The organism is Clostridium sp. AF19-22AC (assembly GCF_003479085.1).
Classification (GTDB): Bacteria; Bacillota; Clostridia; order Lachnospirales; family Lachnospiraceae; genus Faecalicatena_A; species Faecalicatena_A orotica.
This window is the reverse complement of sequence record NZ_QUGN01000035.1, coordinates 1-44,554: the sequence shown is the minus strand read 5'-3', so window position 1 is coordinate 44,554 and position 44,554 is coordinate 1. Positions and strand designations below refer to the sequence as shown.

General features: G+C 45.5%; 37 protein-coding genes, 1 pseudogene and 1 riboswitch. Of the genes and pseudogenes, 37 read left to right on the top strand and 1 reads right to left on the bottom strand.

Annotated features, from left to right (window positions below; genetic code table 11):
- Positions 1-221 precede the first annotated feature (221 nt).
- The 8 genes from DWX43_RS25180 (at position 222) to DWX43_RS25145 (ending at position 11,935) form a co-directional block, all read left to right on the top strand.
- A complete protein-coding gene (locus tag DWX43_RS25180; RefSeq protein WP_243099471.1) occupies positions 222-1,664 on the top strand; it encodes a CapA family protein in 1,443 nt (480 codons plus the stop codon).
- On the top strand, positions 1,657-2,226 hold the full coding sequence (locus DWX43_RS25175) for a GNAT family N-acetyltransferase (protein ID WP_118622659.1): 570 nt from the start codon (positions 1,657-1,659) through the stop codon (positions 2,224-2,226). The genes DWX43_RS25180 and DWX43_RS25175 overlap by 8 nt, the downstream gene beginning before the upstream one ends.
- Positions 2,227-2,350: 124 nt before the next feature.
- Positions 2,351-2,448: riboswitch (SAM riboswitch) on the top strand.
- Positions 2,449-2,628: 180 nt separating this feature from the next.
- Positions 2,629-3,816, top strand: a complete 1,188-nt coding sequence (metK, locus tag DWX43_RS25170; protein ID WP_118622663.1) for a methionine adenosyltransferase — start codon at positions 2,629-2,631, stop codon at positions 3,814-3,816.
- Between the two features lie 212 nt (positions 3,817-4,028).
- The gene (locus DWX43_RS25165) at positions 4,029-5,093 is read left to right on the top strand and encodes a HAMP domain-containing sensor histidine kinase (protein WP_109732462.1); all 1,065 of its coding nucleotides are present in this window, start codon (positions 4,029-4,031) and stop codon (positions 5,091-5,093) included.
- A complete protein-coding gene (locus tag DWX43_RS25160) occupies positions 5,086-5,778 on the top strand; it encodes a response regulator transcription factor (RefSeq protein WP_109732461.1) in 693 nt (230 codons plus the stop codon). Before DWX43_RS25165 ends, DWX43_RS25160 begins: the two co-directional genes overlap by 8 nt.
- A gap of 295 nt (positions 5,779-6,073) precedes the next feature.
- Positions 6,074-9,058 (top strand): glycoside hydrolase family 2 TIM barrel-domain containing protein, encoded by a 2,985-nt coding sequence (locus tag DWX43_RS25155; protein ID WP_118622657.1) that lies wholly within the window; start codon positions 6,074-6,076, stop codon positions 9,056-9,058.
- Between the two features lies 1 nt (position 9,059).
- The gene (locus tag DWX43_RS25150) at positions 9,060-10,259 is read left to right on the top strand and encodes an MFS transporter (protein WP_118622655.1); all 1,200 of its coding nucleotides are present in this window, start codon (positions 9,060-9,062) and stop codon (positions 10,257-10,259) included.
- Positions 10,260-10,345: 86 nt separating this feature from the next.
- A complete protein-coding gene (locus tag DWX43_RS25145) occupies positions 10,346-11,935 on the top strand; it encodes a sodium/solute symporter (RefSeq protein ID WP_118622653.1) in 1,590 nt (529 codons plus the stop codon).
- A gap of 79 nt (positions 11,936-12,014) precedes the next feature.
- Here DWX43_RS25145 and DWX43_RS25140 read toward each other — a convergent pair whose 3' ends face one another.
- Positions 12,015-12,869, bottom strand: a complete 855-nt coding sequence (locus DWX43_RS25140; protein WP_118622651.1) for an AraC family transcriptional regulator — start codon at positions 12,867-12,869, stop codon at positions 12,015-12,017.
- Positions 12,870-13,092: 223 nt separating this feature from the next.
- Here DWX43_RS25140 and DWX43_RS25135 point away from each other — a divergent pair, with 223 nt between their 5' ends.
- The 29 genes and pseudogenes from DWX43_RS25135 to DWX43_RS25000 all read left to right on the top strand — a co-directional run bounded on the left by DWX43_RS25135 (position 13,093) and on the right by DWX43_RS25000 (position 44,249).
- Positions 13,093-14,472, top strand: a complete 1,380-nt coding sequence (locus DWX43_RS25135; RefSeq protein ID WP_109732460.1) for a potassium transporter TrkG — start codon at positions 13,093-13,095, stop codon at positions 14,470-14,472.
- A gap of 43 nt (positions 14,473-14,515) precedes the next feature.
- Positions 14,516-15,169, top strand: coding sequence for a TrkA family potassium uptake protein (locus tag DWX43_RS25130; RefSeq protein WP_109732459.1), 654 nt, complete (start codon positions 14,516-14,518; stop codon positions 15,167-15,169).
- Positions 15,170-15,211: 42 nt separating this feature from the next.
- Positions 15,212-15,991 carry an RNA methyltransferase gene (locus DWX43_RS25125; RefSeq protein ID WP_118622649.1) on the top strand — a complete coding sequence of 260 codons (780 nt, stop codon included), beginning with the start codon at positions 15,212-15,214 and terminating at the stop codon, positions 15,989-15,991.
- A gap of 309 nt (positions 15,992-16,300) precedes the next feature.
- On the top strand, positions 16,301-16,990 hold the full coding sequence (gene deoC / locus DWX43_RS25120; RefSeq protein WP_118622647.1) for a deoxyribose-phosphate aldolase: 690 nt from the start codon (positions 16,301-16,303) through the stop codon (positions 16,988-16,990).
- Positions 16,991-17,001: 11 nt separating this feature from the next.
- Entirely contained in the window at positions 17,002-18,315 is a 1,314-nt protein-coding gene (locus DWX43_RS25115; RefSeq protein ID WP_109732588.1) for a transaldolase family protein, read from the top strand.
- 102 nt (positions 18,316-18,417) lie between these two features.
- Complete coding sequence (locus DWX43_RS25110; RefSeq protein ID WP_109732456.1) at positions 18,418-18,981, top strand: DUF1097 domain-containing protein; 564 nt, start codon at positions 18,418-18,420, stop codon at positions 18,979-18,981.
- Positions 18,962-19,399 carry a VOC family protein gene (locus tag DWX43_RS25105; RefSeq protein WP_243099469.1) on the top strand — a complete coding sequence of 146 codons (438 nt, stop codon included), beginning with the start codon at positions 18,962-18,964 and terminating at the stop codon, positions 19,397-19,399. Before DWX43_RS25110 ends, DWX43_RS25105 begins: the two co-directional genes overlap by 20 nt.
- Before the next feature lie 14 nt (positions 19,400-19,413).
- Complete coding sequence (locus DWX43_RS25100) at positions 19,414-20,577, top strand: phosphopentomutase (RefSeq protein ID WP_118622645.1); 1,164 nt, start codon at positions 19,414-19,416, stop codon at positions 20,575-20,577.
- A gap of 46 nt (positions 20,578-20,623) precedes the next feature.
- Complete coding sequence (locus tag DWX43_RS25095) at positions 20,624-21,793, top strand: iron-containing alcohol dehydrogenase (RefSeq protein ID WP_118622643.1); 1,170 nt, start codon at positions 20,624-20,626, stop codon at positions 21,791-21,793.
- Between the two features lie 8 nt (positions 21,794-21,801).
- Entirely contained in the window at positions 21,802-23,127 is a 1,326-nt protein-coding gene (locus DWX43_RS25090; protein ID WP_118622641.1) for an amidohydrolase family protein, read from the top strand.
- Between the two features lie 25 nt (positions 23,128-23,152).
- A complete protein-coding gene (locus DWX43_RS25085) occupies positions 23,153-24,244 on the top strand; it encodes a BMP family ABC transporter substrate-binding protein (protein WP_243099467.1) in 1,092 nt (363 codons plus the stop codon).
- A gap of 17 nt (positions 24,245-24,261) precedes the next feature.
- Entirely contained in the window at positions 24,262-25,110 is an 849-nt protein-coding gene (locus DWX43_RS25080) for a nucleoside phosphorylase (protein WP_118622639.1), read from the top strand.
- Between the two features lie 26 nt (positions 25,111-25,136).
- Positions 25,137-26,669, top strand: a complete 1,533-nt coding sequence (locus DWX43_RS25075) for an ABC transporter ATP-binding protein (protein ID WP_109732450.1) — start codon at positions 25,137-25,139, stop codon at positions 26,667-26,669.
- Positions 26,659-27,744, top strand: coding sequence for an ABC transporter permease (locus DWX43_RS25070; protein ID WP_181368766.1), 1,086 nt, complete (start codon positions 26,659-26,661; stop codon positions 27,742-27,744). The genes DWX43_RS25075 and DWX43_RS25070 overlap by 11 nt, the downstream gene beginning before the upstream one ends.
- Before the next feature lies 1 nt (position 27,745).
- Entirely contained in the window at positions 27,746-28,690 is a 945-nt protein-coding gene (locus tag DWX43_RS25065; RefSeq protein WP_109732448.1) for an ABC transporter permease, read from the top strand.
- Complete coding sequence (gene tkt / locus DWX43_RS25060; protein WP_118622637.1) at positions 28,687-30,684, top strand: transketolase; 1,998 nt, start codon at positions 28,687-28,689, stop codon at positions 30,682-30,684. Before DWX43_RS25065 ends, tkt begins: the two co-directional genes overlap by 4 nt.
- Before the next feature lie 101 nt (positions 30,685-30,785).
- Positions 30,786-31,565 (top strand): DeoR/GlpR family DNA-binding transcription regulator, encoded by a 780-nt coding sequence (locus tag DWX43_RS25055; RefSeq protein WP_109732446.1) that lies wholly within the window; start codon positions 30,786-30,788, stop codon positions 31,563-31,565.
- A 171-nt stretch (positions 31,566-31,736) separates the two neighbouring features.
- Positions 31,737-32,312 (top strand): annotated as a pseudogene (locus DWX43_RS27705) (patatin-like phospholipase family protein); the annotation flags it as partial.
- 525 nt (positions 32,313-32,837) lie between these two features.
- Positions 32,838-33,830: an ornithine carbamoyltransferase gene (gene argF / locus DWX43_RS27700; RefSeq protein WP_330582322.1), complete on the top strand. Its 993-nt coding sequence runs from the start codon at positions 32,838-32,840 to the stop codon at positions 33,828-33,830.
- Between the two features lie 69 nt (positions 33,831-33,899).
- A complete protein-coding gene (locus DWX43_RS25045; RefSeq protein WP_118622633.1) occupies positions 33,900-34,880 on the top strand; it encodes a biotin--[acetyl-CoA-carboxylase] ligase in 981 nt (326 codons plus the stop codon).
- A gap of 66 nt (positions 34,881-34,946) precedes the next feature.
- Positions 34,947-35,288, top strand: coding sequence for a DUF6145 family protein (locus tag DWX43_RS25040; RefSeq protein ID WP_109732443.1), 342 nt, complete (start codon positions 34,947-34,949; stop codon positions 35,286-35,288).
- Positions 35,272-36,042, top strand: coding sequence for a type III pantothenate kinase (locus tag DWX43_RS25035; RefSeq protein ID WP_109732442.1), 771 nt, complete (start codon positions 35,272-35,274; stop codon positions 36,040-36,042). The genes DWX43_RS25040 and DWX43_RS25035 overlap by 17 nt, the downstream gene beginning before the upstream one ends.
- Positions 36,043-36,055: 13 nt before the next feature.
- Positions 36,056-37,015 carry a tRNA dihydrouridine synthase DusB gene (gene dusB / locus DWX43_RS25030; RefSeq protein WP_109732441.1) on the top strand — a complete coding sequence of 320 codons (960 nt, stop codon included), beginning with the start codon at positions 36,056-36,058 and terminating at the stop codon, positions 37,013-37,015.
- 143 nt (positions 37,016-37,158) lie between these two features.
- Positions 37,159-37,644: a transcription elongation factor GreA gene (greA, locus tag DWX43_RS25025; RefSeq protein WP_109732440.1), complete on the top strand. Its 486-nt coding sequence runs from the start codon at positions 37,159-37,161 to the stop codon at positions 37,642-37,644.
- A 51-nt stretch (positions 37,645-37,695) separates the two neighbouring features.
- A complete protein-coding gene (gene lysS / locus DWX43_RS25020) occupies positions 37,696-39,660 on the top strand; it encodes a lysine--tRNA ligase (RefSeq protein WP_118622631.1) in 1,965 nt (654 codons plus the stop codon).
- Positions 39,661-39,723: 63 nt separating this feature from the next.
- Complete coding sequence (locus DWX43_RS25015) at positions 39,724-40,143, top strand: hypothetical protein (protein ID WP_109732422.1); 420 nt, start codon at positions 39,724-39,726, stop codon at positions 40,141-40,143.
- Between the two features lie 239 nt (positions 40,144-40,382).
- Positions 40,383-41,597: an FRG domain-containing protein gene (locus tag DWX43_RS25010; protein WP_182440819.1), complete on the top strand. Its 1,215-nt coding sequence runs from the start codon at positions 40,383-40,385 to the stop codon at positions 41,595-41,597.
- Positions 41,598-41,776: 179 nt separating this feature from the next.
- Positions 41,777-42,364, top strand: a complete 588-nt coding sequence (locus DWX43_RS25005; RefSeq protein WP_118622627.1) for a response regulator — start codon at positions 41,777-41,779, stop codon at positions 42,362-42,364.
- A gap of 34 nt (positions 42,365-42,398) precedes the next feature.
- Entirely contained in the window at positions 42,399-44,249 is a 1,851-nt protein-coding gene (locus DWX43_RS25000) for a histidine kinase dimerization/phosphoacceptor domain -containing protein (protein WP_118622625.1), read from the top strand.
- Positions 44,250-44,554 lie beyond the last annotated feature (305 nt).

Genomic DNA, 44,554 nt, shown 5'->3' with positions numbered 1-44,554 from the left:
GGTCAAAGCAAACCACCGGCTAAGCCGGTGGTCGTGATTACGAAGAAAATGCATCATGCGAAGTAAAAAGTCCTCCGGGCGGGATGCACATTCCCAAATAAGGTATATAACAGGAGAAAAATTCCTGAGTAAATTATCAGGAGAAGGTCTTGACTTTTATTCCGTGGTATGCAATGGTTTTGTATATATGGTTTGGATTTGCAAATGAGGAGGCTGTAAATATGGGGAACGACAGATACGATGCAGAGGTCCGCAGACAGCGGATTGAGAAGCGTAGAAAACAGGTGCGTCAGAGGATGCTGATGGTCATTGGGGGAGCCGTGCTGATTCTGATAGTGATAATCAGTTTATGTATTGCGGGAGTGAAGCGGCATTCGTCGAAAAAGCAGCTGGCTGCGGGAAAAGAAGCGGTGCAGGCTTGCTACGATACATTTGTTAAGACGCTGGATGGTGCGGTGGAGGCTTCGTCTGCTACCGGGAAAGGGGAAAAAGGCTCTTTTTCCGACTGGTTCATGGAGGCTTATCCGGAAAAAAAGGATGCAGTTTTGAAGGCTGCACAGGATGGAAAGATTTCCGGTGAAGATATTTATGCCGCGGTTGGAGAAACGATGCATGTCGTTAATGACCGCTATAAAGGCTGGCTTGATGACGCAAAAACTGCAAAGAAGCATGGGATTTACATGAAAAAAGGAAGTTCCGGTAAGGCTGCGGAAGTGGTTGTTGCAGGGGATATCTGTTTTGCAGAGGATGGATTTGTGCTGGATCACTATGACACGGTAAATGACCTGTCGAAATGCATTTCTCCCGAAATATTGAAAATAACAAATGATGCGGATGTTTTTTATCTGAACCATGAGTACTGTATCAGTGAAAGAGGGGAGGCTCTGGAGGGGAAGCTGTACACGTTCCGTGCAAAACCTGAGCGGATGGCCCTTCTTGAGGAGATGGGGACGGATCTCGTATCTCTGGCCAATAACCATGTTTACGATTATGGCGAAGATGCCCTTTTAGATACGCTGGACCTTCTGGATGAGGCCAAGATCCCTTATGTCGGCGGCGGGAGGAATATCGGGGAGGCGAAGCGGCCGGTTTATTATGTGGTAAACGGTGTGAAAATCGGTTTTGTCGCGGCGACGAATGCGGAAGTGGTGTATTACACCCCTGCGGCAGAAGAAGACTCTCCGGGGGTTCTGGAGGCTTATGATACGGCGGAATATAACCGGGTCATTCAGGATGCAGCTGGACAGTGTGATTATTTGATTGCATATATCCACTGGGGACCCGAAGACACGAATGTTTACGAACAGTATCAGCACGATATGGGAAAAGAATTTCTGGACGCCGGGGCCGACATTGTAGTCGGAGGACATCCCCATGTGCTTCAGGGGATGGAATACATAGACGGAAAGCCTGTTATTTACAGCATGGGGGATTTCTGGTTTAATGATGAGACAAAATATACCGGCCTTTTGAAGCTGGATATTAATGATAAGGGATTGAAAGGAATGTCCTTCGTGCCCTGTCTGCAGACGGAGTATACAACCCAGTATATTAAAGATAAGGACGAGCAGGCCGAATTCTATGAGTTTTTCAACGGTTTGTCCCCCAATGCAGAGCTGAACGATAAAGGGGTATTCAAAGAGGTGGAAAAGAAAGATGAATAAAGAAGAGATTATAATCAGGGCGGCTGATCAGCGTGATGCAGAAGCCCTCCTTAATATTTATATCCCGTATGTGACGGATACGGCTATCACATTTGAATATGAGCCGCCGACTCTGGAGGAATTCAGGGCCCGCATGGTCCGTATAATGCAAAAGTATCCTTATCTGGTGGCGGTGGCTGACGGAAAAATCGCCGGATACTGCTATGTTTCCCAGTTTAAAGACAGAGATGCTTATGACTGGTCTGTCGAAACGACGGTCTATGTCGGCCGTGAGCTGAAAGGCAGGGGAATAGGAAGAAAACTCTATGAGAAGCTGGAAGAGGTTTTGAAAGCACAGCATATTCTGAATCTGAATGCCTGTATCGCCTATCCCCATCCGGAAAGCATTGCGTTTCACGAGAAGCTCGGGTACAAAACGGTCGCACATTTTCATAAATGCGGCTATAAACTGGGTGTCTGGTACGATATGGTATGGATGGAAAAAATGCTGGGTGAGCATACGGAGAATCCGCTTCCGGTTATTCCGGCCTGTGAGCTGGAGTTGGAAGAGCTGCTTTCATAAGAATTTCAAAAACGTAATCAGGAGATTAATGGAAGGATACAAAAATTGAAAGATGTATATTGACATTTTTCATAATACGGTGTAAAGTTCCTATTGTACTTAACAACTTAACAAAGCAAGCTTTCTCTTATTCAGAGCGGTGGAGGTACAAAGGACCTGTGAAGCCGCGGCAACCCCTAACACGGAAGGTGCCAACCTGAGCGAGTAATCGAACAATAAGAGGATTGATTTATGAGATATAAACAGTCCGCTTCTTGTGGGCTGTTTTCTTTGTTTATAGAGGAAATTTTTTGTGAACAAGGCAGGCAGTCCCAGAGAGAAAGAGCTGATTCGGACGTACTGGCGGTTTATTATACGAAAAGAACCGCGGACGGTCCGGACATTTCAGAAGGGAGAAATGACATGGAAAAATTATTATTTACATCAGAATCAGTAACAGAAGGACATCCGGATAAAATGTGTGACCAGATATCCGATGCTATTTTGGATGCGCTTCTCAAGGAAGACCCGATGAGCCGTGTGGCGTGTGAGACATGCACAACAACAGGCCTTGTCATGGTTATGGGAGAAATCACGACGAATGCGTATGTGGACATCCAGAAGCTGGTACGTGATACCGTACGTGAGATTGGATATACAAGGGGGAAATTCGGCTTTGACGCGGATACATGCGGCGTAATCACTGCGATTGACGAGCAGTCAGCAGATATTGCACTCGGGGTTGACAAGGCTCTCGAAGCAAAAGAAAATAAGATGTCCGACGACGAGATTGAGGCAATCGGAGCGGGAGACCAGGGAATGATGTTCGGATATGCAACAGATGAGACAGAGGAATATATGCCATACCCGATCGCTATGGCCCACAAGCTTGCCAGAAGGCTGACAGAGATCAGGAAAGATGGAACACTTCCGTACCTGCGCCCCGACGGGAAGACCCAGGTAACGGTAGAATATGACGAGAACGGCGTTCCCGCGAGACTGGAAGCAGTTGTATTATCCACACAGCATGACCCGGAGGTTACACAGGAACAGATCCACGAAGATATCAGGAAATACGTATTTGATGCGATTCTTCCGTCAGAAATGATTGATGAGAACACAAAGTTCTTCATTAACCCGACAGGGCGCTTTGTCATCGGAGGACCTCACGGGGACAGCGGCCTGACAGGAAGAAAGATCATCGTAGATACTTACGGCGGAATGGCACGCCACGGCGGCGGGGCTTTCTCCGGAAAAGACTGTACAAAAGTAGACCGCTCCGCGGCATATGCAGCTCGTTACGCAGCAAAGAACATTGTAGCGGCGGGCCTTGCAAAGAAATGCGAGATCCAGTTATCCTATGCAATCGGTGTTGCACAGCCGACTTCTATCAACGTAGATACATTCGGAACAGGAAATGTATCCGAGGAGAAGCTGAACGAAATCATCCGCGAGAACTTCGACCTGCGTCCGGCCGGAATCATCAAAATGCTTGACCTTCGCAGACCGATCTACAAACAGACAGCAGCATATGGACATTTTGGCCGTAATGACTTAAATTTACCTTGGGAAAAGCTAGATAAAGTTGACGCATTGAGAAAATATCTGTAATATAACAGTATTAGGTGCGTTAAAAAAGAAGGGGACAGGCACCGGAAAGTGTCTGTCTTTTTCATATATAACTATATGGGCCGGATATAACAAAAATCCGGTAAACATGAGGGCGGCGGGGCGTACCGAAGAAAAACAGGCAGCATAATTTTAAGAATATTCTGAAAACGGAGCGCAAAAGGGTCTGACCCCTTTGCAGAAGAGGTGACAATATGAAGCTTAAGACGAAATTGATTCTCGCGTTTATGACGGTTATGATTCTTCCTACTATCTTTGCGATTATTGCGATGTATACGTTTGCGCCGAAGGGGGCGGGCGAGCTGGGGGAGATCCAGCAGCTGTATCTGCTGGTTGTATTCCTGACTGCGGCACTTTTGATTTACTGGATCTACAGGACGGTTTCCCTGCCGCTCTCGAGACTGCAGATCGCAACCCGTAATATTAAGGAAGGGAATCTGGATTTTGAGATTAAGAGTGAGACGGACGATGAGATCGGCATGCTCTGCCGGGATTTCGAGGAGATGCGTCTCCGGCTGAAGGCGAATGCGGAAGAAAAAGTTGCGTATGATAGAGAGAATAAGGAACTGATCAGTAATATCTCCCATGATTTAAAAACACCGATTACGGCGATTAAAGGTTATGTGGAGGGAATCATGGATGGTGTTGCGGATACGCCGGAAAAGATGGACAGATACATCAAAACAATATACAATAAGGCTAATGAGATGGATCTGCTTATCAATGAGCTGACGCTCTATTCCAAGATCGACACGAACCGTATTCCTTATAATTTTACGACCTGCTCAGCCAAACAGTATTTTGGCGACTGTGCAGAGGATTTGTCGCTGGAACTGGAAGCGAAGGGTGTGGAGTTTACGTACCGCAATTATGTGGAAACGGACTTTAAGGTGATTGTAGATCCGGAACAGCTTCGGCGGGTAATTAACAATATTGTTAATAACTCCCTGAAATATATGGACAAGCCGAAGGGAAAGATTTTTATGAATTTAAAGGATGTAGGGGATTTTATCCAGATTGAGCTTGGAGATAACGGCAAAGGGATCGCCCCGAAGGATTTACCGTATATATTCGACAGGTTTTACCGGACGGATGCTTCAAGAAACTCTTCGAAAGGCGGAAGTGGTATCGGACTTTCCATCGTCAAGAAGATTGTGGAAGAACATGGCGGTAAGATTTGGGCGACCAGTGAGGATGGGGCTGGAACAACAATGTATTTTGTAATAAGAAAATATCAGGAGGTACCGGTGGATGAGTAAGAAGATTTTGATTATTGAGGATGAAGAAAGTATTGCAGATCTGGAGAAGGACTATCTGGAACTGAGTGACTTCGAGGTTTCTGTAGCAAATGATGGTGAGATTGGAATGAAAAAGGCGCTGGAGGAGGATTTTGATCTGATTATACTAGACCTTATGCTCCCGGGGGTAGATGGATTTGAGATCTGCAGGCAGGTCCGTGACCAGAAGAATACGCCGATCATTATGGTATCAGCGAAGAAAGATGACATCGACAAGATCAGGGGTCTGGGACTTGGTGCAGATGATTATATGACAAAGCCTTTCAGCCCGAGTGAGCTTGTGGCCCGTGTGAAGGCACATCTGGCACGCTACGAGCGTCTGATAGGAAGCAATGTGGAAGAGAATGAGATCATTGAGATCAGGGGACTGAAGATTGACACAACCGCGAGACGTGTCTGGGTCAACGGAGAGGAAAGGTCCTTTACAACAAAAGAATTCGACCTTCTGACATTCCTGGCCGGGCACCCGAACCATGTATACACGAAGGAAGAACTATTCCAGCAGATCTGGGATATGGAATCTATCGGGGATATTGCCACTGTGACCGTGCATATTAAAAAAATCCGTGAGAAGATTGAATATGACACCTCACACCCACAGTATATTGAGACAATCTGGGGTGTAGGATACCGCTTCAAGGTGTAATACCCGCACTTGGCGAGTTTTTTGAGCCTGGTAAGACATAGATCTGATTTCTTAACAGGGGAACCTATGACTTATGAAAGTCATGGGTTCCCCTGTTTAAATTCTCTATTTCCATTCAGCTTACTGCTTTACGGATATCACCTGAATCTTTAAAGGATCAGGTGATTTTTTTGTTTTTAGAAATATGAAAATAAGCGAAAGTGTGATTTTGTCCATATAAAATGAAACTTTCTCTATAGAATCAGCCAAAGTAAAGTTGCTATAATCTGTCTAACGAAACACGAAGGAGGAGAAAATGAAGTTAGAAAATTATTATGAAGATCCTGAAGTGCTGCATGTGGGAACAACGAAAGAAAGGTCTTATTATATTCCGCAAAGAGATAAGTCAGTCTCAAAAGTACTGCTGAATGGTGACTGGAGGTTTTACTACAGTGATGATCCAGATGGGATTCCGGAGGGGTTTTATAAAAAGGGATTTCAGGCAGATGACTGGCATACCATACCTGTTCCGGGATGCTGGCAGAATTATGGGTTTGATACACATCAATATGTATGTAATTACTACCCGTTTCCATACCGCCCTCCGTATGTACCTGGACGAAATCCATGTGGGGCCTACATACATACATTTTTTCTAAAAGGGAATTCTGTGGAGAAGAGACAGTATCTGAATTTTGAAGGAGTTGATTCCTGTTTTTATGTATGGATAAATGGCCAGTTTGCAGGATACAGTCAGGTTTCACATTCGACCAGCGAATTTGAAATTACAGATTTGGTAACGGCAGGGGAGAATACGCTGGCAGTTCTTGTTTTAAAATGGTGTGACGGCAGTTATTTAGAGGATCAGGATAAGTTTAGGATGTCCGGTATTTTCAGAGACGTATATTTGCTGGAAAGGCCTCAGAAACATATACGTGATTTCTTCGTACATGCAAGATTAGAAAATGGTTTGGATAAAGGCGTGGTCGAAGTAGAATTTGAAAATACGGATAATAACATGACAATTATGGCGGTACTTGAAACTCCTGAACAAAAAGTACTGGAAAAAGGTGAGACAAACAAAGGTAATCTGAAGTTTTCAATTGTAAATCCGATTCTGTGGAATGCAGAACAGCCCAGATTGTATCAGCTGACCCTGGATACGGGAGAAGAACAGATTATTCATAAATTTGGATTTAGAAAAATAGAGGTAATTGACTCTGTTGTGTATCTGAATAAAGTCCCTGTTAAAATGCGTGGTGTAAACCATCATGATTCTGATCCTGTGACCGGATTTGTCATGAACAGAGAACAAGCCCTGAAGGATTTGGCTTTAATGAAACAGCATAACATAAATGCTATACGGACCAGCCATTATCCGAGTTCACCGTGGCTTATGGAAATGTGTGATGAACTTGGCTTTTATGTATTGGATGAGGCCGATCTGGAAGCGCATGGATCAGCGGAATTCTACGGAGGGTCCTGTGAAAAAACCTATGGTGATGTTGTACAGAATCCTATATTCTATGAGGCGGTGCAGGACAGGGTCAGACGTTGTATCCACAGGGATAAGAACCGTACAAGTGTTATCATCTGGTCCCTGGGAAATGAATCCGGGTATGGGGAGAGTATGGAAGCAGCAGGGCGTTGGGTAAAATCATTTGATCCTGACAGACTGCTGCAGTATGAAGGCAGCATATGGGAGACAGGCGGACATAAAAACGATATATCCATGCTTGACCTATATACAAAAATGTATGATTCAACAGCAGAAATAGAAAACTATTTGAATAACCCGGAATCAAAAAAACCGTACATGTTAATTGAATATGCACATGCTATGGGAAATGGACCCGGTGATTTGGAAGATTATCAAAGGATTTTTGAAAACAGCCCAAGGGTATTCGGAGGCTTTGTGTGGGAATGGTGTGACCACGGCATCTTTATGGGAAAAGCTGATAACGGCAAAGCCAGATATTTTTATGGCGGGGATTTTAAAGAGGAACTCCATGATGATAATTTCTGTATGGACGGATTGGTTTATCCGGATAGAACACCCCATACGGGGCTGAAAGAATATCAGAATGTTCTGCGGCCGGTCAGGGCAGTCCTCCTTAATCAAGATAACGGTGAAATCGAAATCGAGAATAAAATGGATTTTACCGCTCTCGAGGAAAGACTTTACATCCATTATACTGTTGAGCAGGACGGCGCTGTTGTATATGGGAAAGATTTATATCCGGAACATCATCCGGCCCATACTAAAAAGAATTATCTGTTTGATTACACTGTTCCTTCATCAGGTATATGCACATTGAATTTAGAGTACCGGACGCTGAAAAAAGAATATTTTATTGAGAAGGATACTGTGGTCGGATTTGACCAGTTTATTCTGCGCGGTGAAGCACAAGAGAGGAGTCCGGAAGTACAGGGCGGCATAGGGAAAGAAGAACAGGGACGTTTCATTCATATAAAAGGCAGTGACTTTACATACCGGTTTGATAGATATGCAGGGGCGTTTGACCGAATCATTTGCGATGGGTGTATCTATACGATGGAACCCGTCCAGTACAATATTTGGCGAGCACCTACAGATAATGACCGGCTTGCGAAACTGGAATGGCAAAAAGCAGGATATGACAGGGTTCAGGTATGTGTAAAGGAAACGAAGGCAGAACAATTAGAAGAGTCAGTCCGCATCTGGGTATCCCTGGATTTGGCAGCGGCGCATATACAGCCATGCCTGGAGGCAGAAGCTGAATGGCTGATTTATGCCGGAGGGGCAATAACTGTGAATATCAGGGCAAAACGTAATATGAACATGCCCTATCTTCCCAGATTTGGTATCCGCATGTTCATGCCGAAGGAATTCACAAAAGTGTCTTATCTTGGTTATGGACCTTGGGAATCCTATTGTGATAAACATCAGGCATCAAGACTTGGGCGCTTTTGTGGAGACGTTAAAGATCTTTATGAAGATTACATCAAACCTCAGGAAAACGGAAGTCACTATCATACATATGAGATGATATTGTCTGATGATCTGGGAAATCAGATGGAGGTATTTTCAAAGGACACTTTTTCTATGCAGGTTCTTCCTTATACACAGGAGGAGCTGGCTTCAAAAAGACATAATTTTGAACTGCAGGAAGCTGACCATACGGTTCTGTGTCTTGATTATAAAATGAGTGGAATTGGTTCACAAAGCTGTGGACCGGAATTAAAGGAAGAGTATCAGTTATCGGATGAGAGAATAAATTATCAATTCAATTTATGTTTTAAGACGCTGAGGAGGAAGTAATATGAAGATTAAGAGTTTTTTTACAAAAGAAAATATTAGCTTTACGATTATCCAGACAGCATATTGGGCCGGCTTCTGTATTTTGTTTGCGTATCTGAGTCCTTATATTCTGAGTCTGGGCTGCTCTAATACCCAGCTCGGAGTTATTATTTCAGCAAATTCTCTGGCCAGTATAATCGGGCAGCCGGTCTTTGGGTATATCTGCGACAGATCAGGGTCCATTAAAAAGGTAATGATTGGCAGCCTTTTGGGAGGCAGTGCGCTTGCAGCTATTTTCTATTTCACAGGCAGCAGCTATATGGCGATTTTATTCTTTTCAACGGTAATATCTTTCGTCATACAGGCCGTGTACCCCCTGATTGATAACTGGACGGTTTTAGATGCGCAGGTGAATCCGACAACGAATTATGGTATTACCCGGGGAATTGCATCTCTAGGGTATGCAGCCACATCAGCAATAGTAGGAGGTTTTTTTGATAAACATGGATTTCAGTGGATGTTTATCCTGTTTATTGCTATGATGGTGATTGCGGCACTGGGGTGTCTGGGTCCGAAGGATACTAATAATACTGTTGTAAAAGAAAAAGTGAAATTTACTGATTTAAAATTGCTGGCAACTAATTATGGATATATAGCATTCGTGATCGTAGCGACTCTTTTATATGTAGCCTTCCGCTCAGCACATGGTTTTCTTGCTACATTAATGACACAGGTGGGAGGCAGTACAGAACAGCTCGGATACGCATGGTCTGTTCTGGGACTGAGTGAAGTGCCGGCTCTGTTTCTGGCAGGGATCATTCTGCGGAAAATGAAGGACTCACATTTACTTTTCATATCCATGTGCTTCTTTATATTAAGAGTACTGCTCCCTTCATTTGCAACAACGCCAACACAACTGATCTGGATGACCGCCCTGCAGGGGCTTTCCTATGGGTTATTTCTTCCGGCATCAGTATCATTTATTGCCAGAATTACAAAAAGGGAATTATCGAGCACAGCCCAGACATTCGCTGTTGCAATGTATGCAGGAGTGGGAAATACGGTAGCGGGAGTAGTCGGAGGTATCTTGGTAGATTCTATAGGTGTTGCAAATGTATACCGAATTGCAGGGTTGGTTATAGCAGTTCTTGCGGCTGTTTTCGGTTTTGTCGTGGTATCTCTGGATAAAAAAGAAAAGGCGGCACAGACAGCTGCAATATAGGGGGAACTTTCATTCTGTAAAGCTGCAGACGGATACCTGTTCAGGATGATTGACCGGAAACACCCTAAAGAGGAGAGGAGAGAGTAATGTCAGTTATCGATTTTATCATTGTTGTTGTTTATTTGGGAGCACTTCTTGTTGTGGGAGCAAGGCTGAGCAAAGGTAACGTGACACAGGATGATTACTTTATAGCAGGACGCTCTATGGCATGGCTGCCGGTAGCGCTGTCGGTAGCTGCCACTACAATTAGCGGTAACGGCCTTATCGGAGGGCCGGGCTGGTCGTACCAGTCCGGTCTGCGGGCCTTTATGCAGAATGCAAGTATTCCGTTAGTGCTGGCACTGGCGTGCAGCTGTTTTCTTCCATTTTTATACCATATCCGCATAACGTCATGCTATGAGTATTTACAAAAGCGGTTTGGGGCTGTTAGCAGAACTCTCGGGGCAGTGGGATTTTTAATGACGGCCCTGATTCAGGTCAGTTCAATGGTGTATATCCCCTCCCTGATTATTAGCCAGCTGACAGGCTGGGACATTAAACTGGTTTTAGTAATTATTGTGATTGTATCTACAGTTTATACACTGCTTGGTGGTATTAAAGCTGTCATATGGACAGATGTAATCCAGATGGTAATCGTATGGGGCGGGTTATTTGCAATTGTATTTTTGGCGTTTAAGAATCTGGATATTAGTTTTATGGATACCATTCAGACTGCCCGGGAGGCCGGAAAGCTGAATGCGCTTGATTTCTCAGCAAATCCGAAAGTTGAAAATGGATTCTGGGTCACCCTTTTAGGGGGCGGTATCATGTGGATGCAGTATTATATATCGGATCAGTCACAGGTACAGAGACTGTTTTCAACTAAATCGGTAACGGAGGTGAAACGTTCACTGCTTACAAGCGGAATTCTGATGAATGTAATGTATTTTTTGTTCATGATCATCGGACTTATTATGTTTTCTGTTTTTCAGGGAAAGACTTTTGAGAATACCAATCAGGTTATGATCCAGTTTATAGCTGAGAAAATACCAACAGGGGTGATGGGCTGTATCATAGCGGGGATTTTTGCGGCAGCAATGTCAAGTGTCGACTCTCTTTTGAATTCAATGGCAACAGTCTTTATAAAAGATATTTACGAAAAATGGGTACTGAAAGGCAGAAGGGCTGTATCTATGGGGGTATCCCGGTATTTTACACTGGCTATGGCAGGTCTGGCAGTACTGTTTGCCACATTTGGTTTTATGAATACAACGGCATCTGTCTTAGCTGTTGTGGGCAGTTATATATCCTATTTGTGTGGTGCGATTCTGGGTATGTTCCTGTTGGGAATGCTAACCAGAAAAGCAAATGATTTTGGCGTTTCAATTGGATTTGTGGCCGGAGTATTGGGAACAGTAGCCATAGCACGGGTATATCCTGTCAACTATCTTTGGTACAACGTGACGGGGCTTGCAATTACGATGGTGGCGGGGTATCTGGCAAGTCTTGTAAAACCATGCAGAAGTACAGATGATATAGAAGCCTATACACTTTTAGGATGCAGAAGAGAAATACGCATGCGCGGCAAAGATCAGAAAGGGCTGCTTCAGGAAATGCCCTGCCGCATGGACAAGTATACATGGGGACTCATTATATTTTGTGTGATCCAGTACATTGTGCTGGGCATATTAAAATAGTATAGCGGCAATTATAAAGAGATCAAGTTTTCTGTTCCCTGATATGCCCTTGGCACGTGATCAATGAGGTATAGTATTGTTATACTTTACCCCATTGATTTTTTTTATATTCGTTTGGAGAATATCCGGTTTTCTTTTTAAAGATGCGGCTGAAATAGAGTGGGTCTGAATAGCCTACCAACTCAGCAATTTCAGCAATTTGAAAAGATGTATTACTTAATAAATCCTTCGCCTGTTCTATTCGCATATCTGTGAGATAGGCCTGTGGTGAAGAACCGGTAAAATCTTTGAAACACCGTATAAACCAGTTATAAGTCATATGGTATTTTTCGGCAAGTTCCCGTATGATAATGGGTTCTTTATAGTTTTCATGAATATAGAGGACGGCAGAAGCAATATCATTATGTCTGTTGTAATAGGGAGACTTTTGTTTTTCGCGGGCTCTGTTCAAAAGGAGACAGAGCTGTTGCAGCATGAGTGTATTCATGCTGCAAAAATCATTCTCCTGCAGCTGTATTTCGCGGATGATGCTGTTAAAAAGTGAGATCAGGGTACTGTCAATGCCGATGTACAGTGTAGTTTCCCCCCAAAGCTGATAGTGTTTCAGCAAAGATTCACAATGATATCCGGTAAAATGAATCCAGAAAACTTCCGGCTGTTCTTCCAGACGGTAGTAGTAAAACTGTGGTTCATTCGGATAATATATGATAATATTCCCGGCAGTTACTGCCTGGTATTTTCCATGAATCAGGAAATGTCCGGTACCTTTGGTCATATAAAGAATCTGATAGTCTAACCGTCCGTTTAGCCGTGTTGTTTCTAAATAATTCAATTTGACCAACCGGTAATGTCCGGCACTGTTAACGAACAGAGGGACTGTAAGATTCTCGACCTCATCAGGTTTATAGCGGTGGAATCCCGTTATGCTAATCATTGAAATCACATCCTTTCATAGAGAAAAGCGAAATAAATTTCGTAAACAAAGTTTTATCTATTATATCATTTCCAATTACAATAGAAAAGTAAAGTAATAACAATGGGATGTCATCAGGATTTCGGGGCTGTCCTTTTCAGTTCGCCTGTGTTAGAATGGTAACCAAAGTTGATATCATAATACACCGGCTTATCCGGAATAATAAAACTTAAGGTGTTAAGACATGAAAAATAAAAGTTTAAGGAAAATCAGCCTCAATACGATGCAGAAGATTGCGGTTGGTTTTTTAGGCGTTATCCTGCTGGGGGCACTGCTTTTATGGCTCCCTGTCAGTAACCGGCAGCCGATCGCATTTGCGGATGCGCTGTTTACGGCGGTCTCTGCCGTCTGCGTGACAGGACTTGTGACAATCACCCCGGCCGTACAGTTCACGGTATTTGGAAAAGGAATACTCCTGGTACTGATACAGATCGGCGGTCTGGGAGTGATTGCATGTATGATGGCCTTTTTCCTGATTATTAAGAAAAAGATTACATTGAAGGAACGCGTTGTGATCCAGCAGACCTACAATCTGGACACACTGAGCGGCCTGGTGAAGTTTATTATCCGCATCCTGCGCGGAACTTTCATCGTGGAAGGGATCGGTGCCATTCTCTATTCGATAAAATTCATTCCCGAATTCGGTATGGTAAAAGGTATCTGCTATTCCATTTTCCATGCGGTATCTGCGTTCTGCAATGCCGGGATTGACATTCTGGGAAACAGCAGTTATATGGAATATGTAAAATCACCGGTCATCAGTTTTACGACGATGTTTCTAATTGTCATCGGGGGGCTGGGATTCACGGTTTGGCATGACATTTATAAAAACACGAAGAGAGTGATATGGGAGAAGCAGCCGGCAAGAAGGCTGTTTACGCGCCTGAAGCTTCAGACAAAGATCGTGCTGACGATGACCCTTGTTCTGCTGGCGGCCGGGTTTGTCGGATTTTTTGTACTGGAGTATCATAATCCGGATACAATGGCAGGACTCAATCTGGGGCAGAAGCTGATGGCTGCCGGGTTCCAGTCCGTTACGACAAGGACTGCTGGTTTTGCAAATATTTCTCAGGACGGACTGGCGCCGGGATCAAAACTGCTGGCATGTATCCTCATGTTTGTCGGCGGTTCTCCGGCAGGAACTGCAGGCGGTGTGAAGACGACGACCGTTGCGATGCTGCTTCTGACATGCATCGGCGTCATTAAGGGAAAGAGGGATACGGAATGCTTCGGAAGGAAGATCGAGCCTTCTGTTGTCCGCTCAGGTATCGCCATTATCCTGCTTACTTTTTTATTCTGGCTGTCAGGAGTAACACTGGTTACCGTTCTGGAGCCACATGTGGATTTCCTCAGGATCATGTATGAGGTAACATCTGCGATGGCAACCGTGGGGCTGACGGCCGACCTTACCCCGGATTTGTGCCGGGCGAGTCAGGCTGTTCTGATGGTGCTGATGTATATCGGGAGGATTGGACCCATCACGATGGCCCTTGTCTTCGCGGGCAGGGCAGACACTGGTGCCCAGTTACGAGATCTTCCGGAAAAACGGATTATGCTGGGTTAATAGGCTGGTAATGACAAACAAAGATGTTGCAAGGAGAAGATGAATGAAGAAACAATATGCGGTATTTGGACTGGGAAGCTTTGGGCGGAGCGTTGCGCTGACTCTGGAAAGTCTGGGCTGTGACGTGATTGTGGTAGATAAATCATATGAGAAGGTGCAGGAAATCTCTGATTCGGTATCTTATGCCATGAGGGCGGATGTATCCGACCCCGAGGCACTCGTGTCTCTGGGAGGTAAGAATCTGGACGGTGCTGTCGTGGCAGTATCAGAAAGTCTGGAAGCAAGTATCATGGCGACGATTGCGGCTAAGGAGATCGGCATTCCTTACGTTCTTGCAAAAGCCAGAGACGAACTTCAGGGCATGATTCTGGAAAAGATCGGGGCAGATGCGATCGTCTATCCGGAGCGGGACATGGGCAGCAGGGTGGCGAAAAGTCTGGTCTCAACCGCGTTTACGGACTGGATTGAACTGTCCGCGGAATACAGCATGGCAGAGACTGTGATCCCGGATAAATGGGTCGGGAAATCACTTGCCGATCTGAAGGTAAGGGAGCGCTACGGGCTGAATGTCGTCGGGATCATGCGGGGGGAAGAAGTAGATGTTACGTTTGACCCTCACGAGCCGCTTCCGTCAGACTGCATCATTATCGTGATCGGGGCCAACTCGGTTTTGTCGAAGTTCCATTCTATGAAGTAAGAGCAGAAAATGAATAATTCCAGAAAGTAATGGTAGAAAGATATGATTACAAGTACAAGCAACCAAAGGGTAAAAGAACTACTGCAGCTGCAGAAAAAAAGCAAGGCGAGAAATCAGGCGGGAGTATTTCTGGCCGAGGGGACAAGAATGGTCATGGAGGCGCCGCAGAAGCGGGTGCGTAAAGTATATGTCTCAGAGTCTTATATGAAGAAGCATGAAAAAGAACTGGAAGGAAAAGGGTTTGTGCCGGAAATTCTGTCGGATACGGTATTTGATTATGTATCCGACACGAAGACGCCCCAGGGGATTCTGGCGGTAATCCGGCAGATGGATTACACGCTGGAGGAGATCCTGAAACAGAAATCCCCGCACATTCTGGTTCTGGACAATCTTCAGGACCCGGGAAACGCAGGCACCATATTCAGGACGGCGGAAGCCGCAGGTGTGACAGGAATCCTGATGAGCAGGGATTGTGTAGACATTTATAACCCAAAGACGATCCGCTCCACGATGGGGGCCATTTACCGGATGCCGTTTTTATATCTGGATGATGTAATGGCGGGAATTGAAACGGTAAAAGAACACGGTGTACGGGTTTATGCGGCACATCTGGACGGGAAAAATGCTTATGATCAGGAGGATTACCAAAAGGGGACTGCATTTCTGATCGGAAATGAAGGAAACGGTCTGCGTAAGGAAGTGGCGGAATGCGCGGATGCATGGGTGCGTATCCCGATGTCAGGACAGGTGGAGTCACTGAATGCGGCTGTAGCGGCCACAGTGCTGATGTTTGAAGTGAGCAGGCAGAGGAGAGTGGATTAGAGGGGCTGCACCAAAGCAATATGATATGAATAACTGATAGTTTTAATGAAAGAACAGCGGACTTGTTCCGGCTGTTCTTTTTTGATGGAATTCTCTCCAGATTTGTTACAAATAAGGCAAATTATTCAAACAAATGATAATATATAAACATTTATAACAAATAGAAATGTGAAAAATATGAAATAAAAGTAACAAATGTTATTGACAAAACAAAATCAGGGTGGTATATTGACATTGTAACAAACAATATATTGAAAATGCGCATCAATATACAAAGCAAGGAAAAGTGGATTATTAGGAGGATTTACAATGTTGACAGTGAATGAATTTGCAAAACATTTGGATTTGGCTTATCTGGCACCGAATTTACAGAAGGAAGATATTATCAAGGCATGTGATATTGCCAAGAAGTATCATGTAAACGCAGTAAATGTGAATTCCTGCTGGGCAGAACTTGTCGTGGAAGAGTTAAAGGGAACAGATGTAGGACCGAGTGCAGTCATTGGTTTTCCTTACGGTGCGATGTGCACAAAAGCAAAATTGTTTGAACTGGAAGAGATGGTAAAGCTTGGATGTACGGCCTGCGACATGGTTGTAAACATTGGAGCTGTAAAAGATAAAAATTATGAGCTGGTCCGCCATGAAATCAGTGAATTTGTAAGAATCTGCGGGGAGGGCTGCGATACAAAGCTGATATTCGAAGTCGGTTTCCTGACAGACGAAGAGATTGCCGAGCTGACAAGAATCTGCTGTGAATGCGGCGTTACATATGTAAAGACTGCAACAGGCTCACAGGCATTCCCGACGATGGAACAGGTACAGATTATGAAGGATAATCTTTCCGGCGATACAAAGATCAAGGTATCAGGTGTGCCGAGAACATTTACCATGCCGGCGGCCCTCCATATGTTTGAACACATGGGCGTCAGTCTGGTAGGGACAAGAAGTGCAGGAAAGCTTGTTGAAGAATACAGCAGATATCTGGAAGAGCTGAAGTAATGGAGGGTATTATGCAGACAGTGAATTACAGTTTGGCGTCTCTCGTAGGCGGAGAGACACAGATCATATCAAGTGACGAGGGGTATGTTAGAAGAGCACTCCATCAGAATATAAGCCTGGAAGAATACGAATTTCTTCAGAAGACAGTCCGCTACATCGGTGTCAGCGAACGGTTTAAGGATGTCATCGACTTATTCAAGGTTCCGGAAGGAGAGACTCCCGCAGGCTTCAAGATTGAGTACAACATGAAAGAGAACCAGATAATGGAAATAGATTTGGTCAGAAATATATCGTATGATAAGAACGGTAAAAAGAGGCCGACCAAGTTCATCTATTCGGCAGATACGGCTAACCCGTATGAAGTGGAACCGATCAAGCACCTGATCGGCAACCTGACCTGTAACCCGGGTATTATTTATGACCTGTTCATCAATAATCCAAAGGCAAACGTCGGTCATAAGTTCAAGACCAGAAATGAAGTCATGGGTGAAATTTCCAACATACTCGGTCCCGGCTGCGATATCAGCGTTGAGGTGAATAACCCGTTTGCTGATTTCAGCCAGATTCTGGAGGAGGCGGAAGAATTCAGGGAGATGTTCTCCGATTACCGGATGGTAATCAAAGTTCCGCATACAGGCCCTGTTAATGCCGATAATGTCGGGGAACTGCTTACCGGAAATAAAAAGCTGTCCACACGCTGGAATCAGGGCACGACGAAGGACTACCTTTACGGGCATAATCTTGCACTGAAGCTGAAAGAACACGGATTCCGTGTGAATTACACGCTGATGTTTGAACCGTGGCAGACAGGTATGGCGCTGCAGGCAAAGCCGTACTTCATCAACAGCTTCGTACGCCAGCGCTTCGGGGTTACAACTTACATCAACGGGCTGCTCAATGCATACCAGACAACGTATGACGACCGGTTCCTGCAGGCACTGCGCAGCTTTATGATCGAATGGGACTTCCTCTCCAGAGACGATCAGGATGCAGACCTGCGTCTGGTTGAGAAGGTAGCAAGGGAGACTGTGGAATACAGGAAGATTAATGAGCATGAAGGGTTTGACGGCATGGATGGTGTAAGGCATAACTTAAGAATGCTCAGGAATTCGAATCTGGATGATACCAGACTGATCATCTGCAGTATCGAAGGTTCCAGAATGTATCCGGAACTCGACAAGCTGATGACGGAGGATGAGTTCAAGGATATGACAGACCGGATTGTGATTACAACAGAACCGAGTTATCTGGCCCAGAACACATCTGCCCCGCAGATTATTACATATCAGAGAAGATTCATGAATGCTGCAAATGGTGAGAAATAGCATATCTGGAAAGATGGCCGGAAACTTACCATGAAAGGCTGTGACTGATAAGGAGACATCATGGTCAGGCCAGGGTGCCTCCTTATTATGGACTAAGGATGAATGGGTGGAGAGATGAAGAAAAGCCAGTATCTAATATTTGCCGTTTTTGTAGGAATCCAGTCATTCCTGCTCCAGCTCGTGGACCAGTTGATTGGCACACACCTTGTACCGGGCGGACACAGCGGATTTGTCTTTATCGCCTTTCAGGGGTGGGCGCTATATTTTCTGCTGGGAAGCAGCGTGAAAGGGGCCGTGAAGGGGTTCTGCGGCTATGTTTTGGGAATCGTTTTTGCGGTCATCATGATCGGGATGCCGGCCGTGCTCCCGGATTTGAAACTCCTGACAGTACCGGTTGTAGCGCTGATCGTCGTTCCATTTATGATGTATTTCGAATTTGCACCCTGGTGTATCAGCAATGTGGCAGTATTTTTTGTTGGTGCAGGTGCTTTTTTCGGGATCAACAGCTATGTGGAAGGAATCAGGATATGGCAGTCGGCCGGGATTGTGCTGCTGTACTGCGTCTTTGGACTGGCATCTGGCTGGATGAGTATTGTATTTCGGAAAAGAATAACGGAGGTGCATCAGGTATATGAGCAAGCTGGAAATGTTAACGAAATTAAATGATATCTGTTTATTTGTAAAAGACTTTCAGGGAGCGCTTAAATTCTATACGGAGAAGTTCGGATTCAAAATAAAGCGGCTCCAGCCGGACCCGGAGCATGCGAACTATGCGGAGTTTGAGTTCTGCGGGACGGCAGTAACACTTTGGGATAAAAAAGGGCTCTGTGAAGTCGTGGACCATACATATATAGATGGGGAAGGGCATCATTTTATGATGGCTGTAAAAGTCCCGAAACTTCAGGATGTAGATGATATTGCACAGGAACTGATTGGCAACGGGGTGAACTGCATCAAGGAACCGACTACATATGGTTTTGGCTCCAGGGCGGCTTATTTTCAGGATTTTGAAGGGAATGTGTGGGAAGTGTTTGCCTGGGAAGAGGGCAACGGACCGGGACTTCTTGACGAAGCCGGTGAATAGGAGGAAAACGGGCCATGCCAAAGTTTACAATTATCGTGCTGGACAGCGTCGGGGTAGGAGAACTTCCTGATGCTGATGAGTTCGGGGATACTGGAACCAACACGCTGAAACATGTTGATGAATACAGAGGTGGTTTACATATTCCGAACCTGAAGAAATTAGGGTTATTTCATATTCAGGGCACAGGCCTTGCGGCCGCCGGGGAACCGGAAGGGTGTTTCGGGAAAGCAGCAGAGCTCGGGAAAGCCAAAGATACGACAAATGGGCATTTCGAGATCGCAGGGCTGACGGTGAAGAAACCGTTTAAAGTGTTCGGTGAATCCTTTCCCCCGCGGATCATAGAAGAGCTGGAACGCAGGATCGGTACAAAGGTGATCGGGAATTACCCGGCATCCGGGACAGAGATCATAAAGGTGCTGGGGGACGAGCATGTAAGGACTGGCTATCCCATCGTCTATCTGTCCGCGGACAGCCTGATGCAGATTGCCATGCACGAGAGTATCATTCCTCTTAAGCGGCAGTATGAGATCTGCAAGACGGCAAGGGAGCTTCTGACAGGGGATGACACTGTAAGCAGGGTGATTTGCAGGCCATTTACTGGGGAGAGCGGCAATTATTACCGTACCGAGAACCGGAAGGATTTTTCCGTGGACCCGCCCGGTTATACCGTTCTGGACCTGCTCAGTGAAAAGGGGAAAGACGTAATCGGCGTCGGCAAGATAGAGGACATCTTCAACAGGCGGGGACTGACAGAAATCAACCATACAAAGAATAACAGAGAGGGCATCCAGGCGGCACTGTCTTATCTGAGAACAGGATTTGACGGACTTTTATTTGTGAATCTGGTTGATTTTGACATGCTGTACGGCCACCGGAATGACCCACAGGGGTATGCAGAGGCGCTTGAATATTTCGATACCTTTGTACCTGAGATGTTAAGCCTTCTGGATGAAGAAGACATCCTCCTGATTACTGCCGACCACGGGTGCGACCCCACAACTCCGGGAACAGACCATACCCGTGAGTATATACCGATCGTTGTTTATGGGAAACAGTTAAAAAAAGGAACAGACATAGGAACAAGAAGTACCTTTTCGGATATTGCGGCAACCGTTTCTGAATATTTCGGATACGAATTTCAGGCGGGAACCTCTTTTCTGAAAGAGATTCGTAACTGATCACAATGCGGGGCAGTTACAGAGATGGAAAGGTAAGGTAGAGGATATGGATAGTTTTGAATTTATGTCTCCGACAAAGTTTATCCTGGACAAAGATGCAGACCAGCTTTGTGGACAGGAAATCAGAAAGATATCAGACAATGTATTATTCGTCCATTATGGTGACGGATATATGTATAAATCAGGGCTTCACGGAAGGATTATGGATGCTTTGAAAGCGGCGGAAGTTACCTGCTATGAACTTCCCGGAGTAGAGCCGAACCCGAAGGTCGGGCTTGTCAGGGAAGGCATCGGGCTATGCAGGGAGCACCAGATCGGCTGTGTACTGGCAGTAGGCGGGGGCAGTGTCATCGACACCGCAAAGGCAGTAGCACTTGGTGCAAAATATGACGGTGATGTATGGGATTTTTACAGTAAGAAAGCTGTCCCGACAGAAGCACTTCCCGTGGGCACGGTTATGACACTCCCGGCAACAGGCAGTGAAGGCAGCAACGGAAGTGTTCTGAATAATCCGGAAACGGGTGAGAGTGCCGATGTTATGGCAGATTTCTTAAGACCTGCATTTACCCTGATGAATCCGGACCTGACGCTGACGATACCGAGGCGGCAGACAGTCTTTGGGATTGTGGATATGTTTTCCCATGTACTGGAACGTTACTTCTCCAGTTCGGTCAATGTAAACCTGACAGACTATATGTGCGAGGGTGTTATGAAGGCAATCCTGGTAAATGCCAGGGCGCTGATGGAAAATATGGATGATTACAATGCCAGGGCAGAGTTCATGTGGACGGCAATTGTGGCACATAACGGACTGCTCGCGGCAGGGCGGAATCAGGACTGGGCAACACACACGATAGGCGCGCAGTTAAGCGCACAGTACAACGCGGTGCACGGCTCCACGCTCTCTGTTTTGTTCCCGTGCTGGGCAAAATATGTGTACAAAGAAAATATTCCGCGGTTTGTGCAGTTTGCAAACAGGGTATTTGACGTAGAGGTTGATTTTTACGATCAGGAAAAAACGGCGCTGGAAGGCATCCGCAGGCTGAAAGAGTTCTTCCTTTCTATGGGGGCTCCGGTAACCTTAAAAGAGATCGGGGTTGAGACCGATGAAAAGTTCAGGAAAATGGCGGAGGATGCGTGCAGATTTGGCAGTATCGGAGGGCTTAAGAGCCTCAATGCCGATGATGTGGAAGCAATCTATAGAATGGCACAGTAGGTGGGGTTATGAAATATCAAACAGGTATCAGCGGGGCAATTATCGTCTCGGCACACAACCGGTATCAGCCGTTCATCGGATCGGTAGGCGTGTCAGAAGGACGGATTGCAGCCGTATCAGAAGGACAACTGAATAAGGAAGACTGTGAGGAATGGATCGATGCAGAGGGGAAAATCCTGATGCCCGGACTTGTCAACGGGCACTGCCACGGTGACATGACACTGGCGCGAGGGCTCGGGGATGACTTAACTCTGCTCGAACAGAACAGGAAGTTTGCTGATACCGGATGGTTTTATACCCTGATCACAGACGAGGACAGGTTCTGGTCCAGACAGCTTACATATTGTGAAGCGTTACTCTCCGGTACGACATTTATTATGGAGAACATGTACTGGGGACTTGGAGAAGATTCTGTACGCGCGATGAAGGAGGTTGGTATACGAGGCGCTCTGGCGGAAGATGTCCGGGTAGATTTCCTGAGACCGGATGAATTCGTATCAGAACAATTTCTCACCGGTTTTATCAGGCTGTGCCGGGAAAATGGTCTGGTGCCCGTTCTGGGCGGGGTCTCAGAAGAAGACTATGACACAGAAAGACTGCGGAAGATTCAGGGGATCCAAAAGCAGTACAAAGTTCTGCTTACCTGTCATCTGGCGGAAAACACATGGAGACAGGAAATGGTGGAGGAAAAATACCACACCACGGCAGTTGACTATCTGCACAGGAATAACCTTCTGAACAAGGGGCTGATTGGTTCCCATGTTGTATATGCCTCGAAGGAAGAGGTGCGCCAGCTTGCCCGGACGGATACAAAGGTAGTGAATACGCCGCTGTGCGAGATGAAGATCCAGGACGGCATTGCCCCTGTTCCGGAAATGATAAGACAGGGTGTCTGCGTATCTCTGGGCACGGACGGTGCGATGTGGAATAATTCCAACGACATTTTCCGTGAAATGAAAGGAATGTCGCTGCTCCACACAATCAGTGGGGGAATCCGCAGCCTTAAGAAGACAGACATTCTGGATATGGCAACGATCAACGGGGCTAAGTGCTTCGGTCTGGAGAAGGATTACGGGACCATCGAGGCAGGGAAAAAGGCCGACTTTATCCTGATTGAGACGAGGGTTCCCCATATGCAGCCGATGCTTACAGGGACACCGGAGACGGTAACGTCCGCACTTGTCTATAATGCGACGGGACGAGACGTGACCGATGTATTCGTGGATGGAAGACATGTAGTAAAAGATGGGGTTTTACAAACAATAAACGTAAATGATGTCATGAAAAGAGTGCAGGAGGCTTCTGGGAAAATAGCGGCGGCACTTTCTTCATAGAAAAAGAAAAGGAAGGAAATTATTTATGAAAAAAAGAGTTTTGGCAGTTATGCTTGTAGCAGTGATGGTGGTTGGACTTGTAGCAGGGTGTGCAAAGAAATCTGAGCCGGCTTCTTCCGACAAAGGAAAAGACGACGGGGAAAAACAGTTGAAGGTTGCCCTTGTAGTAAACCAGAAGTTTGGTGACAAGGCTTCTATGGATGACCTCGCAAAAGGTGCCGACCAGGCGGCAGAGGATTTTGGCGTTGAGATCAAGAAGCTGGAGTCAGCAGAAGCTTCTAAGTTTGAAGAAGATGTGCGTGCAATGTCCAAGGCCGGATACGATTTGATTGTAACAACCTATGGATACATGACGGATGCGACAAAACTTGTCTCAAAAGAATATCCGGATACGAAATATGCAGCCATTTTCCAGACAATCAATGATGGCAGCGAGAAGTATGAGAACGTGTGGGATACAGAATTTCATGGTGAAGGAGCATTTTACCTTGGCGGATATATTGCCGGAAAACTTACGAAATCCAATCATGTAGGCTTCGTGGTAGGTGCAGAAGAGCCGACTCCGAATGCAGAAGGCAATGGTTTCATGATGGGTGTAAAAGCGGCAAATCCGGATGCCACAGTGGAATTCTCCTATGTAGGCAGTTATGAAGACCCGGCTAAGGCAAAAGAGATTACAAGCGCTATGATTTCAAAAGGCTGCGACGTCATCCAGACAGATTCAGGGGCTTCCAATGCAGGTGTGGTTGAGGCATCTAAGGATGCAGGCATCCTGTGTGCAGGCGAAATCAGTGACTATTACGACACATACGAAGGATTCTACGGTATCGAAGGCATCGGCTTTGGCGATACAGTATATAAAGCGATTGAAATGTTAAAGAATGGGGAATACCCGGGCGGAGAGCACGGAATCCGTGACCTGACGAACGGCGGATATTTTATGGACTGGGATTCTTTCAACAGATTCGCAGATGGTAATGCAGAGTATAAAGATGTCATGAAGGCAGCAATTGAAGAAGCACAAAAGATGGAAGAACAGATCAAGGACGGTTCTCTGGAAGTTCCATTTAACACAGATGTACCGAACTGGGATAAAATCAAAGCTTCAGCAGAATAAAAGGAGAATCAGTCATTATGGAAGAAAGCATAAATAAAGCATCAGCTCCGAAGGCCGAAAATGAAGGTGTATATCATCTTCAGTTAAAACCGGGGGATGTCCCCCCTTACGTGATCCTTCCGGGGGCTCCGGAGAGGACTGTGAAAATAGCGAAGAACTGGGACGATGTTAAGGAAGTGGCATCTTACCGGGAGTATAAAACAGTGACCGGAAAATATAAGGGCATGGATATGGCATGTACGTCTACAGGCATTGGCGGACCGAGTTCTGAGATCTGCCTCCACGAACTGAACACACTGGGCGTTCATACCTGTATCCGTGTGGGCACGACAGGCTGTATCGTACCGCAGTTTGACCTCGGCGACCTGATTATCCCGGTTGCCTGTGTCCGAAAGGACGGAACATCCGCAACGTATGTGGAACCGGAGTTCCCGGCATTTGCGAATACCTATGTTGTCATGGCCCTGATGGAGGCCTGTGAACGGCTTGGATTCCGCTATGGACTGGGTCTGGATTACACGGTCGGGTCTTTTTATATCGGACAGGGCCGCCCGCTGAACGAGGACGGAAGCGGTTACTGGCCGTCCTTCGCGGAGAAGATTATTCCGGACCTGCAGACTGCAGGCGTGACGAATATCGAGATGGAGACATCCGGGCAGTATGTTGTAGGCTATCTGCATGAAATGAGGATGGGTGCAATTCTTTCGGTTATTTCCAACAGGGTGTTAGACCGCTGGGGAGATAATGGCGGAGAAGAAAAGGCGTGCCTGGCAGCGGCAGAAGCTATGAAGATACTGAAAGAATGGGATGAAACTGGTGAAGTAAAACTGAGCGTTAAGAAAAATCGTATCTGTACTAAAGCATAGCAGATAAGCAGAAAAGGAAGGATATTATGGCAGTAGCGGTTGAAATGTTGAATATATCGAAATTCTTTCCCGGTGTAGTGGCGAATGATAACGTTTCTTTAAGCGTAGGTGAGGGGGAGATACTTGGACTGATCGGCGAGAACGGTGCCGGAAAATCTACAATGATGAATATGCTGTATGGAATGATGGAGCCGGATCTCGGTGTAATAAAGCTCTTTGGAAAAGAGGTCCGTATCCAGTCCCCGAATATGGCGATTAAACTGGGAATCGGAATGGTACATCAGCATTTCATGCTGATGCCGAACTTAAGTGTTTTACAAAACATTATCTTAGGGAAAGCACCAACTAAAAAAGGCCTGATTGACACAAAAGAGGCAAAAGAAAAGATTCGGGAGATCATGGATACATATGATCTCCCGGTGGATCTGGACGAGAAGGTATACCAGCTTTCCGTTGGGGAAAAACAGAGGGTTGAAATCATCAAGGCGCTGTACAGAGAGGCGAAGGTGCTGATTCTCGACGAGCCTACGGCGGTACTGACACCAACAGAGACGGATAAGCTTCTGGATGTACTCCGTCTCCTGAAATCAAAGGGATGTGCCATTATTTTTATCACACATAAGCTCCGTGAAGTGATGGCCATCACCGATAAAATCGTTGTCATGAGAAAGGGGCTCGTCACTGGAAGTCTGGATACTTCGGAGGCGAATACAGAAGGGCTTTCCGACATGATGGTGGGAAGGAAGGTAAATCTGGAGATTGACCGTAAGCCCTACCAGCCCGGCGAAGATGTTCTGGAGGTTAAGGATATCCATGCTCTGAACCAGAGAGGCCTGCCGGCATTAAACGGAGTCAGCTTCCATGTTTCAAGAGGGGAAGTTGTGGGAATCGCAGGCGTCGAAGGGAACGGGCAGACAGAACTGATTGAAGCAGTATCAGGGATGCTGAAGCCTACAGGCGGACAGATTATTTTCAAAGGGCAGGATGTTACCGCCCGGAATGTGCGCCAGAGGCGGGAGAGCGGCATGTCCCACATCCCGGAGGACAGGCTGAAAATGGGAAGTGCGGTAAACTGTACCATCAGGGATAACCTGATTCTGAACAGGTACTATCAGAAACCATACTGCAAGTCAGGTATCCTCGATAATAAAAAGCTCCATGCCTTGTCAGAGGAGCTATGTAAGAATTTCGACGTAAAGACGCCGGATTCTGATTATAAGCTGGGAACACTTTCCGGCGGAAACATGCAGAAGGTCATCTTTGCACGTGAGATGGAAGCTGACCCGGACCTGCTGATTGCGGCGCAGCCGACAAGAGGGGTTGATATTGGCGCGATAGAATCAATCCACCACAAGATCATTGAAGTACGCGATTCCAACAGGGGTGTCCTGCTGGTCAGTGCGGAGCTGGATGAGATCCTTTCCCTTTCTGACAGGATTCTGGTTATGTATGAAGGAGAAATCATGGCAGAATTCAAACGCGGGGAAGCAGATGAGAGAACGATTGCTGTTTACATGACAGGAGCAAAGAGACAAGGCGGTGATGACGATGAAAAATAAAGATAACAACAGAATATTATCCGCAGTGGGTGTTGTGGGAAAACAAGTTGGCCTGATTGTCATTGCACTGATCCTTGCAACGATCTTCCTGGCCGTATCCGGCTATGAGCCGCTGGCGATCGTAAATGGTATATTTGAGGGACTTACCCTTGATATTGCAGGTACAATCCGCTGGGCTACCCCGTTAATCCTCGCCGGGCTTGCAATCTGTGTGACTTACAAGGCGGAAGTTTTTAACCTTGGTGTGGACGGGCAGCTGTATATGGGTGCCGCGGCGGCGACAGCAGTAGCGGTGAATATTCCGAAATCAATGAACCATGTGGCTGCGCTCGTTCTTGTATTTTTAGCGGCTATGGCAGCAGGGGCGCTGTTTGCAATGATTCCGGCCCTGATGAAGGTATATCTGAACACGAACGAAGTTGTTTCCACACTGCTTTTGAACTTTATCGCGGCTCTGTACGTGGAATATCTCGTAACCGGTCCTTTACGTGATCCGGAAGCCGGGACGAACTTAAATGCCAGTGCCATATTAAATGAAAACACATGGCTCCCGCGTATCTCTTATTTTGAGCCATCCTCGGCAAACATTGGTTTTTACATAGCAATTATCGTAATGCTTGTTCTCGCATTCGTTTTCTTTAGGACGGCATTCGGACACGAGATTAAAGTGGTCGGCTCGAATCCTGTTCTGGCAAAATACTCCGGTATGAAGCCGAAGAAGACGATCCTTCAGGTTATGGCGATGAGTGGTGCAATTGCAGGAATTGTCGGGGCTGTAGAGGTTACGGCGGTCCAGCACAGACTTCTGGCAGGGTTTAACCCGGATTTCGGGTTTGACGGTATCGTTGTGTCCCTGCTGGCAAACAATAACCCGATCGGTGTGCTGTTCTCCGGTATCTTCTTTGGTGCATTGAAGAACGGCGGAATCAACATGGAACGTATCACGGATGTACCGTCCGCAGTAACTGACATTGTAACAGCGATCATATTCATAACAATCAGTGCCAAGTTTGTACTTCCAAGGTTAAAGAGAAAAGCGGCCGGGAAGAAACAGGCAAGTGAAGGAGGTAAATAGGATGAACATAGCGGTTATTTCTGACACACTGGCATCTATGATAAGAATTGCCACTCCTTTAATGCTCATGGCATTGGGCGGTCTTTTGTGCCAGCGGGCGGGTGTCTTCAACATTGCATTGGAAGGTTTCTCTCTGGTAGGCGCATTTGCGGCAGTCGCAGTGGTACAGTTTACCGGTGGTAATGTCTGGGCGGGACTCATCGGCGCGATGCTGGTCGGGGCGTTGTACAGTGCACTCTTTGCTTTATTTGTTACGAAATTTAAAGCCGATAATATCATTGCCAGTATCGCCATGAACATGCTGGGCGCGGGCCTGACTTCCTACCTGCTGCGGGCCATGTTCGAAGTGCAGGGGGCATACAGCCCGGACAAGATCCATAAGCTGAATATGATCCACATTCCTGTTATTAAAGATATCCCGATCCTGAACTGTATAAGCGGGCAGAGTATTGTGACTTATTTTGCAATCTTTCTTGTTGTTGTCATTTACATTATGCTCTTCAAGACAAAGATGGGCTTAAGTATCTGTGCAGTCGGGGAGTCCGAAGTGGCAGCTAAGACGGCGGGCATCAAACCGGCGCTGGTGAAATGGCAGGTCATACTGATTTCAGGTGCACTGTCAGGACTTGCGGGTGCATACTTATCCACAATTTCAGTCTCACAGTTTTCAGAAGACATGATTCAGGGACGAGGCTTCAATGCATTTACGGCACTCGTTTTTGGAAATGCACACCCGGTCTTCTCTTCACTCGTCACACTGCTTTTTGGACTCGCAGACGCTGTCGGAATCAGGATAGAACTGGTAGGCATGAATATTTCGCCGTCAATTATTAAGATGTTCCCGTTCCTGTTCGCGATTTTTGCACTTGCGATCAGTTCTTATACGACAAAGCTGAAGGTGAAAGGTGTGATCGGACATAAAAAGAAAAAGGAGAAAACAGCATGAATAAGCAATTAGAGACTTTGGCAGTGAATGCAGTCCGCATCTTATCCGCGGATATGGTGCAGAAAGCAAATTCAGGGCATCCGGGGCTCCCGTTAGGGGCGGCTCCGATTGCATATGAGGTCTGGGCGCACCAGATGGACCATAATCCGGCGGACCCGGAATGGATCAATCGTGACAGGTTTATACTGTCGGCGGGGCATGGTTCCTCCATGCTGTATTCTCTGCTGCATTTATTCGGATATGGGGGGCTTGGGATTGAAGACCTGAAGAATTTCCGGCAGTTAGGTTCTCTGACCCCGGGACACCCCGAATATGGACATACAACAGGTGTGGAGGCGACAACAGGACCGCTGGGCGCCGGACTCGGGATGGCAGTCGGAATGGCGATAGCGGAGAAACATCTGGCTGCGAAATTCAACAGGGAAGGATACCCGGTCTTCGACCATTATACATACGCATTGTGCGGGGACGGCTGCCTGATGGAAGGGATTTCTTCCGAGGCCATGTCTCTGGCAGGTACGTGCGGCCTTGGGAAACTGATCGTCCTGTATGATTCAAATTCGATTACAATCGAGGGAAGTACCGGGATCGCTTTTACGGAAGATGTGGAAAAGCGTTTCGAGGCGTTTGGGTTCCAGATACTTACAGTGGAAGACGGGAACGACACGGAGGCAATCGGAAAAGCGGTTGCACAGGCAAAGGCTGATAAGGAAAGACCTTCCTTTATTAAAATCACGACAAAAATCGGGTATGGCGTCCCTGCAAAAGAGGGCAGGGCGAGTGCACACGGCGAGCCGCTCGGAGAGGAAAATGTAAAAATCCTCAGGGAGTCGTTAGGATGGCCCGAACAGGAGGCGTTTGCGGTACCTCAGGAAGTTTATGAACACTACAGTACTCTGGCGCGCAGCGGGGCTGCGAAGGAATATTTCTGGCAGCAGATGTTTGAAGAATATGGCAGAAAGTATCCTGAATTGAAAGCAGGACTGGATGCCTATTATGATGAAGAAGCTCCGCTTAAACTGCTGGATGACGAAGAATTCTGGGCAAGAACCGGCAAAGCCGAGGCTACAAGGAGCATTTCCGGAAAGGTATTGAATGTTATAAAAGACCGGATGCCGAATTTGATCGGGGGTTCCGCAGATCTGGGACCGTCGAATAAAACCGTTATGAACGGGGAGCCTGATTTCTCGAGAACATGTCCGGAGGGAAGAAATATGCATTACGGGGTCAGAGAATTAGGAATGACGGCCGTGGCAAATGGAATCCTGCTGCACGGAGGGCTGCGCACTTATGCCGCGACATTCTTTGTGTTCTCAGACTATATGAAACCAATGCTGCGCCTGTCTTCCCTGATGGGGCTGCCAATGATTTCCGTTCTGACCCATGACAGTATTGGGGTCGGGGAGGATGGCCCGACCCACGAGCCGGTTGAGCAGCTGACCATGCTGAGGTCCCTCCCGAATATGCATGTGTTCAGGCCGGCCGATGAGATGGAGACGAAGGCGGCATGGTATTCGGCCCTGACATCACTTAAGACGCCGACCTGCCTTGTTCTTTCCAGACAAAACCTTCCTGTATTAAAGGTCAGCGGGAAAGAAGCACTGCGAGGGGGATATATCCTGAAGAAGGAATCCTCTGACACGGCAGATATCCTGTTCATAGCGACAGGGTCAGAGACAGGCGTTGCACTGGAGGCTGCCTTAAAGCTGGAGGAGGAAGGAATTTCCGCCAGAGTAGTAAGCATGCCGTGCCTGGATGTATTCGAGGAACAGGACAAAGCCTATCAGGAGTCCGTGCTTCCGAAGAATGTAAGAAACCGTGCCGTTGTCGAAGCCGGCAGCAGTGTATCCTGGGGAAAGTATATCGGCATAGACGGATGCTATATTACAATGGATGAATTCGGGGCTTCCGCACCGGCTGGCCAGTTATTCGAAAAATATGGATTTACGGCTGATGCAGTAGTTAAACGTGTGCGGGAGTGTTTCGCGTTATAAATAGTTATTGAGGTATTTCACGAGTTTCGTATTTATGTTATAATGATCTTGGTGTTATAACGCATTCTCGGCGGGAGATTGTAGAGTGAGAGGTATTTCTTTTGAGTAAAAAAGAGGATAGATTAAATAAGTTGGTAGAAATATTAAAAAAGCAGAATGGTGCCACGATCCGTGATCTTGCACAGATGCTGGATGTGTCCGAGATGACTGTGCGCAGGGATATGGATACACTCAAAGCAAAGAATGTGATATTAGACATTCCGGGTGCGGCAGTCTTGAACACCCAGTATACATATGAAGTGGAAGATGATGCGTATCAGCTCTCTATGGCGACCCGCTCACATACAAAAGAGAAGGAGCGCATCGGGAAGTTTGCTTCTTCGCTGATTCAGCAGGACGACTGCGTGATCATTGATAATGGCTCTACGGTGGAATATCTGGCGGACAATATCGCGAAGGATACGAAGATGACGGTGTTTACATGCAATCTGAATATCCTGAACAGGATATGCAACAACCCCAATATCTCTATCATTTTCGGCGGCGGTTACTACCATCCGGATACGACGTTATTTGAATCCGCGGAGAATATTACGCTGATTAAGAATATCCGGGCCACTAAGGTTTTCGCGTCGGCGGCGGGGGTCCATGATACGATGGGGGTTACCTGCATGAATAATTATGAACTGGAGATCAAGCAGACGATCATCCAGTCGGGAGCAGAGAAGATACTGCTCGTGGATTCCAGCAAGTTCGGGGTGATTAAGCCGTGCTTTGTGACGGATCTGGATATCTTTGACAGAATCATTACAGATACGAACCTTTCAGAAGACTGGGTGCAGCTGATCCGGGAGAAGGGGATACGTCTGGATATGGTCTAAGCTCGTACTTGGCGGGGGGGGGTCGAGCCTGGTAAGACATACACCTGAATTCTTAGCGAGGATCTGGCAGATGCCAGGTCCTTGTTATCGTTATTGTATTCTATTTGCTTGGAATAGAAGTTGCATTTTTATACCAGAATATAGTATACTATCATAAATCGAGGTGAGCGTATGGAAGTATTACTGGATCTGTCTAAGGAATATGGAATTGTACTGGATGGAGGGGGCGCCAGGGGTGCCTACCAGATTGGTGCATGGAAGGCGCTGAAGGAAGCCGGGGTAAAGATCAATGCCGTTGCAGGAACGTCTGTTGGAGCGCTGAACGGTGCCCTGATCTGTATGGATGATGTCGAAAATGCAGAGAAGATCTGGAGTGAGATGACATTTTCCAAGGTTATGGATGTGGATGATGGCTGGATGGAGCGGCTGTTCAGCCATGAGAATAAGTTTACGGAAGTCATCGCAGAGATCTGGAAGACCCTGTCAGACGGCGGTGTGGATGTGACGCCCCTGCGTGAGCTGATTCATGAAGTCATTGATGAAGAGAAGATTCGTGCATCGGGGAAGGAGTTCTGCCTCCTGACCTTTTCACTGACAGACTTTAAGGAACTGGACCTGAGTCTGGAGGATATCCCGGAGGGGATGCTGGAGGATTTTCTGCTTGCCAGTGCATACCTTCTTGGTTTCAAGAATGAAAAGCTGCACGGCAAACGGTATATAGATGGCGGTGTCGTGAATAATGTACCGCTGAAGTCACTGGTGCGCCGGGGATACTCAGACATCATAGAGATCCGCATTTACGGGCCGGGCCGGGAACCGAGGGTGAAGATGCCTGATGACAGTGAGAAGTACCATATCGGGCCGCGGGTCGGTCTGGGAAGCATTATTGAGTTTGACAGCAGGAGGAGCCGCCAGAATTTGAAGATCGGGTACTTCGATGCAAAGAGGATGCTGTACGGGCTGGAGGGATTTATTTATTATCTGGCATGTACCCATGACGAAGCATGGTTTGAAGAACGGTTTTCAGATATCAGTGAGATAGAAAAGGCGGAGATGGCGTTTATCTTGAAGCTGCCGCCGACATTTACCGGAAAAGAGTTATATATGGCGATGCTGGAAGCCAGCGCGAAGCAGCTGCGGATTCCAAAGTACCAGATATATACAGTGGATGAATTATTTGACCTGACAGCGAAGAGATATGAGGAACTGGCGGACAAGATTCACCTGCCCAGATTTACACACGTACTAATGAACATAGGAAGGGAAAATGAGATGAATTTAAAAGGAAGAAATTTTTTGACACTGAAAGACTTTACACCGGAAGAAATTACTTATCTGCTTGACCTTGCTGCAGACCTGAAAGAAAAGAAGAAAAACGGAGTGCCTGTAGACCATTACAAGGGAAAGAACATTGCCCTGATCTTTGAGAAGACAAGCACAAGGACCCGCTGTGCATTTGAGGTTGCCGCACATGACATGGGAATGGGAAGCACATATCTTGATCCAAGCGGTTCCCAGATCGGTAAGAAAGAGAGCATCCGGGATACGGCAAGAGTATTAGGAAGAATGTATGACGGAATTGAGTACCGCGGATTTGGCCAGGAGGTCGTAGAAGAACTGGCAAAATACGCAGGCGTGCCTGTGTGGAATGGCCTGACAAATGAATACCACCCGACCCAGATGCTGGCGGACCTTTTAACGATCCGTGAACATTTCGGAAGACTGAAAGGCATTAAATTAGTATACATGGGTGATGCAAGATACAACATGGGCAATTCCCTGATGATTGCATGTGCAAAGATGGGAATGCATTTTGTGGCATGCACCACGGCAGAATACTTCCCGAATCAGGAACTGGTCGACACCTGCAAAGGCTATGCCGCAGAATCAGGTGCGACAATCACCCTGACAGAAGATGTTGACGCAGGGACAAAAGATGCGGATGTCATCTATACGGATGTATGGGTATCAATGGGCGAGCCGGATGAAGTCTGGGAAAAGAGAATCAAAGAATTATCACCATACAAAGTAACAAAAGAAGTTATGGAGAACGCCGGCGACGGAGCGATCTTCCTCCACTGCCTGCCCGCATTCCACGACTTAGAGACAAAGATCGGTAAAGAGATGGGTGAGCGTTTCGGCGTGAATGATATGGAAGTAACGGACGAAGTATTCGAATCCGTGCAGTCAAAAGTCTTCGATGAAGCAGAGAACCGTATGCATACAATCAAGGCAGTCATGGTGGCAACATTAGGCGAATTTTAAGAATATTCAGAAAACGGAGGGCAAAGGGGTCAGACCCCTTTGCCAATCGTTTGAATTTGGGGTGAAGTTTTGAAGGCGGAAATATTGAAAATGCTGCGTGAAAGTGACGACTATGTCTCAGGCCAGCAGATATGTGAGAAGTTTGGTGTCTCCCGCACCGCAGTGTGGAAGGCAGTCAACCAGCTGAAAGAAGAAGGCTATGAAGTCGAGGCCGTGCGCAACAGAGGGTACCATATTATAGACAGCCCGGATGTGATCACGCTTGAGGAACTGACGAGTCAGATTGATACCGTCTGGGCAGGAAAACAGGTATATTATTATAATGAAACTGACTCCACGAACATCCGGGCAAAACAGCTGGGGGAGGAAGGTGCACCGCACGGAACACTTGCAGTGGCAGACCAGCAGAATGCAGGCCGGGGCAGGCGCGGCAGGGGATGGGAATCTCCAAAAGGCTGCAGTATCTACATGTCAATTCTACTGCGTCCGGAAATACCGCCTGTAAAAGCACCGATGCTGACACTCGTCATGGCATTAAGTGTAGCCGAAGGCCTGAAAGAAAGCACGGGGCTTGATGTTGAGATCAAATGGCCGAATGATATTGTACTGAACGGGAAAAAGCTGGTGGGAATCCTGACGGAAATGAGTACAGAGATCGATTACATCAATCACGTTGTAATTGGAGTAGGAATCAATGTTAATATGACAGGGCTTCCCGAAGAGTTAAGTGAAAAAGCAACATCTCTGCGGCTGGAAACAGGGCGGATCGTAAAGAGGAGCCCGATCATTGCGGCAGTCATGAGAAGTTTTGAAAAAAACTACAGCCTTTTTCTGGAAACACAGGATTTGGAAAAGATGCAGGAAGAGTACAACAGCCTGCTTGTAAATAGAGAAAAAGAAGTTAGAATCCTCGGGGCAAAGGAACAGTATAATGCATATGCCCTCGGGGTGAATAAGGAAGGCGAACTGCTGGTCCGCCGCGGGGACGGAACAATAGAAGCAGTCTTCGCCGGAGAAGTATCGGTAAGAGGAGTGTACGGTTATGTGTAGCCGGCAGTTGAATAGATGAATTGGGTCAGACCCCTTTAAACTCTTTGAAGAAAGGAACACTGGTATATGGAAGATGAGATTGTACTTTGTGCCGCCAGTTCTTATGAACGGAAGTTCTATCTGAACCCGGAGTTTGAGTCACTCCCGGACAGCATCAGGCAGGAGCTTCAGATCATGTGTGTGCTGTATACGGAAGATGTGGGCGGCGTGTTAATGGTTGTATACGATGAGAATGGAAATCTGGAACTGAAGGTCGAGCATCAGGAGGATGACCTGAGGTTTGATGAGATAGGAAGCGCACTGAAGATCAAAGAGCTTCAGCGCACGAAAGTAGAATTGTTTGAATCTCTGGAGCTGTTTTTCAAGGTTTTCTATTTAGGGGAGGATATTGATGTTACTGACGATTGATGTTGGAAATACAAATATTACGCTTGGTGTGTTTGACCACGATAAGTTAGCCGGTACGTTCCGGATGACGACAAAGCTGCCGAGGACATCGGATGAATACGGACTGACGATCTGCGGCATACTGGAACACAGGGATGTGGTCCCGAAGGATATTGATGCGGTTATCATCGCATCGGTCGTGCCTGACATCATGCATTCTCTTGGGAATGGAATTATTAAGTATCTGAAGGTAAAGCCGTTGATTGTATCGGCCGGAATTAAGACAGGCATCAGAATTGTGACAGAGAACCCGAAGGAAATCGGTCCTGACCGTATTGTTGATGCGGTGGCCGGTTATGAAATCTGCGGAGGACCGGTGATTGTAGTCGACTTTGGAACTGCTACCACATACGACCTCATCGGACCGAACGGAACCTTTGAAGCAGGCATCACGGCACCAGGCATTGAGACGGCGGGACGCTCCCTGTGGGGCGGGGCGGCTATGCTGCCGGCGATCGAGATCAAGAAGCCGCAGTCCATCCTGGCAAAGGAAACGATCTCCAGTATGCAGGCGGGACTTGTGTATGGAGCCATCGGACAGACGGAATATATTATAGAAAAGATCAAGGAAGAATCAGGTTATCAGAATGCGGTTGTTGTCGCGACAGGCGGCCTTGGAAAAATCATCGCACAGGAGACGGACAGTATCGATGAGTACAGGCCGGACCTGACTCTGGAGGGACTTCGCCTGATTTATAATAAAAACAGAAAATAGTGAGATAATAGAGATGAAACAGTTGAGAATTGGTAATGTACAGCTTGAAAATTCTTATATTCTGGGACCTATGGCAGGAGTAACAGACCTGCCATTTCGCTTGCTGTGCAAAGAGCAGGGGGCGGGCCTTGTATGTATGGAAATGGTAAGCGCCAAAGGAATCCTGTACAACAACAAGAATACAGAAAGCCTTCTGGAAATCCATCCCGAAGAGATGCCGGCTTCCCTCCAGTTATTCGGTTCCGATCCGAAGATTGTAAGTGAGATGGCAAAACGAATCGAGGAGCGCCCGTTTGCGATTCTGGATATCAACATGGGCTGCCCGGTCCCCAAGGTTGTCAAAAACGGGGAAGGTTCAGCACTTATGAAGAACCCGAAACTTGTATTTGAACTCGTATCAGCAGTGGTAAAAGCAATCGAAAAACCTGTTACCGTTAAAATAAGAAAAGGTTTCGACGATGATCATATAAATGCGGTGGAAATCGCTAAGATCATCGAGGAGGCCGGTGCGGCGGCAGTTGCCGTGCACGGGAGGACGAGAGAGCAGTATTATTCTGGAAAGGCAGACTGGGACATCATCCGGCAGGTGAAGGAGGCTGTCACCATCCCCGTGATCGGAAACGGCGACGTAAACTCCGGGGAAAAAGCGATAGCCATGCGTGAGCAGACAGGCTGCGACGGTATCATGATAGCGAGGGGCGCCCAGGGAAACCCGTGGATTTTCTCAGAACTTCTGGAGTATGAAAGAAGCGGCACACTCCCCCCGAGACCTTCGGTTGAGGAGATTAAGAAAACGATGCTTCGCCATGCCAGACTTCAGCTGAAATTTAAGGGGGACTTTATAGGCATGCGGGAAATGAGAAAGCATGTGGCATGGTATACGAAAGGGATCCACGGCGCGGCCAGATTCAGGGAACTGATTAATAAGGTAGAGACTTACGAAGAACTGGAAAATATCTTGACATCATTATAGGGATTGGGTATAATATTGAAATTGTGAAATATAAATTTAAACAGGACAAGAATCAGGACTATCCGGTTCTGGTATTGGGGCATAAAAAGCGGAAATGAAGTTACAAAAGCAGAGGAAACGAATAAGAAAGGGAGCAGTTAACAATGGCAGAATCAAAGAAAAGATTACTTACTTATGCAGGTCTGAAAGCACTTGAAGACGAACTTGAGAATTTGAAAGTAGTCAAACGCAAAGAGGTTGCAGGAAAGATTAAAGAAGCCAGAGAGCAGGGAGACTTATCCGAGAACGCAGAATACGATGCAGCGAAGGATGAACAGCGCGATATCGAGGCCCGCATCGAGGAACTGGAAGGTATCCTTAAGAATGCAGAAGTAGTTGTAGAAGATGAAGTTGATTTTGATAAGATCAACGTAGGGTGTAAAGTAAAGGTATTTGACGTGACATTCGATGAGGAGATGGAATTCAAGATCGTAGGATCTACAGAGGCTAACAGCCTTGAAGGCAAGATTTCCAACGAGTCACCGGTAGGTCAGGCATTGATGGGCAAAAAAGTAGGCGAGACCGTAGACGTAGAGACACAGGCAGGACAGATCCAGTACAAAGTACTCGAGATCAGCCGTTCAATGTAATAAAAACCAATGAAAGCAGACCCCTTATCAACAAGGGGTCTGAATTCGCTTATGAAGGAAGGAGAGAATACAGTGGCCGAGCAGCAGAAAAAGAATCAGAACAACGCACAGGAACCGGACCTGAATCAGTTAAGAAAGGTGCGCCGTGAGAAACTGGCAGACTTACAGAATAACGGGAAGGATCCGTTTGCTATAACAAAATATGACCAGTCACACCACAGCCAGGAGATTAAAGATAACTTCGAGGAACTGGAAGGAAAGACCGTATCCATCGCAGGACGTATGATGTCCAAGCGTGTCATGGGAAAGGCATCTTTCTGTAATGTTCAGGATTTAAAAGGGAACATTCAGTCATACGTGGCAAGGGACAGTGTTGGGGAAGAGCCATATAAAGAATTCAAAAAAATGGATGTGGGCGATGTTGTGGGCATCGTCGGAGAAGTATTCCGGACGAAGACAGGAGAGATTTCTATCCATGCAGCAAGCGTGACACTGCTCTCCAAGAGTCTCCAGATCCTGCCTGAAAAGTTCCACGGACTGACGAATACAGACATCCGTTACCGCCAGAGGTATGTAGACCTGATCATGAACCCGGAAGTAAAGGATACCTTCATCAAGCGCTCCAAGATCTTAAGCGCAATCAGAAGATACCTCGATTCAGAAGGTTTCATGGAAGTCGAGACACCGATGCTTGTAAGCAATGCAGGCGGCGCTGCTGCAAGACCATTCGAGACTCATTTCAACGCTTTGGATGAGGATTTTAAGCTTCGTATTTCCCTCGAATTATACTTAAAGAGACTAATCGTAGGAGGAATGGAACGCGTCTATGAGATTGGACGGGTATTCCGCAACGAAGGTCTGGACACAAGACATAATCCGGAATTCACACTTATGGAGTTATATCAGGCATATACAGACTACCACGGCATGATGGACCTGACAGAGAACCTGTACCGCCATGTGGCACAGGAAGTACTTGGAACTACGAAAATCGTTTATAACGGCGTAGAGATGGATCTTGGAAAACCGTTTGAAAGAATCACGATGGTAGATGCTGTCAGGAAATATGCAGGCATTGACTTTAATGAAATCAAGACAACGGAAGAAGCAAAGGCACTTGCAAAAGAAAAAGGCATCGAATTTGAAGACAGACATAAGAAGGGTGATATCTTAAGCCTGTTCTTTGAGGAATATGTAGAAGAACATCTCGTTCAGCCTACATTCGTTATGGACCACCCGATCGAGATTTCACCGCTCACAAAGAAGAAGCCGGAAAATCCAGACTACGTAGAGAGGTTCGAGTTCTTCATGAACGGCTGGGAAATGGCAAATGCTTATTCCGAGCTGAATGACCCGATCGACCAGAGAGAGCGGTTCAAAGCTCAGGAAGAACTGCTGGCACAGGGCGATGAGGAAGCGAACACGACAGATGAGGACTTCCTGAATGCACTGGAGATCGCTATGCCTCCTACAGGCGGAATCGGATTCGGAATCGACAGAATGTGCATGCTGCTTACAGATTCAGCTGCAATCCGTGATGTGCTGCTCTTCCCGACAATGAAATCCTTAGGCGGTTCCGATACCCCCAAAAAAGCAGAGAAGGCTGCACCTGTTCAGGTAGAAAGAGTAGAAGAAAAGGTTGATTTTTCTAATGTGAAAATCGAACCATTGTTTGAAGAATTTGTTGATTTTGAAACATTCGCAAAGTCTGATTACAGAGCAGTAAAAGTAAAAGCCTGCGAAGCAGTGCCAAAGAGCAAGAAGCTTTTGAAATTTATCCTTGATGATGGAACCGGTACAGACCGTGTGATTTTAAGTGGTATTCATGAATATTACGAGCCGGAAGAACTGGTTGGAAAAACCTGTATCGCAATCACAAACCTGCCTCCAAGACCGATGATGGGGATCGATTCCTGCGGTATGCTGATTTCAGCGGTTCATGAAGAAGACGGACATGAAGGACTGAATCTGCTGATGGTAGATGATCGGATTCCGGCTGGTGCGAAATTGTACTAAAGAGTTTGACAGGAAATAGATAATTTCAATACACAGTATCGAACAAAAGATAAGGAATTTCATATGACGGACTGGAACAAAGAATTTCACGGTATATCTATTAACTGTGAAGAAAAATTAATCCAAATTAAGAATGACCGTGCACTTCTCTCATTTTTAGACGACCCTGCAACGAAAGGTTCTCTCTTGATTTCGGAATATGCCCATCAGCTTTATTTAAAAGAAATGGGCAGGCCGCTGAATATCTCTATAGACTCTGTTGCTATTGAAATATTAGGACATGTCTATGCAGATAAGTTTGCTGATTTGGCTTCATGCTTCAAAATCAAAGCACTTCAATCCAAACTGGCTGATATTAAGAGCAGAACTGATATTATTGATTGTGGTGAAAGAGATATTGATTCTGACCGCCATATATGGGACGATTTGGACAAACATAATTTAAAGCCTGTTATTTTTGCAATGTGCGGAAAGAGGGCATAATATTTTTCACTGAGCAGGCTTTTGGAAATATCCAAAAGCCTGCTTTAGTGTGGAAACAAAAGAATAGGATACTCATTGAAATAAATGTCGAATTACTATAGAATAAAGATATATGAAGGGCGGTGATTGTTATCTTTTTTTTCTTTTTCTTTTTTGATCAGATAATTGATAATCCGATTATTAGGGAAGCGTTTAAACAAGTTTGTGCAGATAAACTCTTATCAGATATGTATTGTGATATGGAGGAGTACATATCAGGGCGTATTGATAAAAAAGATATGCTTAACAGCCTTTTGGCCATTGAATCGCCGTATTCAGAGCTATATAAAAAACCGTATCCGACAGCGGAAGACGGAGTATCCATCTGGCGCGATTTTCAGAAGAATTATCTGGAGGATCTGGAAGGCTTTCATTTCGATGAAAGGAATGAAGAGTTTCAAAATGAATACCAATTAGGACTTTTAGAGGCTAAGGCCATAGTTAACTGGATGTACAGGGCATATCCTAATATGGAAATGCGAAAAGATGAGACTAAAACAATTCTGCATCAAATTAGCAAGACTTTTGATATAGCGGAACTGGATTTTGCTGACTGCATTATATATGTAAAATCTAAGGTGGAAATCAATATTATTAACTCCTTCGGAAGCTTTTGCAAAGCAATGCAGGACATTGGTTCTGCTAAAAAGACGTCTTATTACCGCGGGCATTCAGATATTAATTACCTGCTGCTCCCTTCCATTATGAGAAGGCGCGAGTGGCTGGACCATGAATGCGATATGTACAATGAACTTATCATCGAATGTCCGGAGGAATTTTCGCACTGCTTTGCACATTTGGACTATCTGGTCCATATGCAGCACTATGGCCTGCCTACCAGAATGCTCGATGTTACCCGGAATCCTTTGGTGGCTTTATATTTTGCGTGCGAAAGTAATCCAACAAAAAAAGGTGAAGTCATTGTTTTTGATGTCGAAAGGGAGATTGTAAAATACCCGGGCAGCGATACCGTAACGATACTGGCCAGTATTCCATTGTTTAAAAAGAAATTAAAGGTAGATTTGGCTGCTTGGGCAGCTGACCCTAAAATTAGTCAGAAGGATTTTAATGAAAAGGCGGTAAGACTTCTGCATGAAGTCAAATTAGAAAAACCGGCATTTAGAGATGAAATTAGAAAAAAGGACATCTTGGATTGTTTCTTTGTATTATCGGAGAAGAGAAATAACAGGATAATTAAGCAGGATGGAGCCTTTATAATATGCGGCCTTTTTAATAAGAGGTATAATCCTATCCATAACTACCGTTATACATATAAAGGGAAAATCCAGATATACACCATTCCCGCTAATAAGAAAAAAGGGATACTGAATATGCTAAATAAATTCTCCATTAACAAGGCATCGTTATTCCCGGAAATCTCAGATGTAACAGAATTTATTAAGGGTAAGTATTAACTTAACATTCCCTATTGCCGAAAAGGCTCGCCGGAAGGCGGGCCTTCTATTTTTGCTTATTTGATATAATATTTTCCAATCGATAGTTTTGACTTGCGATAAAAAAGAAAAATGTATATAGTATAAATGAGATTTCATTTTATACTAAGTGTTGGAGTGTGTTTAGGAGAGGAAGCGTAATGAAACAGTTGAGGATTGTCATTGCAGAGGATGAGGCTCTGGTTTTAGGAAATTTTAAAAGGAAACTTGAAAAGATGGGAAATATTGTTGTCGGAACCGCATGTGACGGACTTACGGCTGAAAAGAAAATCAAAGAGCTAGGCCCGGACCTTGTGATTATGGATATCAATATGCCTAAAAAGAATGGTCTGTCGGTAATCGAATCAAACTGTCTGAATCCGTTGATTCCTAGTATTATAATTACAGGGCATTATTCGGATGAGCTGATCCGAAAAGCGGATAATAATTCAATCTTTGCATATCTGATGAAACCGGTTGATGAGAATCAGCTGGAGGCCGCAGTTAATGTTGCGTGGAGAAAATACGAGGCATACATGGCAGAAAATATAAAATCCCGAAAACTGGAGGAATCTCTTGAGGATAGAAAATATATTGAGCGGGCAAAAGGAATTTTAATGGACCGGTTTTCACTGAAGGAAAAGGATGCCATGATCAAGCTTCAGACTATGAGTAAAAATCGTAATAAAAAGCTGGCCCTAGTTGCAAAAGAGATTATTCATGCAAATGAAATACTGGATATAGAGTAAATATTGCAAGTTTGGATAAAGACAGAGGTGTACAATGCTGAAGCTGAATCATATCACAGGAAGTAAAGAGAACAGTAAAGTTCGGGAATTTAACTTTTGTGTCCACCCAAATTGTATTTCTGTAATTCTCAGTCCCAGTGTAAATTTTCTGGATGAACTCCAGACGATTTTATGCGGGACGGAAAAAATTACATCAGGTGAAATCATTTTAAACGACTGCAATTTTTATGATAAAAAGAAAAAGCATAGAGTCGCAGCAATTTTGAATGAAGGTAACCTATTTGAGGCGCGTACTGTAGCGGAAAATATTTTTACAGAAAAAAGTTTTATATCCATTGGAAACCCGAAAAACGGTAAGGTTTTTCAGCAGTTATTAAATGAAACCGGATTTTCCCTTGAATATCGGGATAAGGTAGAGGGGCTGACAAGTGAGCGGAAAAAAATAGTAGAGATACTTAGGGCATTCTATCAGGAGCCTGAGTTATTAATTATACGAGAGCCTGCAAATCAGCTTTCCTACAATTCGTTTGCCATTTTTCTAAAAGTGCTGGAGAAAATGAAAAGAAAAGGAACTGTGATTTTATGTCTGACAAGCCAGTGGGAGGAATCCATAAAGCTGGCGGATGAAATTACAGTGGTAGTTCATGACAGGATTCAGAAAACGTATCAGGCAGAAGAAGTAAAAAAGGATCCAAGTATACTTGGGTACTTGCTGATGGGAGCCCAGGATTATATGACATCTTCTGAATGGGAGAAAAAAGAAATAGATTCTTTGCGGACCCTAAGCATAAATATTCAAAAAAATGCAAGTGGTCATGATATAAAAAATGTGTTGCAGGCATATTCACAGTACTTGATTGGAGAATTATCGGCTTTAAGCGGACGGGCATATTTTATTTCCCGGAAACAGAATAAAATTGTTGATATGGTAGGTGTGAATGATAATAACGGTAATTACGCGCCACATTTGAAGAAGAGAACCATTCATATGATTCTGGAGCAGGAGGATTTCTTCTGTATGGATCATTCAGAACTTACATTTTATGATAATTTCGAGGAAAAGACGATAGTATCGGCTATGCTGGCTTATCCGATAAAAATCAGTACAGATATAAGTGTACTCTTTCAATTTAACTTCAATGAACCATACAGTTTATCCAAAAGACAGCGTCTCCTGATTGAATGGGTAGCTCAGGAACTGGCGATTATTTTAGAAAATTCACAGTTGATGGGGCATTCCGTGCTGCTTCGGGAGAGTTATCACAGAATTAAAAATAGTCTGCAGATTGTAATTAGTCTTTTGGAGATGGAAAAAGAAAGTATTGGTCAGAAAGTAACAGAATCTTCGGCAATTGAGACAATGTCACAGTCGTATGAAAGTACAATCGGAAGAATAAAGAGTATCGCACAAATTCAGGATCTGTTGACAAAATCAAATTTTCTAAATAATTTGATGGATATGTATTCCATTGTGAATGCGGTCTGCAGCTTTTATAAGGATAATGCAAAGATAACCTTAAAATTTAGTGATATCTTAATTCCATATTCAAAAGCTGTATCAATTGCCCTTGTAATTAATGAGATTATCAGTAACAGCGTAAAACACAATTATGACATGAAGAACGAACTTATGATAGATATTGCGGCAAGGAAGGACCAGAACCAGATACAACTGACCTGCAAAGACAACGGTATTGGATTTTCTGTAAAAAAGAAAGATACAGAAATGAGCGAAGGCGTTGGAATGTCCGTGATACAGTCGATCATATGTTTTGAACTAAATGGTGCGGTTGATTTCAGAAATGATAATGGTGCTTTAGTGACTATTGATATCCCGCTGGAATCGTTACTCCCGCTGGATATACAGGAACATGAAAAGGGATAGAATATTTGAATTCTATAAAGTGAATTAGATATAATTACTAAATTTTGCAATTGGAATATAGTGATTTTGTATAGTTGACACAAAAAAAGGATTGTGCTATTATTGTTATAAATTAAATATTCAGTTTCGGCTAATGGCTGGCCGGACATGTACAAGTTATGATAGCTAGTATATTATGTCAAGTTTTCTTGGCATTGATGTGCTAGCTTTTTTTGCGTTCTTTAATCGCAGCAGTTCAGAAAATCTATATCAGGCAGAGGGAGGAAAGATTGAAAATGAAAAGTAGAGGTTATCCATTACCTTAA

Excerpts from the sequence above, each read along its gene's own strand:
- lysS (WP_118622631.1), top strand. The coding sequence starts at position 37,696 with ATGAAGGAAGGAGAGAATACAGTGGCCGAGCAGCAGAAAAAGAATCAG.
- DWX43_RS25160 (WP_109732461.1), top strand. The coding sequence starts at position 5,086 with ATGAGTAAGAAGATTTTGATTATTGAGGATGAAGAAAGTATTGCAGAT.
- DWX43_RS25040 (WP_109732443.1), top strand. The coding sequence starts at position 34,947 with ATGGAAGATGAGATTGTACTTTGTGCCGCCAGTTCTTATGAACGGAAG.
- DWX43_RS25180 (WP_243099471.1), top strand. The coding sequence starts at position 222 with ATGGGGAACGACAGATACGATGCAGAGGTCCGCAGACAGCGGATTGAG.
- dusB (WP_109732441.1), top strand. The coding sequence starts at position 36,056 with ATGAAACAGTTGAGAATTGGTAATGTACAGCTTGAAAATTCTTATATT.
- DWX43_RS25095 (WP_118622643.1), top strand. The coding sequence starts at position 20,624 with ATGGATAGTTTTGAATTTATGTCTCCGACAAAGTTTATCCTGGACAAA.
- metK (WP_118622663.1), top strand. The coding sequence starts at position 2,629 with ATGGAAAAATTATTATTTACATCAGAATCAGTAACAGAAGGACATCCG.
- DWX43_RS25100 (WP_118622645.1), top strand. The coding sequence starts at position 19,414 with ATGCCAAAGTTTACAATTATCGTGCTGGACAGCGTCGGGGTAGGAGAA.
- DWX43_RS25135 (WP_109732460.1), top strand. The coding sequence starts at position 13,093 with ATGAAAAATAAAAGTTTAAGGAAAATCAGCCTCAATACGATGCAGAAG.
- DWX43_RS25140 (WP_118622651.1), bottom strand. The coding sequence starts at position 12,869 with ATGATTAGCATAACGGGATTCCACCGCTATAAACCTGATGAGGTCGAG.
- argF (WP_330582322.1), top strand. The coding sequence starts at position 32,838 with ATGAATTTAAAAGGAAGAAATTTTTTGACACTGAAAGACTTTACACCG.
- DWX43_RS25015 (WP_109732422.1), top strand. The coding sequence starts at position 39,724 with ATGACGGACTGGAACAAAGAATTTCACGGTATATCTATTAACTGTGAA.
- DWX43_RS25080 (WP_118622639.1), top strand. The coding sequence starts at position 24,262 with ATGGAAGAAAGCATAAATAAAGCATCAGCTCCGAAGGCCGAAAATGAA.
- greA (WP_109732440.1), top strand. The coding sequence starts at position 37,159 with ATGGCAGAATCAAAGAAAAGATTACTTACTTATGCAGGTCTGAAAGCA.
- DWX43_RS25035 (WP_109732442.1), top strand. The coding sequence starts at position 35,272 with ATGTTACTGACGATTGATGTTGGAAATACAAATATTACGCTTGGTGTG.
- DWX43_RS25000 (WP_118622625.1), top strand. The coding sequence starts at position 42,399 with ATGCTGAAGCTGAATCATATCACAGGAAGTAAAGAGAACAGTAAAGTT.
- DWX43_RS25175 (WP_118622659.1), top strand. The coding sequence starts at position 1,657 with ATGAATAAAGAAGAGATTATAATCAGGGCGGCTGATCAGCGTGATGCA.
- tkt (WP_118622637.1), top strand. The coding sequence starts at position 28,687 with ATGAATAAGCAATTAGAGACTTTGGCAGTGAATGCAGTCCGCATCTTA.
- DWX43_RS25150 (WP_118622655.1), top strand. The coding sequence starts at position 9,060 with ATGAAGATTAAGAGTTTTTTTACAAAAGAAAATATTAGCTTTACGATT.
- DWX43_RS25005 (WP_118622627.1), top strand. The coding sequence starts at position 41,777 with ATGAAACAGTTGAGGATTGTCATTGCAGAGGATGAGGCTCTGGTTTTA.
- DWX43_RS25110 (WP_109732456.1), top strand. The coding sequence starts at position 18,418 with ATGGGTGGAGAGATGAAGAAAAGCCAGTATCTAATATTTGCCGTTTTT.
- DWX43_RS25090 (WP_118622641.1), top strand. The coding sequence starts at position 21,802 with ATGAAATATCAAACAGGTATCAGCGGGGCAATTATCGTCTCGGCACAC.
- DWX43_RS25010 (WP_182440819.1), top strand. The coding sequence starts at position 40,383 with ATGGAGGAGTACATATCAGGGCGTATTGATAAAAAAGATATGCTTAAC.
- DWX43_RS25165 (WP_109732462.1), top strand. The coding sequence starts at position 4,029 with ATGAAGCTTAAGACGAAATTGATTCTCGCGTTTATGACGGTTATGATT.
- DWX43_RS25065 (WP_109732448.1), top strand. The coding sequence starts at position 27,746 with ATGAACATAGCGGTTATTTCTGACACACTGGCATCTATGATAAGAATT.
- DWX43_RS25085 (WP_243099467.1), top strand. The coding sequence starts at position 23,153 with ATGAAAAAAAGAGTTTTGGCAGTTATGCTTGTAGCAGTGATGGTGGTT.
- DWX43_RS25115 (WP_109732588.1), top strand. The coding sequence starts at position 17,002 with ATGCAGACAGTGAATTACAGTTTGGCGTCTCTCGTAGGCGGAGAGACA.
- deoC (WP_118622647.1), top strand. The coding sequence starts at position 16,301 with ATGTTGACAGTGAATGAATTTGCAAAACATTTGGATTTGGCTTATCTG.
- DWX43_RS25155 (WP_118622657.1), top strand. The coding sequence starts at position 6,074 with ATGAAGTTAGAAAATTATTATGAAGATCCTGAAGTGCTGCATGTGGGA.
- DWX43_RS25070 (WP_181368766.1), top strand. The coding sequence starts at position 26,659 with ATGAAAAATAAAGATAACAACAGAATATTATCCGCAGTGGGTGTTGTG.
- DWX43_RS25130 (WP_109732459.1), top strand. The coding sequence starts at position 14,516 with ATGAAGAAACAATATGCGGTATTTGGACTGGGAAGCTTTGGGCGGAGC.
- DWX43_RS25145 (WP_118622653.1), top strand. The coding sequence starts at position 10,346 with ATGTCAGTTATCGATTTTATCATTGTTGTTGTTTATTTGGGAGCACTT.
- DWX43_RS25125 (WP_118622649.1), top strand. The coding sequence starts at position 15,212 with ATGATTACAAGTACAAGCAACCAAAGGGTAAAAGAACTACTGCAGCTG.
- DWX43_RS25105 (WP_243099469.1), top strand. The coding sequence starts at position 18,962 with ATGTTAACGAAATTAAATGATATCTGTTTATTTGTAAAAGACTTTCAG.
- DWX43_RS25075 (WP_109732450.1), top strand. The coding sequence starts at position 25,137 with ATGGCAGTAGCGGTTGAAATGTTGAATATATCGAAATTCTTTCCCGGT.